The organism is Cohnella sp. GCM10012308 (assembly GCF_042649185.1).
GTDB lineage: Bacteria > Bacillota > Bacilli > Paenibacillales > Paenibacillaceae > Cohnella.
In genome coordinates this window covers 115344-173014 of sequence record NZ_JBHRYU010000006.1, presented here as the reverse complement: position 1 = coordinate 173014, position 57671 = coordinate 115344, and the positions used below count along the sequence as shown (strand labels likewise).

Annotated in this window: 45 protein-coding genes (2 of these 45 cut by a window edge); 13 read left to right on the top strand and 32 right to left on the bottom strand. The window is 59.1% G+C overall.

The genetic code is table 11. The features are described from left to right. From ACFOTD_RS10115 to ACFOTD_RS10080, 8 genes are all read right to left on the bottom strand, one after another. Positions 1-2155 carry the 5' portion of a hypothetical protein gene (locus ACFOTD_RS10115; protein ID WP_378118239.1) on the bottom strand. Its footprint begins 503 nt before the window's first position, so the window shows 2155 of its 2658 coding nt (coding positions 1-2155); its start codon is at positions 2153-2155; the stop codon falls past the left edge of the window. A 126-nt stretch (positions 2156-2281) separates the two neighbouring features. Further along, positions 2282-3628: an ABC transporter substrate-binding protein gene (locus ACFOTD_RS10110; protein ID WP_378118237.1), complete on the bottom strand. Its 1347-nt coding sequence runs from the start codon at positions 3626-3628 to the stop codon at positions 2282-2284. A gap of 135 nt (positions 3629-3763) precedes the next feature. Further along, positions 3764-5389, bottom strand: a complete 1626-nt coding sequence (locus ACFOTD_RS10105; protein WP_378118235.1) for a response regulator — start codon at positions 5387-5389, stop codon at positions 3764-3766. Beyond that, positions 5386-7122: a cache domain-containing sensor histidine kinase gene (locus ACFOTD_RS10100; protein ID WP_378118233.1), complete on the bottom strand. Its 1737-nt coding sequence runs from the start codon at positions 7120-7122 to the stop codon at positions 5386-5388. The genes ACFOTD_RS10105 and ACFOTD_RS10100 overlap by 4 nt, the downstream gene beginning before the upstream one ends. A gap of 23 nt (positions 7123-7145) precedes the next feature. Then, positions 7146-7964 carry a carbohydrate ABC transporter permease gene (locus tag ACFOTD_RS10095; protein WP_378118231.1) on the bottom strand — a complete coding sequence of 273 codons (819 nt, stop codon included), beginning with the start codon at positions 7962-7964 and terminating at the stop codon, positions 7146-7148. Then, the gene (locus ACFOTD_RS10090; RefSeq protein ID WP_378118229.1) at positions 7961-8875 is read right to left on the bottom strand and encodes a carbohydrate ABC transporter permease; all 915 of its coding nucleotides are present in this window, start codon (positions 8873-8875) and stop codon (positions 7961-7963) included. The genes ACFOTD_RS10095 and ACFOTD_RS10090 overlap by 4 nt, the downstream gene beginning before the upstream one ends. A 170-nt stretch (positions 8876-9045) precedes the next feature. Beyond that, on the bottom strand, positions 9046-9753 hold the full coding sequence (locus tag ACFOTD_RS10085) for a DNA alkylation repair protein (RefSeq protein ID WP_378118227.1): 708 nt from the start codon (positions 9751-9753) through the stop codon (positions 9046-9048). A 99-nt stretch (positions 9754-9852) separates the two neighbouring features. Further along, on the bottom strand, positions 9853-11079 hold the full coding sequence (locus ACFOTD_RS10080; RefSeq protein WP_378118225.1) for a GntR family transcriptional regulator: 1227 nt from the start codon (positions 11077-11079) through the stop codon (positions 9853-9855). Positions 11080-11227: 148 nt separating this feature from the next. Here ACFOTD_RS10080 and ACFOTD_RS10075 point away from each other — a divergent pair, with 148 nt between their 5' ends. From ACFOTD_RS10075 to ACFOTD_RS10065, 3 genes are all read left to right on the top strand, one after another. Beyond that, positions 11228-13990, top strand: a complete 2763-nt coding sequence (locus ACFOTD_RS10075) for an alpha-mannosidase (RefSeq protein WP_378118405.1) — start codon at positions 11228-11230, stop codon at positions 13988-13990. Between the two features lie 189 nt (positions 13991-14179). Further along, complete coding sequence (locus tag ACFOTD_RS10070; protein ID WP_378118223.1) at positions 14180-14545, top strand: DUF6864 domain-containing function; 366 nt, start codon at positions 14180-14182, stop codon at positions 14543-14545. Next, positions 14542-14871, top strand: coding sequence for a hypothetical protein (locus tag ACFOTD_RS10065; RefSeq protein ID WP_378118221.1), 330 nt, complete (start codon positions 14542-14544; stop codon positions 14869-14871). The genes ACFOTD_RS10070 and ACFOTD_RS10065 overlap by 4 nt, the downstream gene beginning before the upstream one ends. 147 nt (positions 14872-15018) lie before the next feature. Here the strand turns inward: ACFOTD_RS10065 and ACFOTD_RS10060 are convergent, their stop codons facing one another. Further along, on the bottom strand, positions 15019-15843 hold the full coding sequence (locus tag ACFOTD_RS10060; RefSeq protein ID WP_378118219.1) for a helix-turn-helix transcriptional regulator: 825 nt from the start codon (positions 15841-15843) through the stop codon (positions 15019-15021). Positions 15844-16018: 175 nt separating this feature from the next. Here ACFOTD_RS10060 and ACFOTD_RS10055 point away from each other — a divergent pair, with 175 nt between their 5' ends. The 3 genes from ACFOTD_RS10055 to ACFOTD_RS10045 all read left to right on the top strand — a co-directional run bounded on the left by ACFOTD_RS10055 (position 16019) and on the right by ACFOTD_RS10045 (position 20855). Beyond that, positions 16019-17998: a glycoside hydrolase family 127 protein gene (locus ACFOTD_RS10055; protein ID WP_378118217.1), complete on the top strand. Its 1980-nt coding sequence runs from the start codon at positions 16019-16021 to the stop codon at positions 17996-17998. 157 nt (positions 17999-18155) lie between these two features. Continuing rightward, positions 18156-19268 carry an ABC transporter ATP-binding protein gene (locus tag ACFOTD_RS10050; RefSeq protein WP_378118215.1) on the top strand — a complete coding sequence of 371 codons (1113 nt, stop codon included), beginning with the start codon at positions 18156-18158 and terminating at the stop codon, positions 19266-19268. Between the two features lie 12 nt (positions 19269-19280). Beyond that, a complete protein-coding gene (locus ACFOTD_RS10045) occupies positions 19281-20855 on the top strand; it encodes a glycine betaine ABC transporter substrate-binding protein (protein WP_378118213.1) in 1575 nt (524 codons plus the stop codon). A 20-nt stretch (positions 20856-20875) separates the two neighbouring features. On the opposite strand, the gene fdhD is transcribed toward ACFOTD_RS10045, so the two are convergent. From fdhD to ACFOTD_RS10015, 6 genes are all read right to left on the bottom strand, one after another. Further along, positions 20876-21667 carry a formate dehydrogenase accessory sulfurtransferase FdhD gene (gene fdhD / locus ACFOTD_RS10040; RefSeq protein ID WP_378118211.1) on the bottom strand — a complete coding sequence of 264 codons (792 nt, stop codon included), beginning with the start codon at positions 21665-21667 and terminating at the stop codon, positions 20876-20878. A gap of 19 nt (positions 21668-21686) precedes the next feature. Further along, positions 21687-24041 (bottom strand): FdhF/YdeP family oxidoreductase, encoded by a 2355-nt coding sequence (locus ACFOTD_RS10035; protein ID WP_378118209.1) that lies wholly within the window; start codon positions 24039-24041, stop codon positions 21687-21689. Between the two features lie 165 nt (positions 24042-24206). After that, positions 24207-26012 carry a DUF2201 family putative metallopeptidase gene (locus ACFOTD_RS10030; protein ID WP_378118207.1) on the bottom strand — a complete coding sequence of 602 codons (1806 nt, stop codon included), beginning with the start codon at positions 26010-26012 and terminating at the stop codon, positions 24207-24209. Between the two features lie 9 nt (positions 26013-26021). Next, a complete protein-coding gene (locus ACFOTD_RS10025; protein WP_378118403.1) occupies positions 26022-27047 on the bottom strand; it encodes an AAA family ATPase in 1026 nt (341 codons plus the stop codon). A gap of 315 nt (positions 27048-27362) precedes the next feature. Further along, complete coding sequence (locus ACFOTD_RS10020) at positions 27363-27956, bottom strand: DNA-3-methyladenine glycosylase (protein WP_378118205.1); 594 nt, start codon at positions 27954-27956, stop codon at positions 27363-27365. A gap of 501 nt (positions 27957-28457) precedes the next feature. Then, positions 28458-30221, bottom strand: coding sequence for a DUF4091 domain-containing protein (locus tag ACFOTD_RS10015; RefSeq protein WP_378118203.1), 1764 nt, complete (start codon positions 30219-30221; stop codon positions 28458-28460). Positions 30222-30380: 159 nt separating this feature from the next. On the opposite strand from ACFOTD_RS10015, the gene ACFOTD_RS10010 reads away from it, so the two are divergent. From ACFOTD_RS10010 to ACFOTD_RS10000, 3 genes are all read left to right on the top strand, one after another. Then, positions 30381-31241 carry an AraC family transcriptional regulator gene (locus ACFOTD_RS10010; RefSeq protein ID WP_378118201.1) on the top strand — a complete coding sequence of 287 codons (861 nt, stop codon included), beginning with the start codon at positions 30381-30383 and terminating at the stop codon, positions 31239-31241. After that, complete coding sequence (locus ACFOTD_RS10005) at positions 31231-32070, top strand: helix-turn-helix domain-containing protein (protein WP_378118199.1); 840 nt, start codon at positions 31231-31233, stop codon at positions 32068-32070. The genes ACFOTD_RS10010 and ACFOTD_RS10005 overlap by 11 nt, the downstream gene beginning before the upstream one ends. 100 nt (positions 32071-32170) lie before the next feature. After that, positions 32171-33169, top strand: coding sequence for a zinc-dependent alcohol dehydrogenase (locus ACFOTD_RS10000; protein ID WP_378118197.1), 999 nt, complete (start codon positions 32171-32173; stop codon positions 33167-33169). Between the two features lie 30 nt (positions 33170-33199). Here the strand turns inward: ACFOTD_RS10000 and ACFOTD_RS09995 are convergent, their stop codons facing one another. Then, a complete protein-coding gene (locus ACFOTD_RS09995) occupies positions 33200-33469 on the bottom strand; it encodes a YolD-like family protein (protein WP_378118195.1) in 270 nt (89 codons plus the stop codon). A 113-nt stretch (positions 33470-33582) separates the two neighbouring features. Here ACFOTD_RS09995 and ACFOTD_RS09990 point away from each other — a divergent pair, with 113 nt between their 5' ends. From ACFOTD_RS09990 to ACFOTD_RS09980, 3 genes are all read left to right on the top strand, one after another. Continuing rightward, positions 33583-34341, top strand: coding sequence for an IclR family transcriptional regulator (locus ACFOTD_RS09990; protein ID WP_378118193.1), 759 nt, complete (start codon positions 33583-33585; stop codon positions 34339-34341). A gap of 149 nt (positions 34342-34490) precedes the next feature. Then, positions 34491-35264, top strand: a complete 774-nt coding sequence (locus ACFOTD_RS09985; RefSeq protein ID WP_378118191.1) for an SDR family NAD(P)-dependent oxidoreductase — start codon at positions 34491-34493, stop codon at positions 35262-35264. Positions 35265-35298: 34 nt separating this feature from the next. Continuing rightward, positions 35299-36192: a fumarylacetoacetate hydrolase family protein gene (locus ACFOTD_RS09980; RefSeq protein ID WP_378118189.1), complete on the top strand. Its 894-nt coding sequence runs from the start codon at positions 35299-35301 to the stop codon at positions 36190-36192. Positions 36193-36269: 77 nt separating this feature from the next. Here ACFOTD_RS09980 and ACFOTD_RS09975 read toward each other — a convergent pair whose 3' ends face one another. The 15 genes from ACFOTD_RS09975 to ACFOTD_RS09905 form a co-directional block, all read right to left on the bottom strand. Further along, positions 36270-37232 (bottom strand): C-terminal binding protein, encoded by a 963-nt coding sequence (locus ACFOTD_RS09975; protein ID WP_378118187.1) that lies wholly within the window; start codon positions 37230-37232, stop codon positions 36270-36272. A 51-nt stretch (positions 37233-37283) separates the two neighbouring features. Beyond that, entirely contained in the window at positions 37284-38429 is a 1146-nt protein-coding gene (locus tag ACFOTD_RS09970; RefSeq protein WP_378118185.1) for a trans-sulfuration enzyme family protein, read from the bottom strand. 67 nt (positions 38430-38496) lie between these two features. After that, on the bottom strand, positions 38497-39375 hold the full coding sequence (locus ACFOTD_RS09965) for an SMP-30/gluconolactonase/LRE family protein (protein ID WP_378118183.1): 879 nt from the start codon (positions 39373-39375) through the stop codon (positions 38497-38499). Between the two features lie 36 nt (positions 39376-39411). Beyond that, positions 39412-40470 (bottom strand): SGNH/GDSL hydrolase family protein, encoded by a 1059-nt coding sequence (locus ACFOTD_RS09960; RefSeq protein ID WP_378118181.1) that lies wholly within the window; start codon positions 40468-40470, stop codon positions 39412-39414. A 14-nt stretch (positions 40471-40484) separates the two neighbouring features. After that, complete coding sequence (locus ACFOTD_RS09955; RefSeq protein WP_378118179.1) at positions 40485-41390, bottom strand: DMT family transporter; 906 nt, start codon at positions 41388-41390, stop codon at positions 40485-40487. Next, positions 41391-42551, bottom strand: a complete 1161-nt coding sequence (locus ACFOTD_RS09950) for a mandelate racemase/muconate lactonizing enzyme family protein (RefSeq protein WP_378118177.1) — start codon at positions 42549-42551, stop codon at positions 41391-41393. Between the two features lie 32 nt (positions 42552-42583). After that, positions 42584-43624 carry a zinc-dependent alcohol dehydrogenase gene (locus ACFOTD_RS09945; protein ID WP_378118175.1) on the bottom strand — a complete coding sequence of 347 codons (1041 nt, stop codon included), beginning with the start codon at positions 43622-43624 and terminating at the stop codon, positions 42584-42586. Between the two features lie 2 nt (positions 43625-43626). Further along, positions 43627-45234, bottom strand: a complete 1608-nt coding sequence (locus ACFOTD_RS09940) for a hypothetical protein (RefSeq protein ID WP_378118174.1) — start codon at positions 45232-45234, stop codon at positions 43627-43629. Between the two features lie 19 nt (positions 45235-45253). Continuing rightward, on the bottom strand, positions 45254-45958 hold the full coding sequence (locus ACFOTD_RS09935) for a PIG-L deacetylase family protein (protein WP_378118172.1): 705 nt from the start codon (positions 45956-45958) through the stop codon (positions 45254-45256). 42 nt (positions 45959-46000) lie between these two features. Beyond that, entirely contained in the window at positions 46001-46834 is an 834-nt protein-coding gene (locus ACFOTD_RS09930; RefSeq protein ID WP_378118170.1) for a carbohydrate ABC transporter permease, read from the bottom strand. Further along, positions 46834-47718, bottom strand: a complete 885-nt coding sequence (locus ACFOTD_RS09925) for a carbohydrate ABC transporter permease (RefSeq protein ID WP_378118169.1) — start codon at positions 47716-47718, stop codon at positions 46834-46836. The genes ACFOTD_RS09930 and ACFOTD_RS09925 overlap by 1 nt, the downstream gene beginning before the upstream one ends. A 67-nt stretch (positions 47719-47785) precedes the next feature. Beyond that, on the bottom strand, positions 47786-49156 hold the full coding sequence (locus ACFOTD_RS09920; protein ID WP_378118167.1) for an ABC transporter substrate-binding protein: 1371 nt from the start codon (positions 49154-49156) through the stop codon (positions 47786-47788). 198 nt (positions 49157-49354) lie between these two features. Then, the gene (locus ACFOTD_RS09915) at positions 49355-52510 is read right to left on the bottom strand and encodes an alpha-L-rhamnosidase (protein ID WP_378118165.1); all 3156 of its coding nucleotides are present in this window, start codon (positions 52508-52510) and stop codon (positions 49355-49357) included. 30 nt (positions 52511-52540) lie between these two features. Beyond that, positions 52541-54538 (bottom strand): hypothetical protein, encoded by a 1998-nt coding sequence (locus tag ACFOTD_RS09910; protein ID WP_378118163.1) that lies wholly within the window; start codon positions 54536-54538, stop codon positions 52541-52543. Positions 54539-54751: 213 nt separating this feature from the next. Beyond that, positions 54752-55585: a phytanoyl-CoA dioxygenase family protein gene (locus tag ACFOTD_RS09905; protein WP_378118161.1), complete on the bottom strand. Its 834-nt coding sequence runs from the start codon at positions 55583-55585 to the stop codon at positions 54752-54754. Between the two features lie 143 nt (positions 55586-55728). Here ACFOTD_RS09905 and ACFOTD_RS09900 point away from each other — a divergent pair, with 143 nt between their 5' ends. After that, positions 55729-56613 carry a helix-turn-helix transcriptional regulator gene (locus ACFOTD_RS09900; RefSeq protein ID WP_378118159.1) on the top strand — a complete coding sequence of 295 codons (885 nt, stop codon included), beginning with the start codon at positions 55729-55731 and terminating at the stop codon, positions 56611-56613. Positions 56614-56619: 6 nt separating this feature from the next. Here the strand turns inward: ACFOTD_RS09900 and ACFOTD_RS09895 are convergent, their stop codons facing one another. Next, on the bottom strand, positions 56620-57671 hold the 3' portion of the coding sequence (locus ACFOTD_RS09895; protein ID WP_378118157.1) for a response regulator transcription factor. Its footprint extends 502 nt past the window's final position; only the last 1052 of its 1554 coding nucleotides appear in the window; its start codon lies off the right edge, out of view; the stop codon is at positions 56620-56622.

The window sequence follows — 57671 nt, the reverse complement described above, 5'->3', positions numbered from 1 at the left end:
GCTTGATCGAGCCGGTCCAATTCGGGTTGACGCCCAGATCCACCACGTAAGTCGAATAATCGGGCGCATTCTCCTTGGTGACGAACAATACCGACTTCGACGCGCTCCAGGCGGTGTCCGTCGTCGTCGTGAAGAAGAGCTGCGCCATCGGGTCGTTCGTGTTGTTCTTCAGGCGGATTCTCAAATAACGATTGGCAGCCGGACTGTTCAGGTTGTCCGCGGAGACGATATAGGGATCGCTTCCGCTGCTCGTCAGCGTAAGAATACCTCCGGATACGGTGCCGGCGATTTGGTTGGCCATCGTCCAGTTTTCCAGATTGCCGGCCGTGCCGAAGTCCCACTGCAATCCATAGTTCGTATAGGCGATCGACGGCGCCCAGCTGACCGCGTCGGATGCGTTGTTCCCCGCCGAACCCGCGGACACCTCGAATCTCAATTCGTCGCCCGCGCCCACGGCGATTCCGTCCAGTATGGCTTCATAGCCGATCCGATCTCCCGCGGCGACCGACTGATCCGCCGAGGCGGGCCAGATTCGCGTGCCGTTCTTGGCGATGCGGACGACAACGCCGTCCCCGCCTTCTTCCGCCATCAGCACGCGCGCGCGCAAGCTGACGATCCCTTGGATCGGCGCCGTCCATACCCGTGCCACCTTGCAGTTCGCGCAAGCCGAAGGCTGGAGCTCGAACGCGGAGACACTAGGGAAGGCTGTCGCGGCGGACGGCTGCCACTGCTTTTTCGCGGTGTCGTAAGAAGCAAGATTCGTCCAGGACGCGCCATCGTAGGCTTTGGATGTCCAATTGCCCAAGCCTTGAGACGAGCCGAAGCTCGCCGATGCGTGAGCGATGGCGGAGACCGACTTGATCGGCTGGTTGTTCGAGACGGAGAAGCCGCTGTAGTCCGCGCCATCCTCGTACAGGAACGCATTCGCCTCATGATAGAGATTGTCCCGAATCGTGCCAGTCGGCGTATCCGACGTTCCCGCCCGGCGGAACGATCCGCTGCCGTTCTGTACGAACGTATTGCCGGCTGCCGTCGTGTTGAGCTCAAAGCCCAGCCCCGGATGAATGGCAAGGAACGAGATTCCCGCTCCAGCGTTGCCCGCAAAGTAGTTCTCGCCGATGTTCACGCGATCGGTGCAGCATTCGAAATCGAAAGCCACCATATCCGGCGAAGAAGTGTGAGGCACGTTCGTGAACGAGTTGTTGAAAATATTCGCGTCGTACACGCCGGCCAGGTAGATGGCAGCCGTGCCCGTATCGGAGTGACAGCCCGCGTCCCCGTCGATTCTCGAATCGATCAGCGTCAGGTAGCGTACGTCCGTGATCCGCATCCCGTCGTCGCACCCCGTCGCGCCGCTCCCTCCCGCGTCGTTCTGATGGAAGTTCAGCTTTCTCATCACGACGTGTTCGGCCGCTTTATTACCCGTAACGGACGAGTAGGAGCCGTTGAACCAATCGATCGAGATCGTGTCGAGGTTGCGGCTTCCTTCGATATCCTCGAACAGCACGTTTCTGACGATCGGCGCCGATGCGCTGTGAGAATCGTCGAACGTCTTGGACGTAAATTCGATGCCGGCCGAGTTCCATACCGCGTCGCCGGTAACGTCGTCACCGCTTCCCGAGCCCTGGTGAATGCCTCTGATATCGTGCAAATAGATATCCTTAAAGACGAGCCCTTCATGCCCCGCCGTAGAGAAGCTGACGACGATACCCGCGCCGGCCCGGCCGATCTCCAGCCCGCTGATCGTCCAGTAGCTCGGGTTCGTAAGCGAGATCGCTCTGTCCGATTCCAGGCCGTTGCGGACAATCTTCGGTTTGGCGCCCGAACCGTATGCGCTAAGCACGATCGGATTCGCGGACGTTCCCGTGCCCGCGAGCGTCATTCGCTCGTTCCACGCCCCCCCTTTGGCGAGCAGAATCTGATCTCCCGCGGCAAAAGCGCCATGGCTGTTGACCGGCGCGAAGCTGCACCAGGGCGCAGACGCCGACGTTCCGGCGCCGGTATCCGAGCAAGCGCTTCCACTTTGATTGTTGACATAATAGCTTGCGGCCGAAGCGCTGGCCGATCCTAAAAGCAGCAAGCCCGCGGCCGCCGCAAATGCCAACAGGAGCGCATATCCGAGCTTGCCGAACGGTCTGCCCATCGCGTGGTTCATGACGATTCCTCGCTCTCTTTTATTGGATAAAAATACCGGAGCGCTCCTCAGCCATAGCTTTCGAAGACTCCGGTACGATGGGGCGAAAGCAAGCGCAGGCGCCGCCTGTCGCAAGCGGTCTTCCCGTTACTTCGCGTTTTTGTCGATCAGCGCCTGAACCTCGGCCAGCGCCTTATCGATCGTTTTGTTGCCGAGCAGAATCTTGGGCAGCGCGTCCTGGAACAGCTTGATGCCCGCTTCGTCGCCCGGCGTATGCTCGACGATAAAGCCTTTCTCGGCCGCCTCCGCGTAGGCGCCCATAATCTTATCGCCCTCGGGCGGCGTGTACCCTTTCGTGCTTGGCACGACGTCGCTGTCGGCCAGCTGCTGGAACGTCGTCTCCGACGTCAGGAACTTGGCCAGCTTGATCGCCGCTTCCTGATGCTTCGTCTTCGCCGACACCGCGACGATGTTGGAGGCGCCGCCGAGCGTGCGGCTCGGTTCGATGCCCTTCCAGGCCGGAAGCGCGTATGCGCCGAGCTCGACGCCCTGCGGCATGTTTTCCTGCAAATACTGGACGAAATTTTCCGGCACGACCATGTACTGCGCCATCTTCTGCTGAACGAACAACGCCTGCGTCTCGTCGATTCCGTTCGTCATGCCCGCCGGGTCGAAGGTGCCGTCGTCCCACAGCTGCTTCAGCTTCTGAACCGCTTCCACGAATCCCGGATCCGTCACCTTCGCCTTGCCCGTCAGGAAGTCGTCGGTCGTGACGTCTCTCGTCGACTGATCGAGCAGGAAGCGCAGCCACCAGTCTCCCCAACCGACTTTGTTGGCGTAGGACATCGGGATGAGGCCCGCTTCCTTGAGCTTTTTGTTGTTGGACTCGAACGCGTCCCATGTCTGAGGAGCCGTCAGTCCGAGCCCGTCGAAGAGCGTCTTATTGTAGACGACGACGACGCTGACCGCGCCGAACGGAACGCCCCATACGTGATTCGCCGCATCGACTTCCGAGGTCAAACCCGAGTTCATATTGGTCACGAGCACAGGATTGATCGTATCCCCCCACTTGTCTGCCTTATCGTAGGCGGGCGTCTGGAACGCGTCCTTGAGGTCCAGTATGTCGTTCGTCTTGATTAGAGACTCGAACGTAACCCCTTGGGTGCCGAATACGTCCGGCAGCTCGTTGGACGCGGTCAGCGTCTTGATTTTGTTGTTGTAGGCATCGCCTGCGGCCACATATTCGTAATCGACCTTAATGCCGGGATTCTCGTCCTCGAATTTCTTGAGCAGCTCCGGCTTCAAATAAGACCACCAGGATATGAATTTTAACGTTACATTCTCTTCGGCTGCCGCGCTTCCGCTTGCCTGCGCGCTCGGCGCGGCTCCGGACGCCGCGGCGTCATTGCCGTTCTTGCCGCTTCCGCAGCCCGTAAGCGCGCCCGTCATTCCCAAGAGCAGCGAGAGCGCGAGCAGTGTTCCCCTCTTTTTCATGCAATCTCCTCCATAGGTCGTTTGAATACGAGCCTATCGTAGCATCGCCCCCGGCGGCTGAGAACTCGACAGCCTTCGGAATGATTGCTCTTTTTTCGGATAACCCGCCCGCTTCCCGCCATCTTCCCGTCTCCGTCAAATCTTGCGCATGCCTCTCCAGCTCTCCCGGTATTCAAGCGGCGTGCAGCCGACTTTGCTCTTGAACACCTTCGTGAAATGCGCCGGCGTCGCGTATCCGACCTTCTCGCAGATTTCGAACGAAGGCTTGTTCGTCTCGCGCAGCAGCTTCTTCGCCCTTTCCATCCGCACCTGGATGACGTAATCGACGAACTTCACGCCCATATGCTGCTTGAACTGCTCGCTCAGATAAGTGGGGTACAGACCGACGACGTCCGCCACTTCGGCCAGCGTCAGGTCGCTTTGATAATGCTCGTGAATGTAGTTGACGGCATCGGTAATAAAGGTCGGCTTGATCTGCCGGGCATGCTCCCGAATAAGGCTCGATAACGCCGCAAGCTTGGCCCGTACTTCTCGCTCGAGCATGCTCCATGTCGGACAACGCCGCAGTTCTTCCAGCAGCTTGCCCAGGTCGGCACTACCCGGTTCGCCCGTGCGGACGACGCCTTTGGCTTCCATCATGCTCTCCACGCGAAGGAAAAGCCGGAGCACGATATCCAATAAAACCTCGGGGTGAATGCCCGCTTCGTACAAATCGTCCATGAAGACACCAAGTTCCTTCTCCAGCGCCTCGGCGTCGCCTAACATGGTGGCCGTTACGACCTTGTGGAAAGCGTCCGGCTGCACGTTCCACTGGCGCTGAAGACGCTGCGAAGCTTCATGGTCGATCACCCGGCCCGTACCGATCGTCAGCCGCGCCCGCAGCGCGGCCTGAACCTCGAGCAGCAGCCTCGGCATGTCGGAGAACTTCTCCGCCCCCGAGCTGACGCCGATCGTGACCGGATATTGGACGTGCGAGGATAAAATCGCGAGCAATTGCTTAAGCGCATCCATCATCTCGCTCTCCCGCGCCCCGTCTCCCGCCGGAACGAAAAACAGCAGGACGACGAAGTCGTCTTGCCCTTGCCAGACGGTCCCGCAGGCGGGTTGCTGCTGAAAGAGCGCTTCTTCCGCCATTTTGCGGACAAAATACTGGAACAGCATCCGATCCGCCTGCCGGAAGCGGCCGTCGGCCTTCTCGTCGATCGCCACGCCGGCAGCGAAAAAGCGGAACGCCCCTTCCGCAATGCCGAAGCCGTTCTCCAGGTATTCGCGAGCCTCGGGCGCAACGCCCGGATTGTGATGGAACAAGGCGTTCAGCAGATGATCCTGATGAATGGACGCGATCATCGGAGACTCCCGCTTGCCTTCATTCGCGATGGCCGCGAGCTTTTTCTGCTGCCGGATCCGCTCCAGCACTGCTTGCAGCTCATTCTTGATGAGCGGCTTAAGCAAATAATCGACCGCTCCCTCGCGCATCGCCCGCCTCACATAATCGAATTCGCCGTAGCCGCTCATGACTACCGTCTGAATATGCGGGCAAAGCCGGGCCAGCTCGGCGATCAGATCCAGACCATCCTTGCCGGGCATGCAAACGTCCGTAATCAGCACGTCGACATCGGCGCCCTCCCGAAGGCAGTAGGACAGGGCTTCTTCTCCGTCCGCACAGGACGCGACGATCTCGTCCGACGCCTCCATCTGCGGGACGATATACGCCAGACCTTGCCGAATCAGCTTCTCGTCATCCGCGATCACGATCTTCATGCAGACTCGCCTCTCCTTTCTCCGGGCACGTTCAGCCTCACGACCGTTCCGATATTCGGCTGGCTGGAAAGCTCGATCCCGTATGGTTGTCCCCATTGCAGCCGAATTCGGTTGTGCACATTGACGAGGCCGACCGAGTCTCCCCCGCTCGCCCCGATTTGCAGCAGCCGGTTCAGCTCGTGCAGCCGTTCGTTCCCGATCCCGGTCCCGTCGTCGACGATCTCGATCGACGCGCCCTGATCCGCGGCGCATACCCTGACCCGGATCGTCGCGCTCCGCGGCGCCTTCAACGGCGCGAAGCCGTGCTTGAAGCAGTTCTCGACGATCGTCTGAAGAGACAGCTTGGGAACCAGCGCTCCCTCCGCTCCCGCGGCGACCTCCCAATAGACCCGCAGCGTGCCGTCGAACCTGATCTCCTGCAGAAGCAAATATTGCTTGAGCAGCATGATCTCCGTCCGGATCGGAACCAGCGTCTCGAACTCGGTGGCGGCCCGGAATAACACGCCAAGCGCACGCGCCATCTCCGCCGCTTCCGAGGACCGCTGCATCTCGGCGACCATGCTGATCGCCTCGAGCGTGTTGTACAGGAAGTGCGGATTAATCTGCGCATGCAACGCCCTCAGCTCCGCTTCCTTGTGGGCCAGATCGGACAAGTAGACATGATCGATCAACGTTTGCAGCTGTCCGGACATCGAATTGAAGCCTTGCGCCAGCTCCGCCGCCTCATCCTTCCCCCGTACCTTGACTCTCGTATGAAAAAAACCTTTCTCCATTTTGCGCATCGCGTTGCGAACGGACTGGATGGGCTTCACGATGCCGAGCGCAAGCATATAGGCGACCAGGATCGAGAAAAGCACGCATAGCGCTCCGGCCGCAAGCATCCAGAAGCGTACGGCGCGCATATTTTCCGTCAACGCGCTGTAAGGCAAGTAAGCTGCGAGCGACCACTCCGATTGCTGCGGGGAGGCGTAGGTGACCAGCGTGCCGCCTTGTTCGAAAGGAAGGTTAAGCGAACGGATTCGTACGGGCGACAGCTCGAAGGCGTCGTCCTTCCAGCGTCCCGTCTTGTCGTAGACCGGCAGCCGGCGATCCCACAGCGCTATGATATCTTGCCGCGGCAGCTCGGCGCCCTCAATCATCCCCTCGAGACCTTCCGTTCCGATGCTCAGCACGATAGAGCCTAGAAAGCGGTGAGAGGGATCGTTCACTTTCCGGATCAGATAGATCGGTTCCTTGCCCGCCTCCTTCTCCACGATCCATTCTCTTCCTGAGGCGCGAAGCCGCCCCTCCATCTCCGCCAACCGAGCCCTATCGATACGCTCGTCCGAGCGATGGCTGGCGAACAGCTCCCCGGAAGCCGTGTAGAGATAGACGGAATCCAGATCGCGCTTCTGGTTAAGCAAGTCGTTCAGGTAATGATCGATCCGCTGCGCCTGCATGTAGGCATCCATGGAACCGGGCACGGTCTGCCCTGCAGCTCTCAGCTTCAAAATGCGGAGCAGATTGCGATCGTCGTCCAGCTGCGTATCCTCCGTCATGACCGAAGCGGCCAGACGCACCAGGTCGGTGAAATAAGCGTCGACCTCCGAATTCAGGAGCCGCACCGTCCGCTCGATCGAGACGGAAACTTCTTTTTCCATGCTTTGTTTAAACAAGTAATAGGCTACGGAAGAGACCAGCAGCGTAGGGAGAACGATTAACAGGATATACGTGCCCAGAAGTCTTTTGACCAACGCTCTCCCTCCGGTCCATTACCTTATCCTTTTACGGCGCCCTCGGATAATGCTTGTACGAAGTACTTTTGCAGAACGACATATACGAGAATAACGACGATCGACGTTATGACCATGCCGGCGAATACCGGCCCGAAGCCGTACACGTACTTTTTGGATGCCATCTGGGCCATGCCCACCGCGATCGTGTACATCTTCGGATTCGTGTTGGAGATGAATGCCCACATGTATTCCGACCAGACGCCGATGAATTGCAGGATGCAGAGCGTAGCGACCGTCGGCATCGTGAGCGGCAGCAGAATCCGGTAGAACGTCCGCCATTCCCCGCAACCGTCGATCTTCGCCGATTCGCTAAGCTCGTTGGGCAATCCGGCGAAGGCGGATTGCATCAGCAGGACGCCCATCGGCACGATGGATGCGATGTAAGGGCCGATCATCCCGGCATACGTATTGAGAAGGCCCAGATCCCGGTTAATAAAGAACACGGGAAGCAGCAGAACCGGGGAAGGAACGAACAGCACGAGCGCGAAGAGAACCTGAAGCGATCGCCGCCCCCTGAACCGGATCTTGCCGAACGCATAGCCTGCCACGATGCAGACGAACACCCCGCCGACCAGGCTTGCCAGCGTTACGAGCACCGTGTTCGCGTAATACGTGGCGAAGTTCGCCTGCTTCCAGGCCGTTCCGTAATTTTCCCATATATACCGTCCGGGCAGTCCCCATTGGTTCCCGAAAAAATCGGCGTCCGTCTTCAGCGACTGAAGCACGACCCATAGAAGCGGATAGAGCGAAGTTACGGCGAAGAGAGCGACGACGGCCGTCATCCATGTACGCTTGATCATCCCTCTTGCCCTCCCGTCCGCTCGTTCTTCCCGTTCCGGGACCTGAGAAGCAAGCCGACCAAACCGACCATCGCGGTGACGATCACGAACACCATGAACGCGACGGCATTGGCATAGCCGTAATGATTCTCTTGAAATCCGAGCTTGTAGACGAGCGTGGAAGCGATCTCCGTAGAGCCGATCGGTCCTCCCTGCGTCATAATCCAGACGATGTCGAACGAACGGAAATCGTTGGCGATCGATATAATTGACAATAACATAATTGTCGGAAGCATAAGCGGCAGAATAATATGCCAAATGGACCTTAATCCGGTGCATCCGTCGATCTTCGACGCTTCTAACAATTCCTTGGGAATTTTAAGCAGACTGCCGAGCAGAATCAGCATATCGAAGGGTATCGTTCTCCACACCCATACGAGAATGACGGATAGCAGCGATGTATCCTGACTGCCTAGCCAGACGCGCTGCCAGGAATCGAGGCCGACCGCCGCCAGCAATTGGTTCAGCATCCCGATCGTCGGCTCGAAGATCAGCGACCAGATAACGGCGGACACCGCCAGAGGAATGATATAGGGGAGGAAAAGCACGACGTTGAACCATTTCCAGGCGAACACGCCTTGAAAGAGGAAGTAAGCGAGCGCGAATGCGACGCACATCGAGACGACAAGCTCGACGGCCATAAGGATCCAATTATGGCCCATCGCCTCATAAAAACGGGAATCCCGGAACCCCTCGGCGAAATTGCCGAATCCGATAAAATCGCTGAGCGGTCCGACCCCGTCGTAATCGTAAAAACTCATTTGAAGCGATTTGACGAGCGGAAATAACAGGTACAGTACGAAAAAAAATAGTGCCGGAAAAATCATTGCGTACGCCAGCAATTGCTTTTTGTCAGCCCGTCCGGGAAGCATGGAAATCACCCTTCTCTCAAAGTGACTTCAGTATAAGCTCGCCTCCCGGCGCCAACAACGATACAGCTTTCTGATCCATTGCGTATTTTTCGGATTGCCGGTCCTGCGCTTCCGCACGTCACCGCTCGAGCCGAAAACGCTTGGAGACGATGCGTACCGCACTGCTGCGATTACGCCTGCCGCTTCCCCCTCACGCTACGCCTCATCCCGCGGATCCGCTGCTTGGCGTCAGCCTCAACCCGGTAGGACTCGACGATTTTCTGCAGAGACTTGTTAAACGTGAAATCGTCAAGCCCGCAGTCCGCCAGATAGGCCTCCGTCCGCTCCGGGAACTTGACGTAGCACATCGAGACCGCCCAGGCGACCGCCATTTTCACATAGTAGCCCTCATGCGACACCCCGTCCAACAACCTAAGCACTTCGTCCACGTGGACTTCGTCGATAAAGTGTTCGAGCATCATGACGACGTCGAAGCGAATGTCGTATTCCCGCGCCGACTTGAGATAAGGCTGAATAAACGCCCATACGGCCGCCTGGTTGCCGCGCGCAAACTTCAGTCCGAGGCAGAACCGATCGCACACTGACCAATTGTCGATTTTCGGCACAAAGTCCGCTATGTACCTTAGCCGCTCTTCCGGCTCCATCCCGGCGTAGCCGATGATCATCGCCTGCAGCATGATTTCTTCAAAAACGTCGTTTCCCGCCGCTTCGAGCCACGCCCGCCAGTCGTCCCGCGCCGCCGCGAGCGCGATTCGCCGCAGCGCGGGCAGGCGGACGCCTATTAAGTTGTCGATGTTCGGAATGAGCGACGACGCGAACTTTTGATAGCCCGGCTCCGCCAATGCCTCCAGCTGCTCTCTAACGGATTGAACGTCCATGCCAGCTCTCCTTCGTTTCGCATACCGCGTTGTTACAGAACCCCATCATAACGCAACGATCGCACGGATAGACGACGGCTGGAATGAAACCGCAAGAAATTATAACGTCTCCCCGGGCGCGGATCGTCCCTCGGACCCGCCGGCCTTGGGCGCCGTCGTCGACGCCCGCACGATAAGCCGCGTCGGAATGCGAACCATTACCCGCTCCTGATTCGGATCCGCGAACAACGACAGCAGGCGGCCGGCTGCTTCATAACCGATCGTCTCCCCCTGCTGCGCCACGCAAGTCGGCGGGATCCGGGCGGCGTCGGCATGGTCGTAATCGTCGAAAAAGACGACCGACAGATCGTCGGGCACGCGCATGCCCGCCGCTTCCGCGACTTGTATAGCCATCTGGCCGATGCTCTCGTTGACGGCGAACAAGGCGGTTACATTGGAATCGCCCGCGAGGAAAGCCGCTATCGCATCCGGCTCCGCGCGCTCCAGCACAAGGCTTCGGTCCAGCACGACGCCGTAGTCGTTGAGCGCTTGGCGGAAGCCCTCCAGCCGTTCCTCCAGGCTGGTCGTGCCTTCGTAAGGCGTCGTCGCGAAGCCGATCCGCCGATGGCCGAGACGCAGCAGATGCTCGGTCGCTTCGTACGCTCCCGCGATATGATCCGAGCAGACGCAGTGGGTCGGCACGCCGCGCACGTAACGGTCGATGACGACGATCGGATACCGGTCGAGCGTCAGCCGCAGCATTTCTTCGCTGTACGTCCGTCCCTCGGCCGGATAGACGATCAAGCCGCGCGCGCCGGCTCGAATCGCCTCCTGCAGCTTGACTTCCTCGATTTCCTGGGAATCTCCCGTCGTCAGCAGCAGCATTCTGAACCGCGAGGGCTCAAGCGCCCGCTCCACGCCGGCGAGCAGGCTGTTCGTCAGCATCCCCCACAGCCTCGGCAGAAGCACGGCCACCGTCTGAAGCTCGCGCTCGCCTGAGGCATCCCGCCCGGTAGCGTATTTGGCCGGCTCGCCCGTCCCCGATTCCTCCGCGACGAAGCTGCCTCTGCCTTGGATGCGAAAAACGACGCCCTCCTCCACCAGCTTGTCCATGGCGCCGCGAATCGTGATTCTGCTGACGTCGAACTGCTTGCAGAGCTGATTTTCGGAGGGCAGCCGCTTGCCCGGCTTCCATTTTCCCGCACGAATCTGATCGCGCACGTAAGACTCGATCTGGGCGTACAACGGCGTACGCTTGCCGCTCCGGCGCTCTTGATCGCCAAGCTCCCGATCGCTGCGTTCCTGATCGCTGCGTTCCTGATCGCCTGCTCGGTCCTTGTGGTCCACGGCATTCTCCCCGCTCTCAAAGTATTACCTTTATACAACTTTATTCTTCCACCGTCTCGACAACCGGTTTACAACGCCATCGCACGAAGCTATGATTCGATTATAACAAGCTTTTAATTACTTGTATATTCGTATTAACAAGGAGGTAATTACGATAAAAAAACCTGTCGCTCATATTGTCTCTCACACGCATTGGGACCGCGAATGGTATATGCCTTACGAGCGCCATCACGTCAGGCTGATCGAGCTGATGGACGTACTGCTCGATACGATGGAGCGCGACCCCGACTACAGGAGCTTTCACCTGGACGGCCAAACGATCATCTTGGACGACTACCTCGAGGTAAGACCCGAGATGCGCGAGCGCCTGACGAAGCTCATCCGCGACGGACGTATCTTGATCGGCCCGTGGTACGTGCTGCAGGACGAATTCCTGACGAGCGCCGAGGCCAACGTACGCAACCTGCTCGTCGGTCATCACGATGCCGCCCGCTATGGCCCTGTGGCGAAGATCGGATATTTCCCGGACTCCTTCGGCAATATGGGGCAGGCGCCCCAGCTCATGCGCCAGGCCGGCATCGCCAACGCGATTTTCGGACGGGGGGTCAAGCCGACCGGCTTCAACAACGCCGTCTCCGACTCCGCGGCTTACGAGTCGCCTTTCTCCGAGATGATCTGGCGTTCGCCGGACGGCTCGGAGGTGCTCGGCGTCCTGTTCGCCAACTGGTACAACAACGGAATGGAAGTCCCCGTCGATCCCGAGGAAGCCCGCGCATATTGGGACGCCAAGCTGAAGGATGCCGAACGCTTCGCCTCTACGCCCGAGCTGCTGTTCATGAACGGCTGCGACCATCAGCCCGTGCAGACCGACCTGCCGGCTGCGATCCGCACGGCCCGGGACCTGTACCCCGGCTATGAATTCGTGCACAGCGATCTGCCTTCCTACGTATCTGCCGTCGAGCGCGCCTCCGACCGCGAATTGACCGTCGTCGAAGGCGAGCTTCGCAGCCAGCGTACGGACGGCTGGTTCACGCTGGCGAGCACCGCCTCCAGCCGCGTCTATATCAAGCAGGCCAATACCAAAGGCCAGATTCTGCTCGAGCGTCTCGCGGAGCCTGCGGCCGCCTTCGCCGCTTCGCTTGGCTTGCCGCATCCGACGCCGCTGCTGGTCCATGCCTGGAGGACGCTCATGCAGAACCATCCGCACGACAGCATCTGCGGCTGCAGCGTAGACGAAGTTCATGCGGAGATGATGACCCGCTTCGCCAAGAGCCGTCATATGGCGGAGCCGATCGTCGAGCGGAGCGTCGCCTATATCGCTTCGAACATCGATACCGCGCGGCTTGTGGGCGACGCGCACGTGCCGTTCGTCGTGTTCAACTTTGCCGGCGCCTCGCGGTCCGGCACCGTCTCCGTCGAGCTTGACGTCGCGCGGCGCGCGTTCGCGGACATCGGTCCGGCCGCCGCCTACGCGGCCATGGAGCCCGTCCGCATCGCGGCCGGCTCCGTCATCGACCACGAGGGCAGTCCCGTGGATGCCGATATCGAGGATCTTGGCGTCCGGTTCGGCTATGAGCTGCCCGACGACAAATTCAGGCAGCCGTATATGGCAAGACGAATCCGCGTCACCCTAAGCGCGGACAACGTGCCTTCCCAAGGCTATCGGACCTATGCTTGGCGTTCAGCAGAATCGGAGCAAGCCGTCATGGCGCCGGTCGCGGCCGAGCTGGAGGAAGCCGTAGTCGCCTCGGTCGATCCCGCCGCTCTTTCGCTGGAAAATGAATATATCGCCGTGGCCGTCGGCCCTAACGGGAGCTTGTCGCTTACGGATAAAGAAACCGGGGAAGTTTATCGCGATCTCGGCGTCTTTGAAAACACGGGCGACATCGGCAACGAGTATGTGTATGTCCAGGACGGCGGCCGCAAGAATCTCTCGACGGATGCGCTGTCGGCGGAGGTCAAGCTCGTCTCGCGCAGCGCCTGGCGCACGACGGTCGAGATCGTCCATCGCTGGGAAATTCCCGCAGAGGCGGATGCCCTGCTGGAGCACGAGCGCGCGACGATGACGCACCTCCCGGACCGCAAGGCCGGCAGATCGGCGCAGACAGTGCCGCTCGTCATCACGACGCTCGCCACCGTCGAGCGCGGCGTCAAAGCCTTGAAGCTGAAGGTGCGCTACGAAAATCACGCCAAGGATCATCGCTTGCGCTTGCGGTTCCCGACCGATGCGGCGGCATCCGGCGTCCACTATGCCGACTCGATCTTCGAGATCGCGGAGCGTCCGAACGAGCCCGCGGCGGAGTGGCGCAACCCGAGCAACGCGCAGCACCAGCAGGCGTTCGCCGCCGTGGACCATGGCAAACGGGGGCTGGCCGTCGCCAATATCGGACTGAACGAGTACGAGGTGCTCCGCGACGGCCGCGGCACGATCGCCGTGACGCTGCTCCGGGCGGTCGGCGAGCTCGGCGACTGGGGCGTGTTCCCGACGCCGGAAGCGCAGTGCCTCGGCGCGCAAGAAGCGGAGCTGGCGATCATCCCCTACGGCGGCGCCGACGGACGCTATGCGGCCGCGCAGGAAGCGTACGCCTTCCAGGTGCCCTGGATCGCCGTTCAGACGGACGCGCATGCCGGCTCGCTGCCGGCCGCATACAGCCCGCTCTCCTGGACGGGCGAGCGCCTGGCGCTGACCGCCTTCAAACGCGGCATTCAAGGCGAGGATCGCTTCTACCGCTGGTTCAATATGAGCGGCGCGCCCGCCAAGCTCGCGCTGCAAGCGGACGCGGATTCGGAATGGTATTTGAGCAACGTGCTGGAAGAGCGGCTCGGCGTACTCGCGCCTGACGCGGACGGGATCCTCCGCGTGGACGTACGTCCTTGCGAGATCGTCACGATCGGCCGCAAACTTTTATAAGCCTTTCATAATCCTTTCATAATCCTTTCATGAACGCGTCCGGCCTCTGCAAGCGGCCGCCCGGCAGATCCGACGATCCGGGCGGCCGCTTTTTTTGTCCGTTCGAGACGATCTAAATGAACATATGGCCGTCCCCCGGCTCGTACAATAAAAGATCTGCGAGCCTATCCAGGGACGGGGGACATGCGCATGCGAATTGATTCCGGCGGATTCGAGGTCGTCTATCACGGCAGAGTGTTCGCCTATAAGATGAATCCGATCGAGATTACGTTGTCCGAGGAAAACGATCCGCTTACGTTCTTGTTTTGCATCGAAAACGAGCCCGAACGGGACGACTTCGAGACGGACATCCGGCTCGTGCAGCACAATAAAGTCCGGATCGCCTGCATCAACTTCCCGAGAGGCAAGCCGACGGGCAACGACGATATGATCCATCTTGGCGTATTGAACAACCGCAGGCTGTCCCTGAGCTACGAGGTGACGATTAATTACGAAGCGACCGCATGGGTGCTGTCCTTTACGTTTTTCGCCGGCGAGGGGGTCCAGGGGCCGTGAACAAAATCGAGATTCAAGATCCGAAGGTCGCCAGCAAGATCATCGCGGCGAACGCCGAGAGCGAGAAACGCAAAGCCGAGCTTGGCTTTTTGGGGCGTTTTTTCGGTTCGGGGGAAAACGTCCGGCTGTATATCGTCGGCACGATCGCGCTCGGCGTGCTGCTCATCGCGCTCGTCTACACGCTCGTTCCCGAGCGGAACCGGTCTTCGGACTTCGGCTTGAAGGACCTGTGGACGCTCGTAGTGCTCCCCGTCGAGTCGACGATCATCGGCTACTTGATCGGATCCAGGACGGGAGAGGCCGCCGAAAAGAAAACGAATCCTTGAAGGCATACCGGAAACCTGAGGAAAAACCGAAATCGGAAGACAAACCACCGCCTGAAGACAAACTGCCACCTGAAGACAATCCCAATCCCCGAAGACAAACGCCGCGAAACAAGCGGCTTTTTTAATGCAACGACGGCCGGCGCGGTCTTAACGATTGTTGAGGCGCGTGCCTCCGAATGCCTGGCGATAGGCGGTCGGCGTCACGCCGGCGAGCCGCTTGAACCACTTGGCGAACTGCTTGTCGTCGCCGAAGCCGACGCGTGCCGCGATCTCCTTGACCCCCAGCTTCCCGCCGGCCAGCAGCTCCTTCGCGGCATCCAGCTTCAGGCCGTGAATATAATCGAGCAGACCCGAGCCGAATCGCCGCTTGAACATGCGGGACAGGTAGTCTTTGTTGTACCCGATGTGGTCGGCAATCCGGCCGACCGTGATATCCGGATCCAGCGCATGAAGCCGCGTCCATGCGAGCAGCTCGTACAGTTGGGCGTCCATCGCGGGCCTGCCGTCCGAATCCTGCAGCTGGTCGGCGAGCTCGATCAACAGGCACGTCAAAAAATAATCTCCCGCGCCACGAATTCGGTAACCGCCGTTGGCGGCATGAAGCAGCTGGCGCGCCAAAATATGCACCCGGTTCGGGTTCGGGCAGCTCGCGTACCTTGGCATCTGACCCGCCGGCGCTTCATCCCCCGCTTCGGGAACGAAAAAGTGGAACCAATAAAAAGAGACGCCCGGCGTGGAAAGCCGGTAGCCACGATGGCGCTCCCCGGGCATGAGGAACAATACATCCCCCGCCCGCACCTCGTACATGCTCCCGCCCGTCTCCATGAAGACGACGCCGGAAACGCCGACGATCAATTCATAGTCCGCGATCGCGCGGTCCATATGCAACCAGGTCTCGTCCGACAAGAAGTGCCCGCCCATTTGCAAGCGATAGGGCTCGTGCAAGTATAAAGGCAGCATGCCGCGCTCCATCCTTCCCTGCCTCCGGTTCATTTTGAGGTCAGTTTTTGACACCTATTATACTTGATCGCCTACCGACAAGGGAGCCCGGATTGTCTTAAAATAGGGGAGCAGCGAATCGCGAACAATGCGCGGCCCGCGGTGCTGCGAGATCGGATGACAATCCCCCTTATGGAGCGTGAATAAAATGGCTCTTCGCAACCAGACTGCCTTCCCCCGTCCCCTTGCGCTTAAAAATGTCAGTATACAGGACGATTATTGGTCTCCCTATATTAAACTCGTACGGGATACGGTCATTCCCTATCAATGGGAGGCGCTCAACGACCGCGTCGCCGACGCGGAACCGAGCCATGCGATCCGGAATTTCCGCATCGCGGCGGGTAGGGAGGAAGGATCGTTCGGCGGCTTCGTTTTTCAGGATACGGATTTGTATAAATGGCTTGAAGCCGTCGGCTACGCGCTGGCCGCAACGCCCGACGCCGACCTGGAGCGGGTCGCCGACGAGGCGATCGCGCTCGTCGCGGCCGCCCAGCAGGACGACGGCTACCTGAACACGTACTTCACGGTCGCGGAGCCGGGCAAGCGATGGACGAACCTGACGGACTGCCATGAGCTGTACACAGCTGGCCACCTCATCGAAGCCGCTGTAGCATACGCCGGCGCGACGGGCAAAATAGCGCTGCTCAACGTCGCCTGCCGTCTCGCCGACCATATCGACGAGACGTTCGGGGACCGTCCCGGCCAAATCCGGGGCTACGACGGCCACCAGGAGATCGAGCTGGCGCTGGTCAAGCTGTACGAGGCGACCGGCGAAAAGCGGTATCTGGATTTGGCCGGCTTCTTCATCGACGAACGCGGCCGGCAGCCGAGCTTCTTCCATCAGGAATGGGAAGCGCGGGGCCGTATCTCTTACTGGACGCCAGGCGTCGTCCAGCAGACGCCCCCGTCGCTGTCCTACCATCAGGCGGACAAGCCCGTTCGCGAGCAGGAGGTCGCGACGGGCCATGCCGTGCGCGCGATGTATATGTATGCCGCGATGGCCGATCTGGCCGTCCGGAGCGGCGACGACAGCCTGCTCGCCGCCTGCAGGCGGCTGTGGGCCAATACGGTCCGCAAGCAGATGTATGTGGTCGGCAGCGTCGGCTCCACGCACCATGGCGAGGCGTTCACGTTCGATTACGACCTGCCTAACGATACGAACTATTCGGAAACCTGCGCATCGATCGGCTTGATGATGTTCGCGCAGCGCATGCTGCAAAACGAAGTGAAAAGCGAATACGGCGACGTGATGGAGCGCGCGCTGTACAATACCGTCACCGCAGGCATGGCGAAGGACGGCAAGCACTTTTTCTATGTCAATCCGATGGAAGTATGGCCGGCGGCTAGCGCGGGCAATCCGGGCAAGCACCATGTGAAGGCCGTGCGGCAAAAATGGTATGGCTGCGCCTGCTGTCCGCCCAACGTCGCGCGTCTGCTCTCTTCCCTCGGCCATTATGCCTTTGCAGCAAGCGAAGACACGCTATTCGCGCATCTGCATATCGGCGCCGAGGCGAATCTGACGCTTGCCGGCAGGCAGGTTGGCGTGCGAATGGAGAGCGGGCTGCCGTGGGCGGGCCGGGTCGGCCTGACCATCACCGAAGCTGCTGCCGGCACCGGAGAATTCACGCTTGCCATTCGGGTACCGGCCTGGTCCGGTCACACCTCATTTACTTTAAACGGAGAGAGCGTAACGCCGCACATTAGGGACGGCTACGCCTACCTGCGCCGGCAATGGCAGGCAGGCGACGTATTCGGCATGGCGCTCGATATGAAGCCCCGGCGTATCTACGCCGCCGCCGAAGTGCGCGCGAACGCCGGCCGCGTCGCGCTGCAGCGCGGTCCGCTCGTCTATTGCCTGGAGGAAGCGGACAACGGCGCTCCGCTGGCCGGATTGTCGATTCGCGCCGGGTCCGAGCTCCGCGAGGCGGCCGGCGAAGGACGCCTCGCCGGCGCGATCCTGATCGAGACCGACGGGCTCCGGCTCGAAGAGCCGGCAAACGCCGGCGGCGACTTGTACCGCAGCGAGCCGCCGGTGCGGATTCCGCAGCGAATCGTTGCCGTGCCTTACACGCTGTGGGGCAACCGCGAGCCGGGCGAAATGCAGGTGTGGGTGCGCGAGGAAACTTAAACGGAAATCCGAAACCAGGAAACCTTCATGCGTCAGGGCCTTGCGCCCTGGCGTTTTTCTTGTCCGCATGCTCAGTCCCAGTTATTTCTGCAAGTAATGGACATACTAGCCTCACTATCGCTCGCTTGGACGGGCATACGGCGGGGAGCGAACGCGCTTGATTCAATTCGACGGCGTCACCAAGAAATATCCGGACGGCACCAGCGCCCTGAAAGGCATCAACCTCGAGATCGGGGAAGGCGAGCTCGTCACGCTGATCGGCCCGAGCGGATGCGGCAAGTCTACCACGATGAAAATGATCAACCGGCTCGTGGAGCCGACGAGCGGACGAATCTCCATCGACGGGAAAGACATCTCCAAGATCAATCCCGTCCGGCTCAGGCGGGAGATCGGCTATGTCATCCAGCATATCGGGCTGTTTCCGCATATGACGATCAAGGACAACGTCGCGATCGTGCCGCGCCTCAAGCGTATGGACAAAAAGGCGTACGAGCGCCGGATCGACGAGTTGATGGACATGGTCGGTCTCAACCCCGAACAGTACCGCGACCGGTACCCTTCCGAGCTGAGCGGCGGCCAGCAGCAGCGGATCGGCGTCATCCGGGCGATGGCGGCGGAGCCTTCCATCATCCTGATGGACGAGCCGTTCAGCGCGCTCGACCCGATCAGCCGCGAGCAGCTGCAGGACGAGCTGATCCGGCTGCAGGAGACCGTCAAGAAGACGATCGTCTTCGTCTCCCACGACATGGACGAGGCGCTCAAGATCGCGGACCGCATCGTCCTGATGAAGGGCGGCGAGATCGTGCAGGCCGATACCCCCGAACGCATTTTGCGGCGCCCCAAAAACGACTTCGTCCGCAGCTTCATCGGCGAAGGCCGGCTGAACGAAGCCTCCGAGCATCTGTCGGTAGAGGACGTCATGCTGTGGAATCCCGTTACGGTGTACCAGTCCCGCGGCCTGGCGCACGGCGCGAAGTTAATGAAGCAGCATCGCGTCAACGGCCTGCTCGTGCTCGATAAAAATCGCGTGCTGCAGGGCGTCGTATCGAGGGAGGCGCTCGAGGAAAATTACCGGAACGAGGAGCTGACGCTGCAGGAAATCATGCGTGCCGACATCCCGAACGTCGTCGTCGGCTCTAGCGTCGCCGAGGCGGTAGACGTCATGAAGCAGCACGGCATGAGCTACCTGCCCGTCGTCCACCCGAACGGCCAGATCGCGGGTCTCGTGACCAATTCCAGCCTGATCGACGCTCTGCTCAAGCAGATCTGAACGGAGGCCGCCATGAATCTTTGGGACGTATTCATCAACCGGCGCGACGACATCGTACGCGCTACGCTCGAGCATCTGCAAATTTCGTTCATCGCGCTTTTCATCGCCATCGTCATTTCGGTCCCCGCGGGACTTGCCTTGACGCGCTTCCGGCGCCTCGCATCCCCCGTCATCGGGCTGACCTCGCTGTTCCAGACGATCCCGAGCCTCGCGCTGCTCGGCTTCATGATCCCGCTCGTCGGCATCGGCCGGGTGCCGGCCATCATCGCGCTGACGGTGTATGCCCTGCTGCCGATCCTGCGCAATACGTATACGGGCATCATGAACGTGGAAAAGCCGATCAAGGAAGCCGGCATCGGCATGGGCATGACGGGCATGCAGGTGATGTGGCGCATCGAGCTGCCGCTTGCGCTGAACGTCATTATGGCGGGGATCCGCACCGCGACGGTCATGGTGATCGGCGTCGCCACGCTCGCCTCGCTGGTCGGGGCCGGCGGCCTTGGCGACCTCATCTTCCGCGGCATCTCGACGGTCAATACCGAGCTGATTCTGGCGGGCACGATACCTGCCGCGCTGCTTGCCTTGCTGCTCGACTTTTTGCTGGAACGGATGGAACGGGCGGTCACGCCGCCCGGCTTAAGGCCGGTCGGCCGCAAACGGACGAATCGCTTCATGCGGGGCGTGGAGATCGCGCTCGGCGTCCTGCTCGTCGCGGCGATCGCGACCAGCTTGCTGGGCAGCGGCGGGCTCGGATTCGGCGGCGGCGGCGGCGGCAAGACGATCACCGTCGGAGGCAAAAACTTCACCGAGCAGGACATCCTCGTCCATATGCTGTCTTCCCTGATCGAGGCCAAAACCGATCTGAAAGTCGTGCGCAAGCCTTTTCTCGGGGGCTCCCAGGTGACGCACAGCGCGCTCACGAGCGGCGGCATCGACCTGTATCCGGAATATACGGGAACGGGCTGGTCCTCGGTGCTTGGCGAAGCGCCCGTCGGAGGGGATCCGCAGACCACGTACGACAAAGTTAAAGAAGCCTATGCGACGCGATTCGGCGTGACCTGGCTGCCGCCGCTCGGCTTTAACAACACCTATACGCTGTCAATGCGGGCAGACAAGGCAAAGAGCCTCGGCATCGACACGATGTCGCAGCTGGCTGCGCGTTCGTCCGAGCTGACGCTCGGCGCGACGCATGAATTCCTCGAGCGGGAGGACGGCTTCAAGGGACTGCAGGCCGCCTACGGCATGCAGTTCAAGAAGGTGACCGGACTGGACCCGGGCTTGACCTACGGCGCGGTCAAGGAGGGCACGACCGACGTCAACGACGCTTTCTCGACGGACGGACGCATCCCGGCGTTCAAGTTGAAGACGCTTAAGGACGACAAACAATTTTTCCCGCCGTACTATGCGGCCGTCGTCATTCGCGACAATACGCTGAAGGCGCATCCCGAGCTGGAAGAGACGCTGAACCTGCTGGCCGGCAAAATCGACGACGCGACGATGTCCGCGCTGAACGGGAAGGTCGATCTGGAGCGCAAGGAGCCGCGGGCCGTGGCGGAAGCGTGGCTGAAGGAGCAAGGCCTGATCTGACGAACGTGCCGGAAGGCTCCTTAGTCCATGATGATCCTGTGATGGTGCGTATACACGTTGAGCGCGTCAGCACGGATAAATCCGACGCACGTAATGCCAAGATCGTCGGCCAGCCGGAGCGCAAGGTCCGTCGGCGCGGACTTGGACAAGAGCAGCGGGCAGCCGATCTTGGCGGCTTTAAGGACGACCTCGGAGGAAAGGCGGCCGCTGAATACAATCGCCCGGTCTCTGGCGGCGATCCGATGGCGGATGCAGTGGCCGAACAGCTTGTCGAGCGCATTGTGCCGGCCGATGTCTGCCCGCGTCTCCGACGCGCCCGATTCGTCGATCAGCGCGGCGTTGTGCACGCCGCCCGTCGCCGCGAATTCGGCCGAAGCCGCCTGCAGTCCCGACATCCATTCGAAGCAGCGCTCGGCTGGAATTCGCAGTCCGCCGGACAACGTTTTGGCCGTTCTGGCGTCGTTCTGAAAATAAAACTGCCGGCTTTTGCCGCAGCAGGAGCCGATCATGCGCTTCGAGTAGAAATCCTTGGCGGTGGATTGCGGACGGACGAGCTCGACGCGGGCAAAGCCGCCTTGAGCGTCCATCGTCAACGCCTTCATATCTTCGCGGATGCGAATGACGCCCTCGGAGCCGAGGAAGCCGACGACCAGATCCGTCAGGTCGCTTGGCGAGCAGACCAAGGTCGCGAACTCCTCGCCGTCGACGATCAACGTGAGCGGATATTCGGCCGCCACATCCTCTTCGCGCTCGGTGACGATCCCCGCTTTCATTTTCGTCGCCGTCCATTTTACGATCGAAGGTCGTTCCATCCCGGTCCCTCCCCTGCGTCTATTCCGGCATGTCGATGTCCAATTCCTCGATTCGCTTCTCTACATACCGCGTATCCTTCAGCGCATGGTACGATTCGGCCTTTTCCACGACGACCGCCGCGTTATATTCGGGAATGCCCGCATGGGGCTCGTAGACCCCTTTGGGAAACAGCATATTGCCCTCCGGCCAATACAGCTCGAGGTTGCCCGCGGCCATCGCCGCCGCTTTGAGCCTGCCGTGAAATACGCCATGCCGGTTATAGACGACGACGGCATCTCCCTCCCGAATGCCGAGCTCCTCCGCGTCCGCAGTGTTCATCAGCACGTCGTACCGCCCGGCTCCGTTGAACGGATCAAGCTCGCCGTACACCATCGAATTAAACTGCTTGCCGCGGCGCGTCGTCGCGTAGAACCGGCCTTCGGGCTTGCGAAGCTCCGGGAGCTCGATCGGCAGAAGCCTGCCCTTGCCGTCCGGGGTCGGAAACTCGCCGCCTTCGCAAAGCCAAGCCCCGCCCCATTGGAAGACGTCGCCGCGCGCCCGCAGATGCTGGATGCCGTCGTAGTTCGGCGCGGCCATGGCGATCTCCTCGCGGACGGCAGCCGCATCGGCAAAGGCCGCAGCCTCTCGCAGCTCCGGTCTGACGCGGGCCGCCAGATCGGCATAAATCCGCCACTCGGGCCGGGCTTCCCCGATGCGCGGTCCTTCGATTTCCGGCGAGAAATACACCATTCGTTCCGTCGAGGTGGACGTGCCGCCTCCGGTCTGCTCGTACCGGGTCATGGCGGGCAGCACCCACACCTCTTTTTGGGCGTCGACGAGCGTAGAGGTATTGAGGACGATATCCTGATGGACGCGCACGTCGACGTTTTCCAGGCAGCTCCGCACGAAGTCGGGGTCCGGCATCGTCTCGAGGAAGTTGCCGCCGGACGTGTAGAATACCTTGAGCTTGCGCTCATGATCGCCCGGCAGCATCGCATTCTCCAGCGACACGCCGACGATGTCGCCCTGCCAGCGCGGCAGTTCGAATCCCCACATCGCCTCGATACGCCGGATGTGTTCCTCCTGAAAATCCCCGCCGGGCAGGCTGAACGGGTCCGCCCCCATTTCGCCGGAGCCCTGAACTCCGCTATGGCCGCGGATCGGCATAACGCCGCAATGCTCCCTGCCTATAAAGCCGCGGAGCAGCGCCAGGTTGGCGACCTGCGAGATGTTGTCCGTACCGAAGCGGTGCTGGGTGAGCCCCATGCTCCAGACGAAGACGCCGCTGCGCGAGGCGGCCAGCAGCTGCGCGAACTCGGCCATCCGCTCGCGCGACAAGCCCGACGATCGTTCGAGCGCGCCCCATTCTTGTTCGCGCACATGCGTCCTCAGCGCTTCGTAACCGTTCGCGTGCGCCTTCACGAACGCATGATCGATAGCCGAGCCGGGCCGGTCGTCCTCCATGTCGAACCAATGCTTCATCACGCCGTTCATGAACGCGATGTCGCCGCCGATGTTCACCTGGTAAAAATCGTCGGCCAGCTTCGTGCCGAACAGCGCGGACTCGGGGATCGAAGGCACCCAGTAGCCCTCCATCGCCGGCTCGCGGTACGGATTGATAACGATAATCTTCGTGCCTTTGCGCTTGGCGGCGTACATATATTTGGTGGACACCGGCTGGTTGTTCGAAGCTACGCTTCCCCAAAACACGAGCACGTCCGTGCCGATCCAATCCTTGTAGCTGCAGCTCGAAGCGCCGATGCCAAGCGACCGCTTCATCGCGGTCTTCGAGGGCGAATGGCAGATGCGCGACGCGTTGTCGATGTTGTTCGTGCCGATCAGGCGGGCAGCCTTGGCTGCGGCGTAGTACGATTCGTTCGTAATGCCGCGCCCTGTCAGGTAAAAGGCCAGCTGCTTCGGATCCACGCCGCGGATGCGGCTTGCGATGCGATCGAGCGCTTCGTCCCACGACACGCGCCTGAAGCCGCGCTCGCCTTTCTCCCGCAAGAGCGGATAAGGAATGCGTCCCAATTTTCGCAGCTGCGCGCTGTCCATACGTCTGAGCGCGTCGATATCGGCATGCAAAACGTCCGGCTTGATCGGCCCCATCGTATTCAGCCGCAGCACGTTCAGCCGCGTCGTGCACAGATGCGGGCCCATAAGTGTCTGGTCGTATAGGCCGGACACGCCGAGCGCGCAGCCGTCGCAGACGCCCTGCGTCAGGATTCTGTAGGCGTACGGCAGATTGTCGCGGTTATCCCAGACGACCTTCATCGTATCGCGGATATGATGCGGCTTCTGCCTGCCGAGTCCGAACGGCACCTTGCTCACCCACAGCCTGGGATCCGGACGCCCCGGCAGCTTGGTCCGTCCCGAATGCTTGGTTTTGCCCATGATCGTCGACCTCCGCGTCCGCTGGGATGGAAATGAAAAAGCCGCGAAGGTCGGGAACAGGTTCGCTGCTCCCTGACGTGCGGCTTCGAGTATTTTTATTCTAGCAGGCTCCGGATCTTGTCTGCAACCGTTTTCAACAAGCGGACTCCTCTCAATTGTCTGTCTTTATTTAATTCGAAAAACAGGGCCTCTGGGCGGAAAAGGCAGGCTTTTGCCTTTAGGGATAATAAAAGCGTGGTCGCGCCTGATCGTCAGCCTGTCGCATTCGCCGTCGGTAATCACTAATAACGGTCCGGTTTCCGGAAAATCTCTCGCTTTTTCGATCAGATCGATAGCCGGCTGCAAAACGGTGCCTCCGCGGCCTTTGATTTTGACTTTGCCGGCGATTTCTTCCGGGGACATATAACCGGCGTCGTAGGCCGCCGCGTCGCAAAACACGACGCGAACAAACGGTACGTCCCGGTTGATCGAATAATTGGCGATGCACCCTAAAGCCTGACCCAGCAGCTGAAGTCCCATTGATCCGGAAGTATCGATAACCACCGCAAACGTTCTTGCCGCATCGTATGGATTTTTGTACGCCGGCCTTGCGATGTCGGGCGTGGAGGATTGACGGCGCGAGAGCCGCGAATACGTTCTGTATTTCTCGACGCTCGGAAAGTGCTCGTCGAACCACTGGGCCAGTTCCACATCCCAAGGTACGGGCGGATGCCCCAGCGCCCGGATTTCTTGTATAAGTCCCGCAGGCAACAATCCCCGCCCGGTTTCTTGATGGTATTCGAGCCCCTGCATGATCGCTCTTTTGCAAAAGTCATCCAGATCCTGGCCCTCGCGGTGGTCCCAGAAGCCTTTATAGCCCTTGTCCAGCATATCGGTCAGTCCGCTGCCGCGAAGCGTCGCAAGCTTGCGGTTGGTGCGAATATTGTTGGTCAACCGGTCATAAATGGTTTCGGCCGAAAGATTTTTCAGCTCGGGATCGTACAAGACGCCGATACGGGGAAGCGCGCCGACATTCATTTCGACCAGCCAGCCATTAATCACGTAATCGCAGGCCACGTTCCACAATTCATGATCGCGTCCCGCACAACGCTGATGATGTCGGAGCGCCGCATGCAGGAGCTCATGGGCCATTACAAAAATCGTTTCCGCTTCATCCAGACCAGCGGTCGGATTCATATAGATTTCCTGATCGATCACGTCTATGGCAGCGACCGTAATTTGAAACTGCTGGCAGATCGCAACGTCTTCTATGATCTTAAAGCCGCTGGCCAGCGCGCCCAAAAGCGGATAGTGATTAACAAACCACTCTTTTGCCTTTTGCGCTTTTGTTTTCTGGCCGGCGTTCGTCGTGTATAAGGAATCGGTATATCCCGCCGACACATTCACCGCCGCCCTGACGGCGTTGGCGATGCCTTGCGCGAGCAGCTCGGCCCACTGGATATCGCGGTGATGATGCCGGAACTTTCTATTTTGGCTAAATAAAATGTCGGGAGCATTCACGCCGCCGGTTCCGAAATAGGCCAGTGAATCCGGGACCCCTCGCCTCTGAAAGATTTCGAGCAAATGGTATTCGTCGCGAAACGTAAAAGGAAGCTGCGTTTCAATATCTTGAGGCGCCTTGCCCATCTTGAGGTCCGCCAGAAATTTGTTAACGACGGCGTCGGATGCGCCTTGCCAGAAGCGTTCGTCCACGTTGTCCGGCTTGGTCGCATGCCCGAACCCCAAATGAAGCAGGCAGTGCGCGAGCACAAATACCCACTCCTCTTTAGTTAAATGGCGCTTCGGATGCGCATAAAGCACGCCTCTGACATCCACCACGCAGTAGCCATGCTCCGGACAAGCATTGTTTTTATCGCGGTTGAAATGCGTATGCTTGGCAATCGGCGAAAACAGCGGGTGCGTCAACATTTCTCCGACGGCTTCGCGATAAGTTAAATCCCATGGATTCTGGCTTGCGGTCGATTTGCTCATAGACACCTCTTAACTTTGCTTGCGCTCCGCCAGCCGCGGCAAGTCGCGCACGATCTCGACCATCAGCCAATCCGGAAGCTTGTCGTCATCGTTGTTTTTCGCCACGACCATTTGAGCGATTTCCATCGAAATCTCGCTTAACTCTTTGATCAAGCCCTTAACGCGATGAGCGAACTGGCGGTTCGCGTCCCGTACGGCGTCTTTATTTTGCGGAAGCTCTTTGACGACTTGGGCCCGGAACGATTGAGCAAGGAAATACAGCAAATCCCGATCCTCCGGATTAGAAGGGAAAGACGCTTCGCCGGCCATGATCTTGTTAAGCTGGTACTTGCTTTTGGTGTTCTTGAAATAAGCCTTAAAGTTCATGGCGTGTTCGGGGGATAACGTGCCGCATGCCAAAATATCGATAATCTCAACGGAGAGATTGTCGCCGTACTCGTGCAAGGCGTCGCTTAAGATGTGCCAGGAACGCGGCGTTGAAAAGGGTTGCTCCGTTTTAGGGGGCTGGCTCCACAGGTGATCGGGCCGCATTTGGATGTATTCGATGACTTGAGGATGGATGCCGGCGTCGTAAGCCCATTCGAGCCAATCGCGGGAAGAAGCCTTTAGTTGAACGTGGAACATACGATTGATGAGCGCTGAAGACATCGGTTTTACGATCGCGCTGTCCTGTGCCCGATTGCCCGCTCCGATAATAATGGAGCCTTTAGGCATCGTATAATTGCCGATTCTTCTTTCGTTAATCAAGCTGTAGAATGCCTTTTGCACTTCCTGACTGGAAGCGTTAAGCTCATCGAGAAAAAGACAGTACGGTTCGTCGCGGGCGATCATCTCGGGCGGACAAAACTGGCTTTTGCCGTTAACGATCTGCGGCACGCCAATCAGGTCCTCAGGCGCCAGCTGGCTGCCAAGCAGGGAAACGCAAGGAAGGCCCAGTTGCTCCGCGAACTTTTCTACCAATGAGGATTTGCCGATGCCGGGGGCTCCATGAATAAAAACGGGACGTACAACAGATACATTTAATAGCAATTCCATAAGCGCTTTGGCTGTTACCGATTTAACTTGATCCAATCCATAGCTCCTCTCGATTATGCGGATTCATTATCCCCGCCAAAAGCCCTTAATAAAATAGATATAGCCTACAATAGCTAAAATGGCAATAAATATCTCCACAACCAGCACGACTGGCCGACATTGCATATGAAGCGCCTGGGTGTTCCTAAGTAGGAACGAATCCGGCCGGCCTTGCGCTTGAGGCGCCTCGGTGTTCCTACGTAGGACAAGCCCGGCCAGTCTTGCGCATGGAACGCCTCGGTGTTCCTAAGTAGGAACAAATGCCTTTTTCTATTCCTATCCCTTCCGCGACACGAAAGGATTGCCCGTCTCCCAAAACCGCCACGGGTAATCTCTCGCCTCGCCGCTGTTGTCGATGCCGATTCTGGGGCCGGCCGATATGGACGTCACGGGCCTTCCTTCCGCGATATACAGGGGCGGCTTGTCCAGCGGGAGTCCGTAATCCTGCATGCGGATGCCCAGCGCCTTCGTCAACTTGCCCGGCCCGCTTGTCAGATGATGGATCTTTTTCAACGGGCCTCTGCGTTCTAGCATGAGCGCTTCTCCCGTCACGGGCTCCACGGCCCTGATCAATACGGCTTCGGGGTAGCCCGGCTTGCCGCTCACCACGTTAAACAGGCAGTGGGTATGCATGGCATAGGTATACGCGTAACCCGGCGGACCGAACATCACTTCCGTCCGCGGCGTCCGTCGGCCTCCGAAGCTGTGCGCGGCCCGATCGCCCGGTCCGACGTACGCTTCCGTCTCCACGATCCAACCGGCAGCAACGCCGAGCTCCGTTTCCTTGACAAGCAGCATGCCGAGCAGCGAACGGGCCAGTTCTAGCGTCGGCTTTTGAAAAAATAAGGGGGTTACGGGCGTGGTCGTCATTAGGCTCACCTCGTTTATCGCTTACACACAATTCCAGGACCTTCTCCCACTGGGAAGCATTCGTTTCGTAGATCGTTCACCATACAATATAGCGTACAATCCCGCACATTACGAAAAGCAGCTTGGGAACCACATTGTTGACCGCGGAGAATGACGTTTGTATGGGAACTGGAGGGTGAGAGGACACAGCGGACGTTATTTCGTGGAAAAGCGGTCCATTCGCGGTGATTGCGGACTGGAGAGACGTTAATTACCCAAACATGCGCTAAAACGACCGACATTCCCGGCAATAGCGGAACCTGTGTCCGCCCGAGAACCGCAATCGGAGGTTTGAGCGCAAATAGCGGAACCTGTGTCTTTCACCCCACAACGGCAGGCTGCAGCAACCAGCCATTGCGAGCAATCGGCTGCACGTTGTTCCTTCCAGCAACATTTCCATATGTAAAACCCCCGATCAGCTCCGCTGACGGGGGTTCGCCAACCTCGCATTACGCTTCCGTATTACGATTTTCCCGCCACGCCGACGCCCGCAAGCGCCTCCAGCACGCCCGCGACGATCTCCTCGTAATCCTCCTCGTTCAATGAGAATAGCTCTTCCCTCCGCTTGCGCGCGTTCGGGTGCAGCTCCTTCACGTCGTTCCACAGGAACACCTTTCGCAGACGCAGCTCGAGCTGTTCCCTGTCCCCGCCCTCGCGGACGTAACGCGCGAGAAGCTCGAAGTCGCGGATGCCCTTCTGCAGCAGCTTGTACCGCAGGGACAGCATCGGCTTCCCGTCGCGTCCCGGATACACGAAGTTCGTGTCGCCCGCGGGAAAGAACGGATAGTGGTACGAGATCTTATTCAGCGGATCGTTCGGCCACACCGTATAGTTCCAGCGCAGGAAGCCGTCCAGCCGGAACTGCCAAGCCATCCACGGGAGCAGCCGGCTCTCCAACAGATGCGAGGCGATAAACGTATTGGGAAGCAGCGGCGCACAAGCGACATAAAATAGCGTCTTTCCTTCTTTCCCCTGCTTCAAAGCCATCAGTTCGTCATACTCTTCGGCTACGCAATCCAGGCTGGGCACGTGGTCGAGGAGCCCCTCTTCCTTAATAAATTCCGCATGGTTGATCGCGACTTTGTACTGAAAGGAGGGCGCCATGACCCGGAGTGCGTTCAAGCGGCCGCGGAACCGTTCGAGATCCGCCGGCTCGTCCGCCAGAATGCGCACTTTGCCGATCCAGCCTTGATCGATGAAATTTTTCTCCAGCGCAGACACGTAACGCGCGAGCTCGCCTTTGTCCTTGATGTATTTGTACGTACCGCTCCGTTCGTCGTAATACCTGACGCGGACGGCGTCGTCAAGGTCCGGAATAACCCGGCCGTAGCCCGCATCTTCGATGACCCAAATATTAAGCAGCCCGAACACTTCGATCTCGCTGTCGATGCCATGCTTCTCGCACAGCTCCACGTACCGGTTCAACGCCCCGAAATCGTATGCCCACTCCCCATCCGCGCGCCGCGTCACGTTCACGATGCTATACTCGAACATATTCGCCGGATCGACCCTGTCGAACGCGGAGCCTTGGCCCGACCAGGGGACCTCGGAGACGACCACGGTAGCGGCTTTTTGACCGAGCTCCGCCAGCGAGGCGACGTAACCTTCCATGATCGCGAAGTGCCGGTCGCTCCACAGCACGACATCGTATTTGCGCGCAATGTTGGCGTTGTGCTGCCAGAGATCCAAATAAAACGAATAATCCGCGGGCCTGGGCAGCTCTAAGTCCAGCACCCGGACCTCGAACGCAAGCGTCCCTACGAGCACCTCATCCTCGAACATCCGGTGCCGGTAGACGGAAATTTCGGGACGGTAAACGCCGGGCTTCGCGTCCGCATCGATCTCCACCTCGACCCATACAGGCTGCACCCTTTTCTTTTCCACATGGATGACGCCTTGATCCAGGATCATGTCCGACTTGAGCTGCCGGTCGTCGTCCTCTACCAGTCCGATCAGCTTGGCGTTGATGCGGCCCTGAGACAATCCAGGCACTTCCACGCTTACCCGAAGGACGTCGATCGGCCCGCGCTCGTAAAATGCGGCTTCTCCGTTCACGCCGACGAGCATCTCATCCTCCGAATAGATGAGCAGCTGCGCGGCCGCCCGGTCGTTTTTGCCGCATGTCAGCCGAATGTCCTTCGGCTCGTCGAATGGCACCTTAAATTTATGCAGAACGCCAAGTACGTATTTATAGCTCTCGTGCTCCAGCCCAAGCGCAATCGTCATTCGGACGGCCTCCCGCTTCAATGTGCTTACCCTCCGAGTATACGTTCGGCCCCCTGGAAGTCATATGCCATTTATCCGCGAAAATATGGATTTTTCCCGCGTTTATGGTACAGTTAAGCCAAATGGCCCGCAAGGGCGTTCCGAAGGCGGGGCGAAGACGTGGAGTTCGAAAGCTTCTACAGGCTGATAGACGAAGACGATAAGGGCTTCAACGATCCCGGACATTATTTGCTGATTAACTCGGTCGGCTACTACAAGTTCGAATCGTTTTTCCGAATGACGCACCGAAGGCAGGGACGTAAGGACTTTTACCTTTCCTACAACCATACCGGGCCGATGACCGCGCGTCTTCGGGGGCAGCAGCGGATTCTCGACCCCGGCAGCTTTTTTCTGATCCGTCCCTTCGAAGAGCAGTACTACGGCCACCACAGGGAACAGGAGTTTTTCGCATATTGGGTCCACTTTACGGGGTATGGCGCGGAGGAGCTGCTGCACCGGGCGGGGCTGTTGGAGAGTCAATCGGTTCAGACGGGCGTTGACGGCCGTACGGTCGAATTATTCGAAGCGATGATGGCGGAAGTGAGGGATAAAAAGCCCGGCTACGAGTTGGCCTCCTCGTCCCTGCTGTCCTATCTGTTTTCCACGATCGCGAGGCACAATGCCAGAGACGGCGGCTTCGACGCCGGACGGATGCGCAACGATATCTACGAATCGATTAAATACATCCACGATCATTACGCGGAAGAGATATACGTCGGCCGATTGGCGGAGCTTTCCCATCTTAGCGTCGACCGGTTCACCGCATTGTTCAAACGCATCACGTCCACGACGCCGCAGCAATACATCCTCCGGTTCCGGCTCCAGCGGGCCTGCGAGCTCATGAAGCGGACAAGCATGAACATCAAGCAAATCTCGGGCCTCGCGGGCTTCGAGGACCAGTTGTATTTCAGCCGGATTTTTAAAAAATATTACCGCGAGACCCCATCCCAATATCGCGCGAGGTTCCAAGATGAAGGATAATCCGCTTCGTTCCCTGCTGGCGGCCGCCGAGCTGACCGTGCTGAAGTTCGACAATCACCGCAGGCGGTCGATCAACTACCGCAATCGCGTCATCCAGGATTACTATATGATGACTTACGTCCGCAGCGGATCGGCCAAGCTCAGGGTCGAGGACCGCGTGTACGACATTCCGCCGGGCACCGTCATCTTCATTCCTCCGCTGCTTGCGCACGATCAGTACAAGGATACCGACGAGGAGACGGAGTTTCTCTGGTGGCACTTCACCTACCGGATCCAAAACGCGATCGACGTCCTGCCCTTCTTGCGAATCCCGTTTATTTATCCGCTGCGCGATCATCGCCGGTTCGAGGATGTATTCGACGAGCTCATGCGCTGCCAGCATCCGGACGACGGACATCTCCCCAAGGTGATCCTGCAAAAAGCCAAATCGCTTGAGCTGCTATACGTGCTGCTCGACAGCGCCGTCGGCCAATCCGTCGCCGCGAATCCGGACCTGCCGCCCGCGGGCTTCCTGTCCCTGCTGCTCAAGATCGCGACCCGGCCGGAGGCCAACTTCACGCTCTCCGAACTGGCCCATGAGCTGCATATGAATCCGACATACGTCAGCAATCAGTTCAAGCGCACGTTCGGCAAATCCCCGATCCTGCTCCACCGGGAGATGAAGGTCGCCAAGGCCAAATCCTTGCTCGAAGCGGGCGAACGCACCGTCGCCGAGATCGGCGCCGACCTCGGATTCCAGGATGTGCAGAGCTTCAGCCGGCTGTTCAAGAAGTACGCGGGCATCTCGCCCAGCCAGTACAAGCGAGTATTCGAAATCAGACCTGTATAAGTGTTAACGATCCCCGCATTAAGGCACTGGGATAAGCACAGCGTTCCCCTCTACAATAGGAGCATCAGGGCGTAAGAAGCCCCTAAGAGGAGGCTGTAAAATGGAATCGTGGAATGTCGTTTTTCCCGAGGCGCAGCAAGTCGAGATACGCAAAGAACCGTTCGACCCGGCGCTCGGGCGAATGGAAATTTTGTGCCGGTCGGTCGCTTCGCTCATCAGCACCGGAACGGAGCTGCAATGTCTTAGAGGCATATTCGATGCGGGGACCAACTGGTCGGAATGGGTGAAGTACCCCTTTCAGCCCGGCTATCTGACGACGGCCGAGGTGCTCGAGGCAGGCCCGGACGTGACGGGTATCCGCGCGGGAGACCGCGTCAATGCGGGGCATTCGCATGCGCAATACTTTAAAATTGAAGCGCGGGACGTCTACCTGCTGCCGCGGGAAATCAGCGCCGAGCAGGGACTCTGGCTGAGCTTGGCCAAGACGACGCAGCTTGGCGTCCGGCGGGCGGAGCTGCAGCTTGGCGAAACGGTCGGCATCGTCGGTCTCGGCCTGCTGGGCCAACTGGTCGCCCAGTATGCTTACTTATCGGGCGCGAGAGAAATCTTCGCCATCGATCCGGCTGCGAGCCGTCTGGAACTGCTGCCGAAAAAGCCGGGAATCCGTCCATTGCCCATGGATGCGGGAGCCGCAAGAGAAGCGGTCCGCGCCGCGACGGAAGGCAAAATGCTCGATGTCGTCTTCGACGTCACCGGCCATCCGTCCGTCCTTGCCCAGGCCACCTTGCTCGTCAAGCCCTTCGGGCGCGTCGTGCTGCTCGGAGATACCTCCGTCCCTTCGCAGCAAACGCTCGGTCCGAACGTCGTGTCGGACTCCATCTCCATTTTGGGCATCCATGCGCTCAAAAATTATCGGGATTGGAACCATCCCGCGATGTCCGGGCTGTTCCTTCAATATTTGATCCAGGGTCGTATGGATATCGGTCCGCTCATTACGCACCGGTATTCGCCTATGGACGCGCCGGAAGCTTACGGTCTGCTCGCGAACAACCGCAGTTCGGCCATGGGCGTGCTGTTCGATTGGACGCTTTTGAATTAGTCGGGGGGCGATACTTGCGCCGGTACGCGTTTAATCTCTGGGGCTGTCGACTCTCATAATGTCCAGGAAAGGCAGCTTCAAGACCTTCTCGAGCGTCTGGACATGGACCAATCTCGTCCGCGCGTCCAGCTTCACGATCCGGCCGCGTACCGGCTCCGGTTCGTCCCATACGGTCAGTACGACGGTGCTGTCCTCTTGCTTGGCTTCCACCAGACGCTCTCCCATTTCCTCGAGCTCGAATTCGTCGCGCGTCGGCCGCTTGGCTTTATATTTCTTTCCGGGCTTCTTCACCTCTGGCATCGATGTACCTCCTTAAGTCAATTCTTCTATTCTACCAAATAACGAGGGCGTTATGGGGAAAAGGAGCTTGTGATATAATAAACCCAGTTTATTATAGAAACCTGGTGAGATGAATGGAGCGTTCGGAGCGCAAATATTGGGTGCCCGCATTGGAAAGAGCGCATGAAGTGCTTCATTGCATCGCGGCCCGCCCTTCCCGGCTGCGAATGATGGACCTGGTGTCCGAGACGGGAATCAACAAGAGCACGATGTTTTCGCTTCTGCAGACGATGGAGGCGATGCATTGGGTGAATCGGGAAAAAGGCGAAACCTACGCCCTTGGCCCCGTATTCGCCACGCTGGGCCGCGCTTACTTCTCCGGCATCGATCTCGTCGCGCAGTTTCAGCGCCTGGCGGCGGTGGCCGCTGAACGGGTAGGCGAGACGGTACAGCTTGCCCGTCTGGAAGGAACACATATTTTGTATCTGGCGAAAAAGGAAGCGCCGTCGCCCGTACGGCTCGTGTCCGAGCCGGGCATGCGAATTCCCGCCTATGCGACTGCCATGGGCAAGGCGCTCTTGTCGCATATGCCGGACGGACAGATTCGCGCGTTGTTCGCGGACGCCGCGTTCGAACGGTTTACCGAAAAAACCGCCGCGAACGTGGAGGCATTGATCGGGCAGCTCCAGAGCGTCCGTGAACTCGGCTACGCCGTGGACGAGGAAGAAGTCGTGAACGGAATCGCGTGCATCGCGGCGGCGGTCCAAGACCCGGGCGGCGTGCCGTCGGCGGCCGTCAGCTTCACGATGCCGCTGCCTCGCTGGGAAGCCAAGAAGCCGATCGCGCTCGCGGAAGTGCGGCGGCTGGCGGAGCAGCTGTCTTCTTTGCAATAAGGAACCGCCGACAAGGACTCGTTTTCAGCGCCTCCAGCGCCTGAAAGCGGGTTCTTTTTCATTGACCGCCATCAAAGACGGATGTTATATTAGTTTTATATAATAAATCTAGTTTTATATAATAAACTCAAGGGATGTGAATACCGGATATGCGGCTAAACGGCAAAGTATGTTTGATTACGGGTTCGGGTTCCGGCATCGGCAAGGGCTCCGCTTTGCGCTTCGCGCAGGAAGGCGCGACCGTCATCATTAACGATCTCGACCAGGCCAAGGGCCAGGAGACGGTCGACGAGATCAAGAAAAACGGCGGCAGCGCCACGTTTATCCCCGGCGACGTCACGTCCCCCGCAGAGATGGAAGCGATGGCGCAAGCTGCGCTTCAAGCGTTCGGGCACGTCGACGTACTCTTCAACAATGCCGGCATCAGCGGCGTCGGCGCGCTGCACGAGCTGGAGCTCGAGCAATGGGATAAGGTGATGCGCGTCAATATCGCCGGCGTGTTTTTGCCGAGCAAATATTTGCTGCCGAGCATGATGGCGCGCAAATCCGGCTGCATCATCAACATGTCGTCTTGCATCGCCGAGATCGGGCTTGCCCGCCGCGCTTCCTACGCCGCTTCCAAAGGCGCCGTCCTCGCCTTGACCAAGTCGATGCAGGTGGATTACGCGCCTTACGGCATCCGCGTGAACGCCTTGCTGCCGGGCACCATCTTCACGCCATTTGTCGAAAACTATCTGAAAAACTCCTACGACGACCCGGAAAAAGCGATCGAAGCCATCAAGAGCCGCCAGCTCAGCGGCGAGCTGGGCAGGCCCGAAGACGTGGCGAACGCCGCCCTGTTCCTCGCTTCGGACGAAGCCGGCTTCATGATGGGCTCGCCGCTCTACATTGACGGTGGCGTCACGTTCGGCAAAAATGCATAATAGATTTAGAGACTGCGATAAGGAGACTTGAGAGATGAGATTCGTAACGATCCTGGAAGGCGATGAGCTCGCGTTAGGCGTTGTTAGAGGGGAAGAAATCGTACAATTGCGCAAAGCGTTGGAAGCGGTACCGGCGCAAGCCGTGCCGACCGAAGCGATGGACTTGATCCGCGGCGGAAAAGAAGCGGTCGCGGCGGTTGAACGTTATGTCGAGCAGCTGCCGGCAGGACCGCAAGCCTACCTGCTGCAGGAGAGCGATGCCCGCTTCGGCCCATGCGTGACGAATCCGGGCAAGATCATCTGCATCGGCCTTAACTATCGCAAGCATGCCGAGGAGTCCAACGCGCCGATCCCGGAATATCCGATCCTGTTCAATAAGTTCAGCAACACGCTGGCCGCCCATGGCGACGATATTCCGCTGCCGAACCGGGTGACGAGCGAAGTCGATTACGAAGCGGAGCTGGCCATCGTCATCGGCCGGGACGCCAAGTACGTGGACCAAGCCGAAGCGCTCGACTATGTATTCGGCTACTGCTGCGTCAACGATCTGTCGGCGAGAGATTTGCAGATGCGCACGCATCAATGGCTGCTCGGCAAATCGCTCGACAAATTCAGCCCGCTCGGCCCGTACCTCGTCACGGCCGAAGAAGTCGGCGATCCGAACGCGCTCGCCATGCGATCCATCGTCAACGGCGAAGTCCGCCAGAACTCCAACACCTCGGACATGATTTTCCCGTGCGACGAGATCGTCAGCTACGTTTCGCAGCATATGACCTTGTATCCCGGAGACGTGATTCTGACGGGCACCCCCGAAGGCGTCGTCCTCGGCCTCCCCAAAGAAAAGCGCGTGTACCTGAAGCACGGGGATATCGTCACGATCGAGATCGAAAAGCTGGGCTCCCTCACGAACCGGATGGTGGACGAATAAGAACGGATCAACTCCGTAAGCATCAAAACACAAACGGGATGAAGCAGAGGAATTTTGCTTCATCCCGTTTTGCTATTTCACAAGTCCTTTTTGTTCACGACATTCGGAATCGCTCGTCCCTCGAGGAAATCGATGATGCGCGTAGACGTCAGATTCCGCAGCCGCGCCTCGGACTGCTCGGAGTACCAGGCGATATGGTTGGTGACGATCGCTCGCGGATGATTCAGCAGCGGATGATCGTCGGCAGGCGGCTCGTCCGTCAGCACGTCCAGCCCCGCAAAGGAAATATCCCCACGATTCAGCGCATCCAGCAAATCGCCTTCATGAATGAGCGGTCCGCGCGAGACGTTGATCAGCACAGGCTTCTTCTTCATTTTGGCGATGTTCTGCGCATTGATGATGTGCTTCGTTTCTTCCACGTACGGGCAGTGCAGCGAGATCAGATCGGACTGCGCGAGCAGCTCGTCCAGCGATACGAGCTCGACGCCCTCGGGGACGTTGGCCTGGCTCAAGTACGGGTCGCTCACGATAATCCGGCAGCCGAAGCCCCGCATGCGGGTGATGACTTGCGCGCCGATGCGTCCCATGCCGATCAAGCCGAGCGTCAGCTCCGACAAGGCGAAGATCGGCTTAAGCTCGGGCATGCGCGTCCATTGTCCCCCGCGAACGAGCGTCGAAGCCGGAAACAGCTTGCGGTGCGACGCGAGCAGCAGGCTGACGGCATGGACGGCCACTTCCTCTAGGCAATAGTCCGGCACGTTCATGACCGTTATCCCGCGCTTGCTCGCCGCCTGCACCGGGATGCTGTCCAGGCCGATGCCTTCCCGGGCGATCAGCTTCAAGCTGGGCATGCGCGCCAGCAGCGCTTCCGTCACTTGCTGCAGCTGGACGACCAGCACCTCGGCATCCTTCACCGTCTCCGGCAATTCCGCTGTCGCAACGCCGTCGTAAACGTCCACTTCGCAGCCGGCTTCACGCAGTATGTTTTCCTCAATCGTATAATCGACGGTCGAAAAATTGACCAGAGCAATTCTATTCATGCAGCAGTCGCCGTTCCTTTCCTTTAAGCTTTCTCTTGTACTTCGCGGCCGCTATAGCTGCGCCAAGGCCTGCTCTACGTCCTCCAGCAAATCCTCCGTGTCCTCCAGGCCGACCGACAGCCGCACCAGCTTGTCGATTCTGCTCTCGTATTCGGTCCCGACGACCGCGTCCTGCTGCCAGCCGATCGCCGTCGCATAGACGAGGCTCTCGAAGCCGCCCCAGCTGACGCCGATCTTGAACCAATGCAGGCTATCCACGAACTTGCGTACCGCCGGTTCTCCCCCGCGCAGCTCAAAGCTGAGCAGCCCCGTCGGCCCGCTCATCTGGGAGACGGCAAGCTCATGCTGGGGATGGCCCGGGAGCAGCGGGTAGTTCACCCGCTCCACCTGTGGATGACCGTCCAGCAGCGCAGCGACGCGCATGGCCGATTCGCCGTGCTGCTTCATCCGCAGCCCGAACGTGCGAAGCCCCCGAGTGGCGAGCCACGCGTCAAAAGGGGGAAGCGCGCCTCCGATCACGCCGATCTCCATTGCGGTAAGCTTGCGAATCGTATCCTGGCTGGAGACGACGACGCCGCCGGTCAAGTCGCTGTGACCCGACAAATACTTGGACAACGAATGTACGACGACGTCGAAGCCCCAATCGAGAGGCTTGAGCGTCGCTGGCGTCGCGCAGGTATTGTCGATGACGGACACCAATCCATGCTCCCTGGCGATCGCGATCGCGCCGCGAAGATCGAAGACGTCCATGAACATCGTGGAGTAACCTTCCGTATACAGCATGCGGGTGTTCGGCTTCACGGCGTCGCGAATGTTATCCAAATCGCGGAAGTCCACGAAATCGCAGGTCACGCCATAACGCGCCATCCATCCGGACAGCATGGCATAGGTGCCGCCGTAGATCGGATAGCTGCAGATCACATGATCGCCCTGCTTCAAAAAATGAAGCAGCGCGGTAGAGACCGCCGCCATGCCGGACGCGAACACTTTGGCGGCTTCCCCGTTATCGAGCGCCGCCAGCTTTTTTTCCAGCATGTCCGTCGTTGGATTGCCCATGCGCGAATAACGGTACGGCGCCTCCGACTTCATCTCGTCATACGAATTGGCCGTAAACAAAGAATTCAAGAATAAAGGAGGCACGACCGCCCCGTGAAAAGTTTCTTCGCCGAAATGGGCAAGCATCGTCTGCATGCGCATAGGACTTCACTCCGATTGATGTAATGGTAAGCCTTCGAATCTCAGGGCCCATACCGTGCGGACGGCGTTAACCGCCGAAAGGCACCGTCGCAAAACCTTGCGTCGCGGTCTTGAAGCGAAAGACGCCCCCGGCGTTCGGCTCGTCGATCAACTGTCGCTCGCTGAGGCCTTGCCTGGCCGTCGTAATATACAGTTCGTCCAGCAGCTCGCCGCCGAACGCGCAGGAAGTGACGTGCGATGCGGCGACGGCGACGGTCTGCAGGCGCTCGCCGGTCGCGGGATTGAAGCGAACGACCTTGCCTCCGCCCCAGATCGCGATCCAGAGCATGCCTTCCCTGTCGATCGTCATCCCGTCCGGGAGCCCCTCGTCGTCGCCGATGCGAATGACCGTCCTTGGCGCCGCCACGTTCCCCGTCCCGAGATCGTAATCGAACGCGACGACTTCCCGGGTCGTCGAATCGATATAGTACATCGTCCGGTTATCCGCGCTCCAGGCAAGCCCGTTGGAGATCGTGACGTCCGTCAGCACCTGGCGGCAGCCGAGATCCGCTTCCAAGCAATACAGGGCGCCGGACGGACCTTCCTCTTTTTCGTCCATCGTCCCCGCCCAGAATCGCCCGGCGGCATCGCACTTGCCGTCGTTGAACCGGTTGCCGGGCAGATCCGCCTCGATCTCGACGATCTGCACGGCCGATTGCAAAGTCGGGTCGTAGCGGTAGAGGCCGTCCCGCATCGCGCAAATAAAGCCGCCGTCCCGCGCGGGAACGAATGCGCCGACCTCCTGCGTCATGCTGACGCTTTGATGCTCCCCCGAATTCGGCTCTAGCCGATGGATCTTCTTATCCGTAATGTCGGTCCAGCAGAGACAACCGTTGTTCGAATCCCACCACGGCCCTTCGCCTAGCGTATTCCGCGCATCGTACAAGAGCTCCGCCCGGTCTGTCATCGCTACCGCCCTCCCGTTTCTCCGGTATAATGGGGTTTATTTGTATTGCAGGATTTCTCGAAGCAGCGGCGTCAAGCCGTCCGCGATCCGCATGTGGCCCAGATCGGTCGGATGAACGCCGTCAACGGTGCATTCGTTCCAGATATCCCCGAGCAGGTCGGCCCCGTCATGGAAATGAATGAAGCGATCGCCTTCACGCTGCAAGGACCCCACCAGCTCCTTTTGAAAATCCCTTCTGACCACGCGGTCCTCATAAGAGGCCGTATTCGTGTGCTCGTAGCCGTAAGGAATTCTCGATAAAACGAGAATCGGCACCTCTGCATGCTTGCTGCGCAGGATGCGCAGGAACTCGGGCATCGTGCGGATCAAGTCGTCCGCGTGCACGTTGTTGGCATCGTAGTCCACGACGATACAGGCCGGATCTTCAATGTCGCCGATCATCCGCGCGATCTCCGGATCGCCCTTGCCGTTGCCCGAAAAACCCAAATTGATGAATTCCATGTCGAAACGCCGGCTTAAAAGGTTCGTAAAGGACATACCGGGCCTCGATACGCAGCCGCCCTGCGTAATTGAAGTCCCGTAAAAAACGATCTTGCTCTTCGCGGCATAACTCGGAAATTCAAAAATGCCTGCATCCGCGTTCGTCCCGATTTGCACGTCATGCACGCCCTGGAACAACGGGAAATGAAGCGTTACATAACGCGTTTTACGCTGCAAATTTTCAAAGAATACGTACTCGTATTCGTCTGCGTCGTGGGCGAACCGGGTCGTTCCGTAATAGAACTGCGAGCCGGGTTTGCCTAAATAACAATCGAAGCCATTCACCGCGGTGGCGGCGACATGCTCTGCGACGCTGGGCGCGAACAGCTTGGCCTTGATAACCAGCTTGGTGGCGTCGGTCGCAAAACGAATCTGTCCGCCGGCCGTGTTGTCCGCCAGTTCGTCCAGAATCTCGCGAATCGCGCCCGGCTCTACGGCAGGCAGGCGACGGTACTTGCGCTCCGCCCTCCACCACGCGAACCCTGCGATCTGAAAGGGAGCGTCGCCGGGCAAATGCCAGCGCAGCTCCTCCGCTTCGCCAGTCGGTCGGTTCATATCCCGCTGCCTCCTTATCCTCTGGTAACCGTATTCGCGGGAATCGCTTGGCCTGCCCGCTTCTTGTTGGATACGGCAACGCCGACGACGATCAGTACGCCGCCCGCGATCTGCGTCAGCATAATCGGATCCCCGAGCACGATATAGGCGACCAATATGGCCACGAACGGCGGAATGTTCATGAACATCGCGCTCGTCGAAGCGCCCGCTACGGAGATGCCCTGGTTCCACCACAAGCCGGCCAGGCCTTGCGCGATCAACGCGACGACGATCAGCGTCGCCCAGGTCCACGGGCTGCCGCTCGCATGCAGATGGCCTTGCGCCCATTCGATCCCCGCAGCGGGGAACAACAGCGCCGTGCCGATGAGCGTCGAATAAATCGTAACGTCGATCGACTTCATCGTTTCCGTCGCCTTGCGGATCAGCAATACGCTTACGGCCAGCGTCAGCATCGCGAGCAGAATGAAAAAGTCCCCGTGCGAGACGCCCGTAACCTTGCCGCCGTTCAGCACGATGACCGCTACGCCGACGAGCGCCGTCAGCGCGCCGGCGATCTTGAAGCCGGTAACCTTTTCCTTAAGAAAAGCCCGAGCCAGAAACGTCGTGGCGATCGGCGACAGGGCGATGATCAACGCCGCATTCCCCGCGCTGGTGTGCGTCAGTCCGACAAAGTAAAAGATCTGGTACATCAGGGAGCTGGTCAAGCCGACCAATACGAGCCACATCCATTCGCGCCGGGTCGGCTTCTTCACCGCTTGACTCATCCAACCGACGCTTATCAGAAACATCGAGGTGACGATGAGCCTGGACAAAGCGAGCAAGATCGGCGAAAATTCCCGCAGCAGGTAGGCGCTCGCCACATAGTTGCAGCCCCACAGGATGGAGACGGCCAGTAATTTAAAAATGACCGGTCGGATCACTTACAGAAGCTGCCCGATGCGCGGCTGGAACTGCGGATCCTGCGGATCGTAGAACACCATTTCCCGCTCGAAGTTCTCGCCGAAGCGGTCGAGCTTCGTGATGTCCAGGTCGATGCCGAAGCCCGGACGGTCGGGCACCGCGATGGCGCCGTTGTTGAATACGAGCTCTTCGCGAAGCAGATCGCCCTTCATGAACTTCAGATGTGTGTCGTTCGCGAACGGGAAGTTCCGCGACGATGCGACCATGTGCACGTTGCCGAGCGTGCCGATGCCGGTCTCGGCCCAGCTGCCCGTCACGCACCAGATGCCCGCATGATTGGCGAGATCGACGATCTGCTTGGCCTTAAGAATGCCGCCCGCTTCGGACGGGTACACCAGGAAGCATGCGCAAGCGCGCTTGTCGATCAACCGCAGGGCATCCTCGTAGGTGGCGCAGCCTTCATCGGCGATAATCGGCACGTCGACGGCGCGGGCGACGGCAGCCATGCCGTCCACGTCATCATAACGCGTCGGCTGCTCGACCATCTGCAGATCGTACTTCTCCATCTTGCGGATCGCCTTGATCGCGGTCGGCACGCTCCAGTTCTGGTTCGCGTCGATGCGGATTTTCATCTTCGGTCCCACCGCTTCGCGCACGGCCTTCACGCGCTGCGTATCCAGGTCGATGTCGCGCCCGACCTTAAGCTTCAGCTCGGAGTATCCCGCAGCGGCGAACTTGCGCGCTTCTTCGGCGTTGTTCTCCGGCTTGTCGATGAAAATATAACCGGAGAAGGCGACTTCCTGCTTCACTTTGCCGCCCAGCAGATTATAGACCGGCGTGTTCAGGATTTTGCCGCGCAGGTCGAGCAGCGCCATCTCCACGCCGGCCATGCCGTAGTAACCGATTTGCTTCCAGTTGACGCAGTATTCCTCGAGGCGGTGCAGGATCGACTCCAGCTCCATCGGATCGCGTCCGATGATGAACGGGGCGAACTCCTTGTCCACGACGGTCTGGATGACCGGGATCGTCGGTCCGACCGATTCGCCGATGCCGATCAGGCCTTCGTCCGTCTCGATCTGCACGATCAGCGATGGCGCGCTGTACCGGGTGCCGCCCGACCATTTCTCGCCTTTGTGGAATGGAATCTTGATCATTTTCGTATGGATGGCCGTTATTTTCATGGGAGTTCCTCCTGAGTCTTATGAATGGCTCATTATGAATGGCTGACGATGATTTTAATCGCCTCGTCCGGTTCGTTCCGGGCGAATGCGATCGCCTGGTCCAACGCCTCGAACGGATAATGCTGCGTGATGAGCGGCTTCACCTGCACGCCGCCGGAAGCCATCAGCTCGAGCACGCGCGGCCATACCTGCGGCGCATTGGTCGAGCCCGCCAGCGTTAATTCCTTCAGCACGACCGTCTGAATGTCCGCCAGGATCGGATGGCCGGGCAGCCCGAACAACAGCAGCTGGCCGCCCCGCTTCAGCAGCTTGATGCCAAGCTTGAGCGACGCTTCGTTGCCCGCCGCATCGATCGCGATATCCTGCGTCTCCATCGCTATCGCATCCGCACTCGCAACCGCATCTGTAACCGCTATCGTATCTGACGACCGCAAGTTGACCGTGACGTCCGCGCCGAGCCGGCGCCCCAGTTCAAGCCGGCCGTCCCGCATGCCGAACAAAGTGACTTTGCTCGCGCCGGCCGCTTTTAACAGCTGCACGTAATATAAGCCTGTCGGACCGTCCCCGATGACGGCGGCATGGGACCCCAGTCGAATATTCAATTTATCGATGCCGCCCAGGCAGCAATGCAGCGTCTCGGCCTGCGTCGCCTCCTCGAAGCCGACGGCGTCCGGCAGCAGGTAGAGATTCGCCGCAGGAACGACCAGATACTCCTGCCAGCCCCCGGGATAGTGCAGCCCGATCTCGCCGGACTGCGCGCAGCGGTGCTTGTTGCCGGCCAGGCATTCGCGGCAGACGCCGCACCCGATCAGGGGATCGATGCACACGCGGTCTCCGGGCTGCCATCCGTCTGCGCCGGGACCGATCCGCTCCACGACCCCAGCCAATTCATGGCCGAGCGGGAGCGGCGGCTCGCCGAAGCCGGCGTGGCCGCTCATGATATGCAGGTCGGTACCGCAAATGCCGATCGACACGATGCGGATCTCCGCTTCGCCCGCGCCCGGTTCCCCGCGCTCGGCTGCTGATGACGTCACCTCGTTCAACCCCGTCCACTGCCATATCTTTTTTTGCATCGTCAACCCCCGAGTTCGACCTGGGTATCGTATTCGCTCCATGCGCCGTCGCTGTCGATCGTTGCGAAGGATAATGGCTTCAAGGAGACGGCGTGCTGCGTGCCCGCGATCCTTACCGCTCCATGGTTGTCCGTCTCGAGCAGGTTGAACAAAATGGCCTTGCCCGTCTCCTCAAGCCAGATCAAGCCGATATTGCTCCCTTCGACGATGCGCGGGAACTGCCACTCGTCCTCGTCCGCACGCCGTTGAAGCGAAGCGATCTCTTCGTTGGCAGGCCTCGTCGTCGTTTTATAATCCCAGATCTTCAGATGCGCAGCTTCCGGCATCAACCGATCCAGCGCCTCTTTGTTTCTGTGCGCAGCCGTCCGGTCGAATATGACCTCCCGGTAGGAAGACAGCTTCTTCTCCCATTCCGCCGTCAGCTCATAATCGCCGAAAAACAGCAGCAGCTGTCCGTCTTCGCTGCCCTGGTCCGCGCGGACCGGCTTGACCGGCAGCCCCGCCAGCACCGGCAGGCTTGTCGGTACGATCGGCTCCGCATAAGCGCCGTGCGTGCCGTAGGCAAGATGCACGGGATAGCTTCTTGCCGCGCCAGCAGTCGCCAGATCCAGCTCCCGCAGCACTGGAAGCGCATCCGCAATCGCTTTCCAATAGCTTTCTTCCAGCACCCATGTCCCGCTCATGAAGAGAACGTTCTCCAGCCCTGAAGCGATCGCCATTTTTGCCTTGTACACCAGGTTATGCTCCTTGAGAGAGCGCGGCGGGAAAATGGTAGATTCGCTGTAAGCGAGCCGTTTGTCCAGGAAATTGAGATGATAGGCGATACCCAGCATTTCTTCCGCTTTGGCGTACGGCTTCGTAAAGCTCCCGTCGTTAAACTGCAGCTCGCCGACCCGGAACAGCGCGTCCGGGATGCGCTCGCGGATCGCGGGAATATCGATCCCGTGCCGTTCGTCGCCGAAGTGCATGACCATAATGCCGGCCTGGACGCCTTCCTGATCCGTCGCTTCCATGACCGCCGTAATCTTGTCGCATTGGAAGGCTACCCAATCCTTCGCCAATTCCGGGTTGACCTTCTTCGTCAGCTGCGCCATCAACGACTCTCGCGTCTCAGAGCGATTATATTTTCCGTTAAATTCCGATAGGCACGCATTGCAATAACAGCCTTCGATATTTTCGTTAAAATTGCCGACGCGCAGGTCGTCGTCCAGGAACACTTCCCGGAAGCCGGCCTCGCGCAGCAGCCTCGCGGCTCTACCGTTGTCCTCGATCAGGCAGCGATCGACCGCGCCGCAGAAATACACCGTTTCTCCCAGGTTGTCCACCCGGTAATGCCAGGTTTTCGGAATCTCCAGGTCGAGGTCGGGGTCGTCCGGATTGAGCGCGTTGCCCGGGTGCCCGATCGGGATCGTGACCGAGCCGACCTCAAAGCCATGCGACTCGGCGAACGCCTTCGCTTCCTTCAGTTCTTCGAGGTCGACCATTTTGCCCGAGAAAAATCCGGCGATCCAAACTTTCTGAATGCCGGCTGCTTTCATCTGTTCGACTAAGGCGTCTCTCGTCGCCAGGTCGAGCAAAGGTTCGTGAGCCATACTATATTGCAGTTTCATAGCCTGCAGCCCTCCACCTTTACGGAAGTAATTTGAAGTTCGGCATATAGCCGTGGATCCGGAAAGCTCTGAAGCCTTCGGCGTAGACGAACCCTGCCTGAAGCCCTCTGAATTTGTCGGTGATCTCCAAAATGTCGAGCAAGCCGTGGGTCTGATACACGTCCATCCACGCATATTGGCTCTTGTGCAGGGCCAAGGCTTCCTTTTTCGACTCGAATACGTCGGTAATGTCCACGTACACTTCCGGCTCGAAGCCGATGCCGACCGGCGTGGCATAATAGAAGAGAGAAGGATTTTTGGCGATCGGCGGCTCGTCCGCAGGAATGAGCTTGCCGGGAATCGACAGGATGACTTCGCTCACGATTTTCCCGGTGATGGCATGATCCGTGCTCGGATCTCCCGGATAATTGACCAGGATCACGTCCGGATTCGCCCAGCGGATCGCGTTGATGACGGCGCGCCTCGTCTCGGGCGTGTCCTGCAGTCCCTGGTCGTCGAACCTGAGGAACTTCACTTCCGCTCCGAGGAGCGTGGCCGCCTCCAACTGCTCCTGCTCCCTCGCCTGCGCGATTTCTTCCCGGCTGTCATACTCGTTGGAGCCGATGTTCCCGCTCGTCGTCAGCGCAATAAAAATGTCGTGTCCTTGCTGCTTGTACTTCAGCAGCGTTCCTGCGCAAAACACCTCGATATCGTCCGGATGCGCGCCAATCGCCAAAATGTTCATGCCGAATCCTCTCCTCTTCGCCTTTGGAATGGTCGTTTCTTCTTATCCTTTGACAGCGCCCGCGGTAATGCCGGACACCATGTACTTCTGCGCGAACATGAACAGAATCAAACAAGGAATGATGCCTACCAGAATGTCCGCGAATACCAGGTTCCAGCTCTGGCTGTACTTCCCGAAGAAAGAGTAAATGCTGAGCGGCAGCGGGTATTGCGTCGATTTGGAGAAGTACAGATAATAAGCAACGTTGTTCCAAACGGCGATAAAGACGAATATCGATACCGTAATGGTTACGGGCTTTAACAAAGGAAAAACGATTCGGAAATACAGCTGGTAGGGATTGCTGCCGTCGATAATCGCAGCTTCGTCGATCTCGCGGGGAATCGTCTTGATGAACCCGGTGAACAGGAAAATGCCGAAGGGGATCGTGGCGGTAACGAAGAGCATGACCAAACCAATATATGTGTTGTTCAAGTGAAGAATACGCATTTCCAGGTAGATCGGAATGATCGAACCGGGAACGATCAGGCCGGCGATAAAGTAGTTATAAAAGAAAGTAGAAATCTTCCCTTTGATTCTGGCCAGGTAAAAAGAGCACATCGAAGCGACGACGACATTGGATACGACCGTGATCAGACCCAGCAGCAGGCCGTTATACAAGCCTCTTAAAATGTTGGACTCCCTGAATACGATCGCGTAATTGTCCCACACCGGCTTGGACGGCAGCGACAAGCCCATGAGGCCCGCGCCCGTCGAATCCTTAAGCGAGTTGGAGAACACCATCCAGATCGGGATCAAGTAACAAAGGGCGACGGCGATCATCAATATTTCCAGGATGGCCCGCGTCGGCGTAAGCCTCCATCTCTTAAGCAGCTGCATTAGTATTCGACCTCCATTTTCTTAAACAAGCCAAGAAGCGTAAAGCTGGAGATACTAACTACAACCGTGAAGACGAGGCCTGCCGCCGCAGCGTATCCGTACATGCCCTGCGAGAAGTTGGCGAAAATAAAGGTGCCGAAAACCTCGGTCGCTCCGTTCGGTCCGCCGTTGGTCAGGCCGTATACTTCGCCGAACACGTTCAGGCCGGAAATGAGCACGAGCAAGGTATTGATCGTTAACGCGTGCATGGTGAGGGGCAGCGTGATGTAACGGAACTTTTTGAAGCCGCCGGCGCCGTCGATCGTAGCCGATTCGTAGAAATCCGCAGACACGGATTGCAGGCCCGCGAGGAAGATGACGACCGTCGAGCCCAAGCCGACCCAAATGCCCATGATGATGACGGAGTACAACGCGATTTTCGGTTCCGTCAGCCAATTTTGAGCGAGCGAATCGAGCCCGATCTTACGGAAGAACGTGTTAATGGGGCCGTAGGTTGGATTATAGAGAGCACTGAATACCAGGGAAATGACGAGCGGGTTGATCACGACCGGGGAGAAGATGATGACCCGGTACGCATTTTTGAACTTCACCTGATTATTCAGAATGATGGCAAGGCCATAACCGAGCGCGATGACGAAAACGGTATGCAGCACGGTGTACACCAACGTGTGTCTGATCGCGCCGAGAAACCCGGACGATTCGAACAAATCCTTGAAATTTTGCAGTCCGACGAACGTCGGCTTCAACAGATAAAACGTCGACCAATCCGTAAATGCGGCTGCCAGACCTACAAAACTTGGAACGATCGAAAAGACGGTGTAGAGGATGACTGCGGGGACGATAAAGAGAATCGGGTAATTTTTCAAAATCATTTTGGGAACCATAGCAACCACCTTTCTTAAAAGGGATAATCCCCTGAAAGTCTCATAGGATTATCCCTTTTACGATTAATTAGAAGCCTTCTGTTTTGGCGGCCTTGTTCACCTTGGCGTAATCCTTGTACCAATCGTCAAGCGCTTGCGCAGGCGCCTTGCCCGCCATCATGTCGTTCACGTGCTTGTTGAAGTCGCCCAGCTGGAAGTTGGGATCCAGGTAACCGAGCAGGAACGGAGCGGCAGGAATGTTGTTCGCGGCGATCATGTCAGCCATCGATTGCTGGAAGTGATTCAGGCCGACCGTGAAGTCCGTATACGGCGAGATGCCCGATCCTTGGATGCCGTCTTTGGTGTTCAACAAGATGAAATTGTCCTTCTGCGTCGCGAAGTTGATGAAGTCGTTCGCTTCGGCCTTGTGCTTGGCGTTGACCGGAATCGACATCGCGGCTTCGTCCGTCGGCGGGAACGTAGCGGCGATATAATCGTCGCCGAGCGTAAACGGCATGTAGCCGAGCTTTTCTGCCTTCGCGGCGTCTTCCTTTTCGAAATCGCCGTAGGTGACGTCCGGATAAAATTCCATGGCGATCGTGCCGTCGAGCAGTCCCTTTTGGATGATCGGCTGATCGGAGGACAAGTAATCCTTCGCGATATATTTCTTCAGGCTTACATAACGATTAATCATCTCGAGGTATTCCGGCGAATCGGCCGGCTTGATCTTGTTCGTCGAGATTTGCTTCGCCAGATCCGGGTTTTTCGCGAACACATAGGCGCCGCCGACGAGGTAAGGCTGGTTGGCCGTCCAGGTCGATTTGCCCGCGAGTCCGAGCGGAGTGACGCCCATCGCGAGCAGCTTGTCCGCTGCGGCGATGAACTCTTGGTACGTCTTCAACGGCACCTTGATGCCGGCCTTATCAAAGACTTCCGTGTTGTAAATGACGCCGTAGAAGCTGTGCGGAGCGACCGGCGCTTGATAGAACTTGCCGTCGATCGTCGTGACGGCCGCGACCGTCGGGTCGATGCGATCCAGGATCGGGCCCGTGATCGGCTCCAGGAAGTTGGCAGGAATGTAGTTGAAGCCTTTATTGTGGAACAGCAGGTCCGGCGCGTCGTTCGTAGACATCTTGGTCTTCATGACGTTGAGGTATTGATCGTCCGGCACGACTTCCTGCTTGATCTTGTTGCCGGTAGCGGCTTCATAGGCTTTGAGCATATCTTGAACGCCGGAGCCGGCCATCCAGGAAGTCGGGCCCATGAACGTCAACTCGACGGGATCCTTAGCAGGCGCAGCCGATTCCGATGCCGCAGCAGAGCTTGCCGGCGCCGAGCCGCTCGGAGAAGCGCTCTCTCCGGCCGCGTTATTATTGTTGTTTCCTCCGCATGCCGCCAGAGTGGTGGATAACGCTAGAATGAGACCAAGTGAGACCGATAACTTTCTTTTGTTTGCCATCGTCTGTAACCCCCATTAGTTGAAAATAAACGCGTTCGTATCCTGCCCTTTCAGCTTTCGGCGAATGTTCCAGCAAGGCTCTCCTTCCAGGCCCGGTTGATCCATTGCGCCGACTGCTCCTTTATTTTACTGTGTTAATATTCCCTTGATATATAGAAAAACGTACAGGCTCTTCTTGAATATTGAACGCAAGTATAATCACACGCATGCAAAACGGTATGTGCCCGATCCGACTTCCAGCTTCCAATAGCGCTTGTCCTCGCCGAAGATCCGGACGCCTTCCGCCGACTCCGCGGCGATGCCGCTCTCCGTCAGCTTGCCGCTTCCCGCCTTGGGTACGTACACGAGCGCCTTCGTGTTGACGGGAACGGTCACCTCGTGGACAAGCCCCGCCGCGGTCAATTGCCAAGCCGAACCGATGCGCCCGCGTACCGTCTCGACCGCGCCGCTGGCGGACGTCATATCGCCCAGGACATACGGCTTGATAACGCTTGTCTTATAACCGTCGGACATCGTCTTGATGCCGGCCAGATGCTTGAAGAACCAATCGTCGATCGTGCCGAGGAAATAATGGTCGTAGGACCGCGTCTTCGACTCCCACGCTTCCCAGAACGAGGTCCCGCCTTCCGCCAGGCAGTAGCCCCAGCTCGGGAACGTCTCCTTCGTCGCGAGCGCGTACGCGACTTCGCCCTGTCCGTGCTCGGTCAGCACCGGCGCCAGATACTTCGTGCCGAAGCAACCCGTATCCAGATGTCCGCCCTTGCTCTCCACGATGTCGCGCGCGAGGCGGTCCACCACGCGGCCGATCTCACCCTCCGGCGCGATGCCGAACGCCACCGGAAGCACGTTGGACGTCTGCCGGTAGCCGGCTTCGATCTCCGTGTGGTATTCGGCGCTCTCGCGCGCATAGAACTTCTCGTTCGCCGCATGGGCCAGCCGCTCCTGCGCGTCCGCAAAATAAGCGGCGTCCTCCGCCTTGCCCAGCACGCCGGCGATTTGCGACATCAGGGAGCAGCTGTAGGAGACGTACGCCGTTGCCAGCAGCGTACCGCCTTCCGGCCCGATGAACGGCCCCGGCACGGCCCAATCCGCATAGCTCTCGTCCGAGCTCACGCCGTCCTTCAATCGGGTAAGCTCGTACTGCAGGTAATGCTTCATGCCGTCGTAATGCTTGCGAAGCGTCTCCTTGTCGCCGTAATACTCGTACAACGTCCACGGCACGATGACGAAGGCGCTCATCCAGGCGGGCGTCGGCGTCAGGTACAGGAACGGCCCCGGACAGGTATGCGCCACTTCGCCCGCCGGCTGCTGCGAGTCGGCGATGTCCTGCGTCCACTTGGCAAAAAACGCGGACATGTCGAAGTTCATCGAAGCGCACTCCGCGATCGCTTGGCCGTCGCCCGTCCAGCCTCTTTTCTCGTGGAACGGGGTATCCGTCGGTATGCTGTGGAAATTGTTGAGCATCGTGTTTTTCATCGCCGCATGAATCCGGTTCAACAAATCGTTGGAGCTGTCGAAGGCGCCGATCGTCTCCAGATCGTTATGGAAAACGCGGGCTTCGACGGACGCCGGCTTCACGGCGCTCTCGATCTGGATGTAGCGGAAGCCCTTGTAGCTGAACTTCGGTTCCCAGGTCTCGATGCCGTCGCCGCTGGCGATGTACACGTCCTCCTGCGGATTTTCCCAGAACTGATGATCGTAGCCTTCCTTCCATATATCGAGCGAACCGTCCTCGCGTTGAATCTCTCCGTAGATGAGCTTCACGCTCGTGCCTCTGGGCGCCTGCACCGTCAGCTTGGCCCAGCCTGCCGTGATGAGGCCGGCATCGTAGACGTAGACGTTCGGCGCCGGACTCGACAACTCAGCGCACGGGATCGTCTCTACGATGCGGATCGGAGGGACGAAGGCGGACTCGACGCTGCCGTCGTAAGGCTGCATGGCATTCGCGGATGTCCAGTCTCCGTCCTCGTAGCCCGCTAGCTGCCAGCCGGCGCGTTCCAGCCGCGCATCGTACTTATCGCCGTACCAGATATTGTCGTCGACCGTCGGACCGTCCGCCGTTCGCCATGAGCCGTCGGTGGCGATCGTCTCGCCCGTGCCGTCCGCGTATTCGATCCGCAGCTGCGCCAGCACCTTCGGCTCGATCGTCCCCGTGGCGGGATCGGGACGGCTGAAGTTGTCGCCGATCCAGTCTTTGCCGTAGGCATAGTGGCCGCGCCCGAGCTCGAATCCGATGCAATTCAAGCCTTCTTGAAGCAGCTGCGTGCCGTCGAACGTAATCGCGTACGTCCGCTTGGGAAATTGCGTATAATCCGGCTGCAGCAGCCCGTCTCCGAGACGCTGCCCGTTCAGATGCGCTTCGAAGAAGCCCAGGCAGGCGACATGCAGCCTGGCGGACTTCACCGCCTGCTTCGCCCGGAATTCCTTGCGGATCAACGGAGCGGACCCTCTGCGGCGGATGTCGCCCCATGGCGCGTCGCCGTAAGCCGTGATCGTTCGCGACGGCGCCCAGCCGGCATCGTCGTGATTCGCGAGCTTCCAGGCCGGTCCCGTCACGTCAGTCGCATCCGCCTCGGCCGACACGCGCCACGTCTCGTCCGTCAGGATCGTTTCGACCGAGCCGTCGTCATAGCCGAGTTCGAACTTGCCGATGATCCCCGCCTCGCCGGACTCGGCATGCTCCACGATCCAGGACAAGACATTGTCTCCGTCTCTCAGCTTGGCTGTAAAATCGATATAGACGAACGGGGAGGTCCAATCCTGCTTCCAGCGCGCATTGAGCTTGGCGATCGTGCTCCCGTTCACGAAGACGGTGAACCGCGATCCGCCCGTGCCATGGAACAACGCATAGCGAACCGTCCGGCCCGCCGGCACCCGGAAGGATTTGCGGAAATGGACCGGACTGTCCGCCGACAGGCCGAGGGAATGCCACGCCCACCGTGCCCCCGTCAGCGGATTGCGTCCCGTATCGCCGCCGATCCACTCGGCGACCCACTCTTCAGGCCGGAGCAGTCCCGTCTCGAACCACGCGGGAGCGCTCCACTCGGAAGCTTCGCCGTTTTTGTCCCACGCCATCGCCTTCCAGTAATACCGGCTTCCCGACGCCAGCGCTTCGCCCGCGTAGCGGAGCTGCAGCGTCTCGTCGGATTCGACCTTGCCGCTGTCCCAGCATTCGCCCGCTTCGCGGCCAAGCCGCTCTTCGTCGCGATCGACGACGATCCGGTACGCGGTCTGCCGCTCGGCGCGCCGGTCCGATGCCAGCTTCCAGCTGAACAAGGGCGCCGTGCCGCCGATTCCAAGCGGATTGACGGTATTTTCCGTCTTCAATTCGTAGAGCTTCAGTTGGCCGCTCATTCGGTCCACCTCGCCAGTCCTCTTATTGGGTTATCGGGTATAGAAGATCCGGCTTTGCCAGACGCCGACATTGTCTACGGACAGCGTCGGCAGCTGTCCCTCGCCTGTCGGCGCCGCGCCTTGCTGATGCTTGACGCTTGTGCCGTCGGGCAGCAGCTCATAGATGTCCTTGCCGGCAGCCTGCGGATAACCCAGCTTGACCTCGAACGCCCCGGTTTCGTCGAACGAGGCGTTCAGCAGCAGGATCAGCCAGCCGCTCTCGTCCGCCGCGTATTTGACGAACGGAACGACCCGCAGCGTTTTATCGATGAAGGCCGGAAGCCGGCCGCCGCTCAGCCACTCGCCGATGCGGAGCAGCTGCTTTCGCTTGTAGCCGGAGTGAATCATCTGCCACGGCGCATACCCCTGAACCGCGACCCTGCCGCCCCATTCGTTCTCGTATACCGTCGACACCGGGCCGAGCTCGTCTTTCGTGTAGCTCAAGAGCCTGCTGAGCACCCTCGTCTTGTCGCTTGCCGGCTTCAGCTCGTATGCGACGCCTTTTTTCATCGAAAACCGGACGTCGCGCTGCTCGCCGGCGTCGTCTCCGTTCAGCGGATCGCCCGTCAAAACCTCGGTGACGCCGTTATCGTACGTCCGCACGATCTCTGCGCCGCAGTATTCGCCAAGGCCTCTGGCCGTCAGAATTTCAAGCGATTTGCCGTCCATCAGTACGCCGCCGCGAAGCATCTCCCGCAGTTCCTCGGTCGTATAGCCTTCCGCCGCGTTTTCGCACAGAATCGTGCCGCGGGCCTCCGCCGCGTTCATGGACAACGGGAAGCCGATCTCGCTGAGCGCGTAGAAGTTCAGGCTGTTGTCGACGGACAGGCTGTCGAACCAGTTGCCGTTGTCAACCGTCCTTCTCGCCTCGTGAAGATGGGACAATGCCGGATACATGCCGCCCGTTCCGTATGCGCCGGCGATCCGTTCGATTTCGGCCCAGCGGGGCCGGATCGCCTCGATCGCGTCCATCAGCTCGTGGTATTCTTCCAGCGAGCCCAGCTCGCCCCTCAGCGCGTCGAAGGCGACGCCGTTGCACCCCGATAAGATGGCGGCCGTGCATTCCTCGATCGTGATGCGTACCGACTTGGACAAGCGATGGAACGGGAAATTCTCGAGCTCGTACTGGATGTCATTAACGAATTCCGGATAATGCGCGATCTGCCGGTTGATCTCATGCGCCTTGCGCACGAGTCCGAACGGCTTGGCATCGTCGAAGAAACCGCCGCCGGGCCTCGCTTTGCGCGCCTTCAGCGCCGAGAACCACCCTGGATAGTCCACGCCCGTATAGGTGGAGATGCCGAGACTGACCGTCATGAGGCCGAGCTCGATCTTGCTGTCCACGCGATGCACCGCTTCTTCGATATGCGCGAGTAGCCGTTCGATCGATTCGGCATTTTGCCGCACCCACCTCTCCCGCGTTTCGCCGCCGTCCGGCGCGTTCAATACTTCGACCAATTGCTCGCGCGAGAACGACGTGCCATGCTTCCGGTTATAGATGTCGATACACGTCGGGCAGAAGCAGGCATAATCGCTCGTACCGAGACCGAACATGCGAATGTCGTCGTCGACCCATACGAACGACGGCCCCGCTTCCGCGACGAGCGTATACTTGCGGGCGATATATTCGCGGAACGGTTCCGAATTCGGGCAAAAGGTGCTTTTGGAGGCTAAGCCGTCCCGCCCGACGGTCCCTTGAAACGGGACGGCAGGCAGCCAGTCCCACGCTTCGTCGAAGTGGCCGAGCGTCGCCAGCATGTTGATGCCCACGTTAGCGAAGCCGCTCTCGCGCAGCCGCGTCAGCCGATCCTTCATGATGCGGCACAGCTCGCCGAACCAGTCGAGCGGGTTGTAGCCTTGATGCCAATATTCGGTAAATAACATAATTTCGTCTACGGCATTGCGGTGCTTTTGTAAAAAGTCGAGCAATTCCCTGAATCTTTCCTCCGATTCGTATCGGGGGACGAGAATGCGGAAGCTTAGCTTCATTGGGGATACCGCCTTTTTATAGGTTTTTGGCCGTGCTCTTTTCCGCGCGCATACGTCGCGCGCCCATTCATTGTAGAACCGCTTTCATTTGCGAGGAATAGAAAATCGTCCTGTCGCGTCTTCAAATATGTACGTGTTTGCCGCACGCGAAAACGGCCCCGATCGATAGTAATCGATCATCGGGGCCGTCTTTTTAAGCGACTCGCTTATGCCTCATTTATAGAGCGTGCTGTACACGACCGGGAAGTGCTCGCCCTCCATCAGCTCGCCTTTTTCCACCGTCACGTATGGAAGCATGGGATGCTTGCTGGTCGGCTCGTACCTGGTATGGCCTGGCATGTAATGGACGGCGATCGCGCGCCGCTTCAGCTCCGACTTGTTGTGCGGGCTGCCATGCCAGGTGAGGCTGTGGTGGTAGCCAACTTGTCCTTTCTTGATCTCGAAGGGAACGGCTTCTACGACCGCATCGGCCGGCAGCAGTTCGGGCTGCTTGTGGTAAGGCTTGAAGTCGTCCGTGCTCGCGAGATACTTTTGTTGATCTCCCCATTTATGGCTGCCGGGCACCATCCACATGCAGCCATTCTCGATCACGGCGTCGTCGAGCGCCACCCACGCGCTCACCAGGTCCGCCGGCTGGAGGATCGGCCACAGGGGATGATCCTGATGCCAGGGCGTCGGCCCGCCCGTAATCGGCGGTTTGTACTGGATCTGGTCGTGCCAGACGCGTACGGTGTCCGTCTTGCACAGCTGGGCGATCTCCTCGCAGATGACCGGATGGGCCGCATGCTGCAGGTAGGCGTCGCTGGCCATCCAGATATTGACGATCTGCACGACCTTGTCGCTGACGCTTTTTTTCATTCCTTTATATAAATTGTCGGCTTCCTCTTCGCGCATGTTGTGGTTAAGGACCGGCTTCTTCACCGATTCGCCGGCCATCACGCTGTCCAATTCCTCCCGCAGGCGTTCGACCTCCGCATCGCTTAGCACGACATCTCCCTTTATAAACCCGTTCCTCTCGAATTCCGCCAACCGGCTTGCGCTCAACATAGTCCTTGCACCTCTCCCTGTCCTTCAATATGATGTTGGTGATGGTGATAGCGTTATCTTACCAACCCGGAGAGATTGTGTATTTCCCGAAAACCAACATTCATTTGCGTTTTTTTAATCGATTCGAAGGCGGGAGCCGACCTATGCAGATGCGCGAAGTGCCGCTCGACCGGATGATGCCTGCCGTTAATTTCGCGAACAGAAGCTCGGCCCGCGCCGGCGAGAATTGGGGACACCGGATCATTCCCGACTATCAATTGTTCTACGTCGTATCGGGGCGTGCCGAGTTCAGGGCGGAGGATCGCGTCCATACGATAAGCGAAGGGGAATTCGTCTACTACGGTCCCGGCTGCCCCACCTTTCTGTCGGTGACCGAACCGACGGACTTTTTCAGTCTCCATTTCGATTGGCACCGGGACAGTCCCGACCCCGTTCACCCCGGCCACGCGGTTCGCTTTGTGGAAGCGGGCATGCCTTGCGGAGAAATCGAAGCCCTGACGCTGCGAGGCGGGAATCTAGGCGATGCAGCCATGCCGACCGTAGCCTCCGTATCCGGGCTGGAGCAGATTCTGATGCGGATGGTCCGGGAATATGAGCAAGCGCAAATCGGATACGCGTTCGCGCTTCGCGCGCTGATGATGCAGGCGATCGCGCTCATATTCAGGCACCTGATCGCCGGGAACGGCCGTCGTCCGAAGGACAACCGGATCGAGCTTGCGATCCAAGCCATACAAGGCCAGCCCGGCAACAACTGGTCCGTTGCCGAGCTGGCCGGTCTGTGCGGCTATCATCCGATTCATTTCTCCAAGCTGTTCAAGGAAGAGGTCGGCCTTGCCCCCAAGCATTACATCATCGGCGAGCGGGTCCGTCTCGCCAAGGCGGCGCTGCTGCAGGGCGAGAAGATGAGCTCGATCTCGCTGAGACTGGGCTTTACGAGCGTTCATTACTTCAGTCACCAGTTCAAGCTGATCACCGGGCTGACGCCATCGGAATTCCGGATGAACGGAAGCGCCGGCGAACGATCCTGACGAAGGTTATCCGCGGGGCCGGGTCAAGCTCTCGCGGTAACGGGTCGGACTCATCTCCGTTACCGTCTTAAAGACATGACTGAAGTAGTTCTGATCCGTATAGCCCACGATTTCCGCGATTTCCTTGTTCAGCATTTTCGGATAGTCGCGCATCAGGTCCTGCGCGATCTTCATGCGCAGCGAGGTTAAATATTCGACATAGGATTTATGGCTGTAATCGCGAAAAAGGTTGCAGATGACCGTCCGGGAAACGTGGAAATGGTCGGTGAGCGTCTGCAGCGAGAGCGGTTGACCGATATTGGAGGAGATGTACATCTCGATCTTGTCGAACAACTGCCTGGCGTCTCCGTCGCCCGAGTCCTCTCCCGCGAACTGGAACGCGCTGGCCAGCAGCGTGAAGAACGCTTCCTCCAGCTCCCCGAACGTGCGGCACGTATCGACGAGCTCCTCGATCCGCGTTTCAAGCGTTTTGTATTGCGACACGGACGAGGTGCGGTACTGCTGCTCGAATAAGTGAACGATCCGCTTGAGATCGATCTCGGCGATCATGCTCGTGCAGTCGTTCTGCTCCCAATTTTCGAACAGGCCCGCAATCAGGCGCTTCAAGCCGGGCACGTCCCGTTTTTGCAGCAGCAGCACGAACCGCTTCTCGTCCGTCGCGGAGAACTGCGCGGCCGGCTCCTCAAAATCGTCTTCCAAGGCTACCGTGCGAGGCTTGCCGATGACGATCCGTTCGGACAACGCGACGAAGAGCCGCTTGTGCAAGGAGCGGATCTCTTCGAGCTGTTCGAACGGGGCGCTGTAGACGATCGTAGGGAGGACGCCGTCGCGCGCGCAGCATTGCTGGGTCGCCTCGAGCAGCTGCGGGAACCTGCCCGGGTCCAGATCGAACAAGCCGAAGATAAGCAGGATCGACTTGCGGTCGTCCGAGGGCAGGAACCAGCTCTGCTCCCGCTTCTCCATATGCCCGCCGAGCTCGCGGCGCATCGGCTCGAAGTCAAAATCGCTCTTCGGCATCAACAATCTGACGTCGTACAGCGCTTCGACATTTTGGATGA

What these genes read in the sequence shown, in the direction of transcription:
- ACFOTD_RS10105 (WP_378118235.1), bottom strand. Translation starts at nt 5,389, where the DNA reads ATGAAGATCGTGATCGCGGATGACGAGAAGCTGATTCGGCAAGGTCTG.
- ACFOTD_RS10055 (WP_378118217.1), top strand. Translation starts at nt 16,019, where the DNA reads ATGGCTCTTCGCAACCAGACTGCCTTCCCCCGTCCCCTTGCGCTTAAA.
- ACFOTD_RS09935 (WP_378118172.1), bottom strand. Translation starts at nt 45,958, where the DNA reads ATGAACATTTTGGCGATTGGCGCGCATCCGGACGATATCGAGGTGTTT.
- ACFOTD_RS10070 (WP_378118223.1), top strand. Translation starts at nt 14,180, where the DNA reads ATGCGAATTGATTCCGGCGGATTCGAGGTCGTCTATCACGGCAGAGTG.
- ACFOTD_RS09975 (WP_378118187.1), bottom strand. Translation starts at nt 37,232, where the DNA reads ATGAATAGAATTGCTCTGGTCAATTTTTCGACCGTCGATTATACGATT.
- ACFOTD_RS09910 (WP_378118163.1), bottom strand. Translation starts at nt 54,538, where the DNA reads ATGAAGCTAAGCTTCCGCATTCTCGTCCCCCGATACGAATCGGAGGAA.
- fdhD (WP_378118211.1), bottom strand. Translation starts at nt 21,667, where the DNA reads ATGGAACGACCTTCGATCGTAAAATGGACGGCGACGAAAATGAAAGCG.
- ACFOTD_RS10095 (WP_378118231.1), bottom strand. Translation starts at nt 7,964, where the DNA reads ATGATCAAGCGTACATGGATGACGGCCGTCGTCGCTCTCTTCGCCGTA.
- ACFOTD_RS10030 (WP_378118207.1), bottom strand. Translation starts at nt 26,012, where the DNA reads ATGAGCAAATCGACCGCAAGCCAGAATCCATGGGATTTAACTTATCGC.
- ACFOTD_RS09915 (WP_378118165.1), bottom strand. Translation starts at nt 52,510, where the DNA reads ATGAGCGGCCAACTGAAGCTCTACGAATTGAAGACGGAAAATACCGTC.
- ACFOTD_RS10035 (WP_378118209.1), bottom strand. Translation starts at nt 24,041, where the DNA reads ATGGGCAAAACCAAGCATTCGGGACGGACCAAGCTGCCGGGGCGTCCG.
- ACFOTD_RS09965 (WP_378118183.1), bottom strand. Translation starts at nt 39,375, where the DNA reads ATGACAGACCGGGCGGAGCTCTTGTACGATGCGCGGAATACGCTAGGC.
- ACFOTD_RS09980 (WP_378118189.1), top strand. Translation starts at nt 35,299, where the DNA reads ATGAGATTCGTAACGATCCTGGAAGGCGATGAGCTCGCGTTAGGCGTT.
- ACFOTD_RS10015 (WP_378118203.1), bottom strand. Translation starts at nt 30,221, where the DNA reads ATGACGATTGCGCTTGGGCTGGAGCACGAGAGCTATAAATACGTACTT.
- ACFOTD_RS09940 (WP_378118174.1), bottom strand. Translation starts at nt 45,234, where the DNA reads ATGAAACTGCAATATAGTATGGCTCACGAACCTTTGCTCGACCTGGCG.
- ACFOTD_RS10045 (WP_378118213.1), top strand. Translation starts at nt 19,281, where the DNA reads ATGAATCTTTGGGACGTATTCATCAACCGGCGCGACGACATCGTACGC.
- ACFOTD_RS09900 (WP_378118159.1), top strand. Translation starts at nt 55,729, where the DNA reads ATGCAGATGCGCGAAGTGCCGCTCGACCGGATGATGCCTGCCGTTAAT.
- ACFOTD_RS10085 (WP_378118227.1), bottom strand. Translation starts at nt 9,753, where the DNA reads ATGGACGTTCAATCCGTTAGAGAGCAGCTGGAGGCATTGGCGGAGCCG.
- ACFOTD_RS10020 (WP_378118205.1), bottom strand. Translation starts at nt 27,956, where the DNA reads ATGACGACCACGCCCGTAACCCCCTTATTTTTTCAAAAGCCGACGCTA.
- ACFOTD_RS09920 (WP_378118167.1), bottom strand. Translation starts at nt 49,156, where the DNA reads ATGGCAAACAAAAGAAAGTTATCGGTCTCACTTGGTCTCATTCTAGCG.
- ACFOTD_RS09905 (WP_378118161.1), bottom strand. Translation starts at nt 55,585, where the DNA reads ATGTTGAGCGCAAGCCGGTTGGCGGAATTCGAGAGGAACGGGTTTATA.
- ACFOTD_RS09990 (WP_378118193.1), top strand. Translation starts at nt 33,583, where the DNA reads ATGGAGCGTTCGGAGCGCAAATATTGGGTGCCCGCATTGGAAAGAGCG.
- ACFOTD_RS09945 (WP_378118175.1), bottom strand. Translation starts at nt 43,624, where the DNA reads ATGCAAAAAAAGATATGGCAGTGGACGGGGTTGAACGAGGTGACGTCA.
- ACFOTD_RS10000 (WP_378118197.1), top strand. Translation starts at nt 32,171, where the DNA reads ATGGAATCGTGGAATGTCGTTTTTCCCGAGGCGCAGCAAGTCGAGATA.
- ACFOTD_RS09960 (WP_378118181.1), bottom strand. Translation starts at nt 40,470, where the DNA reads ATGAACCGACCGACTGGCGAAGCGGAGGAGCTGCGCTGGCATTTGCCC.
- ACFOTD_RS09925 (WP_378118169.1), bottom strand. Translation starts at nt 47,718, where the DNA reads ATGGTTCCCAAAATGATTTTGAAAAATTACCCGATTCTCTTTATCGTC.
- ACFOTD_RS09970 (WP_378118185.1), bottom strand. Translation starts at nt 38,429, where the DNA reads ATGCGCATGCAGACGATGCTTGCCCATTTCGGCGAAGAAACTTTTCAC.
- ACFOTD_RS10060 (WP_378118219.1), bottom strand. Translation starts at nt 15,843, where the DNA reads ATGGAGCGCGGCATGCTGCCTTTATACTTGCACGAGCCCTATCGCTTG.
- ACFOTD_RS09930 (WP_378118170.1), bottom strand. Translation starts at nt 46,834, where the DNA reads ATGCAGCTGCTTAAGAGATGGAGGCTTACGCCGACGCGGGCCATCCTG.
- ACFOTD_RS09985 (WP_378118191.1), top strand. Translation starts at nt 34,491, where the DNA reads ATGCGGCTAAACGGCAAAGTATGTTTGATTACGGGTTCGGGTTCCGGC.
- ACFOTD_RS10005 (WP_378118199.1), top strand. Translation starts at nt 31,231, where the DNA reads ATGAAGGATAATCCGCTTCGTTCCCTGCTGGCGGCCGCCGAGCTGACC.
- ACFOTD_RS10090 (WP_378118229.1), bottom strand. Translation starts at nt 8,875, where the DNA reads ATGCTTCCCGGACGGGCTGACAAAAAGCAATTGCTGGCGTACGCAATG.
- ACFOTD_RS09950 (WP_378118177.1), bottom strand. Translation starts at nt 42,551, where the DNA reads ATGAAAATAACGGCCATCCATACGAAAATGATCAAGATTCCATTCCAC.
- ACFOTD_RS10110 (WP_378118237.1), bottom strand. Translation starts at nt 3,628, where the DNA reads ATGAAAAAGAGGGGAACACTGCTCGCGCTCTCGCTGCTCTTGGGAATG.
- ACFOTD_RS10025 (WP_378118403.1), bottom strand. Translation starts at nt 27,047, where the DNA reads ATGGAATTGCTATTAAATGTATCTGTTGTACGTCCCGTTTTTATTCAT.
- ACFOTD_RS09995 (WP_378118195.1), bottom strand. Translation starts at nt 33,469, where the DNA reads ATGCCAGAGGTGAAGAAGCCCGGAAAGAAATATAAAGCCAAGCGGCCG.